Here is a 53,937-nt window from a genome sequence, read left to right on the forward strand (position 1 = left end):
GGCGATCCATGTGATCCTCGACAATTACGCCGCTCACAAGCACCCCAAGGTTCGCGAGTGGCTCGAGCGCCACCCGCGCTTCACCTTCCACTTCACGCCAACGTCCTGTTCTTGGCTCAATGCCGTCGAGGGCTTCTTCGCCAGGCTGACCAACCGTCGACTCAAACGCGGCGTGTTTCATTCGCTCGTTGACCTTCAGGCCGCCATCAACCGCTTCCTGGTCGAGCACAACGAAAGCTCAAAGCCGTTCGTCTGGACCGCCGACCCCGATAAAATCATCGCCGCGGTCAGACGCGGGCACCAAGTGTTAGATTCGGACCACTAGGTCTGATACCGATGGCGGCTCTTCTGCGATCGCCGCCGTAAGCCGGTCGTCGGTTCCCGGCCAGTCTTGCACTATCCGCCCCTAGCCTCGGCAAACGCCTGGACGTCTGTTTTTGTCCAAAGCCGTCATTAGGTGATCGCATTGGAAATGGCGACTAAGTCCCAGCTCCAGACCTTCGCAGGGCGTGGCAGCGAGCCGAAACGAACGGCGGGTTTTAGGGACGCCCATGAGCGCGTTGAATGTCGACAATTGAGGCGCAAAGCGGTCGTGCTAAATATACCGTCAATCGAACCAGCTTGGAAAGACAGATCGCACGGGCCAAGGCGCTTCGGCCGAACCCGCCTGTTCCAATGGCGCGAAACTCCTAACCAGATTATGCGATCGAGAACCGATCAATTTAGACGCGGACTTACACAAATCCTTGCACATGTTGAACGCGACTAGAAAATAGTTCAATATTATCAGTGATATAAACGAGGCGCGCCCCACTCAAAATCCCGTTCCTTAATCGGAGTGTCGGTTCGAGCCCGACCGCCCGCACCATCAGAACAAGGCGCGCCCGGTCTGCGCTGCGGTGGAACGTCCGAGATCGACGACGTGCGCTGCGGTGATTTCGGGCTGGTCGAAGCTCTGGCTCTCCCATTGCGAAACGATGCGTTCGACTTCGGCCGGGGTGCGCTTGCGCTTGGCGAGCGCAAAGTCGATCCACGCGCATCCCGGATTGTAATCGACCAGGCCATCCTCGAGCACGGCATCGCCGAGCACGATCGCCACCGCATCCGCCACACTGTGGCCGCCAGCGACGAGGCTCAGCGCCGAGAGGCTCTGATCGTCGGACCAATCGCGCGTGCTGGCGCCGCTGCGTGCTGCGATATCGAGCCGGGCTGCGATGAGCCGCGCGCGCAGTGGTGGCGAGAGTTTCATAGGTGGTGCCTCCCCGAACATGATCTACGTCAATCGATAGACGACACGACAGGAGGATTCCCGCCTTTCGCAGGCAGGATCGTTATCATTCCGTAAAGAAAGGTAAACAAGCCAGGTTAAGCGGCTGCCATCTCCAGCGACTCGCTGATCTCGAACCAAGCCGCTTCGGCAGTGTCGAGCTTTTTCGAAATCTGCGCGTGTTGCTTGACCAGATCGGCGGGGGACAGTCGCGCGAGCCAGGCTTCGGCGGTGCTCGGATCGAGCATCGCGCGGTCGATCGCATCGCGCTGCTTGGTCAGCTTGGCGACGAGCGCCTCGGCCTCGTGCGCCTTCTTCTGCAGCGCGACCGCGGCGGCGCTCAGTTGCGGCTTGTCGTCCTTCTTGGCGGCCTTGGTCTTGGCACCTTCGCCGCCGCCGTCGCCCGAGAGCACGAAGGCGATATAGTCCTCCATGCTGCCGGCATATTCCTTCGCTGTGCCGTTATCGACCAGCACGAGCCGGTCGGCGGTGAGCTCGACCATGTGGCGATCGTGGCTGACGAGGATGACCGCGCCGTCATAGGCGTTGAGCGCCTGGACCAGCGCTTCGCGCGCATCGACGTCGAGATGGTTGGTCGGCTCGTCGAGGATCAGCATGTGCGGCGCTTCGCGCGTGATGAGCGCGAGCGCGAGCCGCGCGCGTTCGCCGCCCGACAGCTTGCCGACCTTCTGCGTCGCCTTGACGCCCGAGAAGCCGAAGCGGCCGAGCTGCGCGCGCACCGCGCCGGGAGTCTTGCCCGACATCATCCGCGTCATGTGCTCGAGCGGGGTGTCGTCGCCGTCGAGTTCCTCGACCTGATACTGCGTGAAATAGCCGACGCGCATCTTGCCGCTGGCGTTCATCGCGCCGTCCATCGTCGGGAGCTGCGCCGCGAGCAGGCGCGCGAGCGTGGTCTTGCCGTTGCCGTTGCGTCCCAACAGCGCGACGCGGTCGTCGGGATCGAGCCGCAGGTTGAGCCGCTGGAGGATCGGCTTTTCCGCGTAACCGACCGCCGCCATGTCGAGCGTGATCAACGGCGGGCGGAGTTCCTCTGGCGACGGGAATTCGAACGACAGCGTCGGATCCTCGGCCATCGAGGCGATCGGCTGCATCTTGGCGAGCATCTTCTGGCGGCTCTGCGCCTGCTTGGCGGTCGAGGCGCGGGCCGAGTTCTTGGCGATATATTCGCTGAGCTTTGCCCTTTGCGTATCCTGCGCGGCCTTGGCGGCGGCGAGCTGCGCGACGCGTTCGGCGCGCTGGCGCTCGAAGCTGTCGTAACCGCCGGTGTAGAGATGGACCTTGCCGCCCTCGAGATGGAGGATCGTGTCGACCACATTGTTGAGCAGATCGCGCTCGTGGCTGATGACGACCATCATCGCCGGGTAGGATTTGAGGAAGTTCTCGAGCCACAGCGTCGCTTCGAGATCGAGATGGTTCGAGGGCTCGTCGAGCAGCAACAGGTCTGGTTCGGAGAAGAGCAAGGCGGCAAGCGCGACGCGCATCTTCCAGCCGCCCGAATAGGAATCGAGCGGGCGGCCCTGCATTTCCTCGTCGAAACCGAGCCCCACGAGGATGCGCGCGGCGCGGGCAGGGGCGGTGTAGGCGTCGATTGCGGTCAGGCGCTCGTAGATCACGCCCATGCGGTCGGGATCCTGGCAGGTCTCGGCTTCTTCCAGCAGCGACGCGCGCTCGGTATCGGCGGCGAGCACGGCCTCGACCGGGGTGGTCGTGCCCGAGGGGGCTTCCTGCGCGATATAGCCGATGCGCGTGCCGCGCGGCATCTCGATCTCGCCGAGATCGGGCTCGAGCTGGCCGATCATGACCTTCATGAGCGTCGACTTGCCGGCGCCGTTGCGCCCGATCAGCCCGACGCGGCTCTTGGGCGGCAGCGCCGCGCTCGCACCGTCGAGGATCGCGCGCCCACCGAGGCGCACCGTGATACCATTGATATTCAGCATCGGCGGCCCATAGCAGATTGTTGCGTTGCACCCAAGTGTCCGCCACGACGTTGTGCAACAAAGCCTGTGGAGAGCCTGAATGAGCGTCGCCTTCCGCCGCGAGAGCGACGAAGAACATCTGGAACCCAAGTTCGAACGGCCGATCGCGCCGGGACCGAACCTGGTGACGCCGCGCGGGTTGGCGCTGATCGGGGCGAAAGTCGTCGAGCTCGAGGCGGCGGTGGCGGACGCGGCGACGGAGGATCGCGATGCGGTGCTGCGCGAGCTGCGCTATTGGCACACGCGCCAGACGACCGCCGAGGAGGTCGCGGCGCCCGCAGAGGGTGAGGTCGGCATTGGAAGCCGCGTGACCTATCGGCTGAACGGCGTCGAGCGCAGCGTCGAGATCGTCGGCGGCGACGAAGCCGATCCGGCGGCGGGCAAGATCGGCTATCAGGCCCCGCTCGCGCGTGCGCTGATCGGTGCGGAGGTCGGCGAGCGGGTCGATTTCGCGGGGAAGGACGAGGCGATCGAGGTGATTGCTGTCGCGGTGACTGGCGTAGCCTAGTCGGCGGACGCGAGCCTTTCGCGCAGTCCATACCCGTCACCCCGGGCTTGTCCCGGGGTCCACCATGGGGCGTGAAATGCCGGGGCCATGGGTGCATCCCGGTGGACCCCGGGACAAGCCCGGGGTGACGGCGGAGGGGGCGTGTGGTCTCCCGATCAGCGCAAAACTGGCTCCGGGGCCTTCACCTCACCCGCCTGCAAGCCTGCCTCAGCCTCCGCCATATACCCCCGCGTCAGCGGCAGCGCGCGGCGGTCGCGGATCAGTTGCACCTGATAGTTGCACATCACGCCATGCTTGAACGCCGCCATCGCGCCGGCGAGGTAGAACACCCACATCCGGTAGAAGCGCGCGTCGAACATCGCCTCGATCTTGTCGCGGTTGGCGACGGCGCGATCATACCAGTGGCGGATCGTCAGCGCGTAATGGACGCGCAGCGTCTCGACATCGGCCGCGATCAGCCGGACCGATTCGCTCGCGCCGACGATTTCCGACAGCGCCGGATTGTAGCCGCCGGGGAAGATATATTTCGCGGTGAACGGATCGGTCTGGCCCGGGCCGCCCATCCGCCCGATCGTATGGAGCAGCATCACGCCGTTCTCCTCGAGCAGCGCGCGGCATTTGTGGAAGAAGGTGCGGTAATTGGGCACGCCGACATGCTCGAACATGCCGACCGAGACGATCCGGTCGAAGCGCCCGGTCAGCTCGCGATAGTCGATCAGCTCGAACTTCACGCGGTCGGCGACGCCGGCTTCCTCGGCGCGGCGGCGGGCGGTCTTGAGCTGTTCTTCGGACAGCGTGATGCCGAGAACGTCGACGTCGGCGACGCGGTTGAGATACAGCGCCATCCCGCCCCAGCCGCAGCCGATATCGAGCACGCGCTGGCCGGGCCGCAACTGCAGCTTGGCGGCGATATGCGCCTTCTTGTCGAGCTGCGCCTGTTCGAGCGTGTTATCCTCGTCGGTAAAATAGGCGCAGCTATATTGCCGGTCGGCGTCGAGGAAGAGATCGTAGAGCCGGTCGCCGATATCGTAATGATGCGCGACGTTCTGCTTCGATTTGCCGATGCGATTGAGCTGGCGCAGTCGCGCGGTGCTTGCCGCCCAGGCGAGCTTGACCGGGTTCTTGGTGCCGATCGTGCTGCGGCCGTCTTCCCAGCGGCCGTTGCCGCGGATCAGGTCGATCATCCCGGCAATGTCGTCGTTATCGACGAGCAGCCGCCCGTCCATCCAGGCGAGCGCCGCGCCGAGCCGCGGATGGCGCGCGATATAGGTCGCGACGTTCTTGTCGGCGAAGCGCAGCGTGACGGGGCGGAACGCGGGATCGGGCGTGCCGTAGTGATAACGCGTGCCATCGGCATCGATGATCGTCAGTTCGCCGCGCTTGACGAGATTTTTCGCGAACCGGTCGAACAGCCACATCGCACACACGCTCCACACTTGAACACCCTGTCGCGTGCCGTCTCGCGTTGCCCAAGACTGGACGCAACGAGGAGAGATCAGGCGCAAGGTCGTGAGTGCCCACCGTGCCCGGCTCGCCCCGCAGGCGCAAGTCGCCAAGGACGATCGGATCCCTTTTGCTCGAGCGTGCAGTCAGGTCGGCGGCCTCAGTCGTGGAAAACGGCACCGCCTGCGTAACGATCACAGTATCGCGTTGGACAAGCTTTGCTAACCTAAATCAATTACGTAATTTATCAGTATGTTTGCCGAAGCTATAGCCTGCCAGTGCCGAAACGTCGCCGTGCGACTCACAGAATTTAACAAGGACCTGGAGCCATCATGAAGACGAATACATTGGGGGTCGTGGTGGCAACAGCGTGCTTGGTACTGATCGCGCAACCGGCCTTTGCGCAGGCAGGCCCAGTACAGGAAATGACGACGCATTCGACAGGAGAGACCAAAAGCGGGCGCTTCCGGATCGGCTTGACCGCCGGCACGCTCGGGATCGGTCCCGAGATCGGCTATCGCGCCAATCGCACGATCGGCGTGCGCGCGAATGCGACGTTCCTGTCGTTCAGCCACAGCGTCAAATCGAACAATGTCCGCTATGACGGCAAGGCCAATTTGAAGTCGGGCGGCGTGATGCTCGATCTGCATCCCTTCGGCGGCGGTTTCTTCCTGTCTGCCGGCGCACGGATCAACGGCAATGCCGGCCGCCTGCGCGCCACGCCGCAGAGCACCACGCCGATCGGCGCGATCGCCTACACCCCGGCGCAGATCGGCACGATCAGCGGGCGCGCAGAGGTGAAGAACGTCGCGCCGCAGTTGACGCTTGGCTATGGCGGCGGCCTGCACCGTGGCCTGAGCGTCAATGTCGAGGCGGGTGCGCTGTTCCAGGGTGCGGTCCGCGTGCGCGATTACAGCTCGAACGGGACGCTCGCCAACGACCCGCGCTTCATCGCCGAACTCGAGAAGGAACGGCTCAACACCCAGCGCAAGGTCGACGACTATAAGGTCTATCCGATCCTCCAGATCGGGTTGAAGTACCGCTTCTGACGGTCCGCGCCGGAGTAACCTGATCGCGAGAGCAGCCCGCCGGAGCGATACATCATCGCTTCGGCAGGAACGCTGATCACCGCGCGAGCGTGATCCGGGCGACCAGCCCGCCGCCGTCGCGATTGGCGAGCGTGATGTCGCCGCCGGCATCGCGCACGATCGTCCGGGCGAGCGCGAGACCGAGGCCGATGCCCCCGGTCGCCTTGTTGCGCGACGTCTCGAGCCGCGTGAACGCTTCGAACACGTCGCCGAGGCGGTCGGCGGGAATGCCGGGGCCACGGTCGCACACCAGGATTGCGACCGACTGCGCGCTCGCGGTGACGCTGACTTCGACCGCGCCGGCATATTTCAGCGCATTCTCGATCAGGTTGCGCAGCGCGCGGCGCATCAGGCCGGGGCGCAGCCGCATTCGGATGCGCTCGCTTTCCTCGAACACGACCTCGTGGCCGATCTCGCGGAAATCCTCGACGACGGCATCGACCAAAGCCGCGAGATCGACTTCGGTCGGCGGCTCGCTCGGGCGGCCGAGCCGCGCGAGCGACAGGATGTCGTCGAGCATGCGGTTCATCTCGGCGATCGTCTCGGCCATTCTGGCGCGATCGGCATCGTCATCGACCGATTCGACGCGGACGCGCAGCGAGGCGAGCGGCGTGCGGAGATCATGCCCGATCGCGCCGAGCATCCGGTCCTTCTCGTCGAGCATCGCGGTGACGCGCAAGCGCAGCGCGTTGAACGCCGCGATCACGTCGCGCACGTCCTGCGGCCCGGCGGCGGGGACGGGGTCGGCCGTGGCACCCGGCTGGAAGCTGCGCGCTGCCTCGGCAAGCCCGCGCAACGGCCGCGAGATCCGCCGCCCGGCCCACAGCAACGGCACCAGCACGACGATGTAGAGGATCGCGGTCTGCGCCATCAGCCGCCAGAAGATATCCGAATCGTCGCGCGTCCACGGAAGGTTGAGCACGAACCATTGTCCGCCCGGTCGCTCGACCGCGACTTGCAGCTCGGCGCCGCCGCGCAGCAGACGCTCGACCCGCTGTGCGCTGACATAGCGCAGCCGCGGATCGTTGCGCTGGATCGGCAGGACTTGCGTCTGGATGCGTGAAGCTTTGACCCCGGCTTCGGCAAGCGCGGCGCGAAGCGCGGTTTCGACTTCGGCGACATGCTCGCCGCCGGGCTGGATCGGCGAGCGCGGCGCGAGATGGATCCGGCTCCAGCCCGAACCGCCGCCGACGCGCCGCCCCGCGGCGATCCGCTCGTCGGCATCGATGATCCGCGTGACCACCGGGCCGGTCGCCTGGTCGAGCCGCGCGCGGCGGCGGTCCTGCAGCGCGAGCGTGAAATTGATCGCCTGCGCGACGAACAGCGCGATCGCGATGAGCAACGCCATTTGCCCCGAGAGGCTGCGCGGGATCGCCCGCAGGCGCGTGATCCTCAAAGGCGCGTCACTTCGGCGGCGAGCGTGTAGCCGCCACCCCACACCGTCTTGATCAGCTCGGGCGCCTTGGCGTCGGCCTCGATCTTGCGCCGCAGCCGGCTGATCTGGTTGTCGATCGCACGGTCGAACGCGGCGGCCTCGCGGCCTTGCGTCAAATCGAGCAACTGGTCGCGCGTCAGCACCTGGCGCGGGCGCGTGACGAGCGCGTGGAGGAGGTTGTACTCGCCGGTCGAGAGCGGCACCGACACGCCCTCGCGGTCGACCAGCGTGCGCTCGCCCGATTTGAGCACCCAGCCGGCAAAGGCGAACGATCCGCTTTCGGGCGCATGCTGGCGCGTTCCGCCCGCCGCCGCCCGCCGCAGGATCACCTTGACGCGCGCCGCCAGCTCGCGCGGCGAGAACGGCTTCACGACATAATCGTCGGCGCCCATTTCGAGCCCGACGATACGGTCGGTCTCTTCGGTCCGCGCGGTGAGCAGGATCACGGGCACTTCGCCGCTCTCGCGGATGTGGCGCGTGAGCGACAGGCCGTCTTCGCCGGGCATCATGATGTCGAGGATGACGAGGTCGATCGCATAGGCCGTCATCCGCGCGCGCGCGCCCTCGGCGTCGCCGGCTTGAGTCACGCGGAAACCCTGCCGCGTCAGATATTGCGCGAGCGGTTCACGGATCGAGCGTTCGTCGTCGACGAGCAACAGATGCGGCGTGTCTCCCATCGGTTCGCTGCTTAGCATGGTGTCGCGCTCTTGAAAGGGGATGCCGGGCGAGCAGGGGGGGGCTCGCCCGGCGTCCGGGCCAAGGGGAAAAGGCCCGGATCAGTTGCCCGGCGCGGCTGGCGCGGGGGAAGGGGGCGCCGGTGGCGGCGCGATCGCGTCGGCGGGATCGGCGCGGCCGCCGGGACCGCCGGGGCGCATCGCGCGCGCGCGGTCCATCCAGGCGGTGAGCTCCTCGCGCGAGATCTGGCCGTCCTTGTTGGCATCGATCCGGTTGAAGCGCGTGTCGGCCTGCGCGAGGAACTCGGCGCGCGAGATCTTGCCGTCGCCGTCGGTGTCGCCGCGCGTCATCATGCGGGCGCCCGGGCCCTGCATTTCGTCGGTGGTGAGGAAGCCGTCCTTGTTGGCATCCATCGCGGTGAAGCGCGTGGTCGCCTCGGCGGTGGCCTCGGCGCGCGAGATCAGTCCGTCGCCATTGCTGTCGGCGGTACGGAACATGCCGCCGCCGCCTTGTGCCACGGCAGCGGCGGTGGCGAGCGCGGCGACCGTCGTCGCGACGAAGAAGCGCGTGAGGGACATGGCGGTAAACTCCTGTGCTGGCTGGGCGGGGCGCCGTTCCTTGACGCCGGTTATGCGCGGCGATCTGTCGCGTCGCTGTGCCGGAAGGTGCGGCAAAGTGTCGCAATTTGTCGCAACGCTTCTCCCCTCCCTGAAAGAGCGTTGGGTGAACAGTGCCCCGCACTGTTCAGGTCGTGCCGGGGGCACGACCAACCCAACGCTGGGCCGGGGGTGGGTCGGCCCGTGGAGAGGTCGACGCCAGCATTAGGCCGACCCACCCCCAACCCCTCCCTTCCAGGGAGGGGAGGAGAAGGCGGCGCGGCGCGCCCTATCCGAAGATCGCGACGCTCTGCATGCCTTGCGCGATCGGTACGCCGTCGGCGTTCCACAGCATCATCGTCTGGCTCGAGCCGCCGTTGACCGCATGCTGCGACTCTGCCGAAAGCAGCCACCAGCCGTCGGTCGTGGCGGGCGTCGGCGTGAGCAGATTGACGATCCACGTCACCGAACTCAGCGGCACGAACTCCTTGCCGAACAGCTTGAACGCCGCGGGCGGGAGCGCGTCGGCGAGCGCGAGCACCTCGACCATCGGGTCGATCCCCGCATAATCGCGCAGCCGCGCCCAGCGCAGCCATTCGGCCTCGCCCGGCGCTTCGGCCTTGAGATCGAGGAAGTTGAAGTTGCCGGTGAAGAATTCGTCGGGGCCGGTATAGAGTTTCGCATCCGCTGCAGGCGGCGGCAGTGTGGCGGCGAGCCCGCCGCTGAGCGCGACGCGCGACGGCTGCTCGGCCATGAACACGAACACGGCGCGATAGCCGAGCCCGGCGTCGGAGACGATATCGGCCTGGATGAAGGCAGCGGTGCGGCCGCGGCGCAGCTTGGTCGCGGTGACGCGCACGTCGCCCGACAGCGGGCCGATGAACGACACTTGCGCCGAGCGGAGCGGCGGCAGATCGGGCTCGATCCCCTGCGCGGCGTGGAGCGCGAGTGCGCTCGACAGGCCGCCATAGGCGGTGCGGCCCTGCAGCCAGTCGCTCGGGATCTGCGCGCGGAAGCCGCCCTCGATCGGCGTCGCGGCGGCGAGGATCTCGCGGATCGGGGTCATGCTGCGGTCTCCGCCAGACGATCGCGCAAGTCGCGCTTGAGCACCTTGCCGATCGCACTGCGCGGCAGCTCGTCGATCGCGTGGAGCGCCGACAGCCGCTGTGTCTTGCCGAGCTGGGCGTTGGTCCAGTCGAGGATCTCCGTGATGCTCGCATCGACTCCGGTATGCGGTACGTAGAAGCCGACCGGCGTCTCGCCCCACGCCTCGGACGGAACGCCGACCACGCTGCAATCGGCGACCGCGGGATGCGTACGCAGCACCGCCTCGAGGTCGGTCGGATAGATGTTGAAGCCGCCCGAGATGATCAGGTCCTTCTTGCGGTCGAGCAAGGTGAGGAAGCCGTCGGCGTCGAAGCGCCCGACATCGCCGTGGCGGATGTAGCGGTTGCCCTCGGCGTCGTACCATTCGGCGGCGGCGGTGGCATCGCTGCGGCCGTGATAGCCCGTCATCATCGCCGGCGAGCGCCCGACGACTTCGCCCATCTCGCCTTGCGGCACTTCGTTGCCGTCGTCGTCGATCAGGCGGATGTCATGGCCCTCGATCGGGCGACCGACGGTGTGGAGCTTGTCGGGAAAGCCGTTCGCGACGAGCAGGCACGTCCCGCCGCCCTCGGTCATGCCGTAATATTCGACGAGCAACCCGGGCCAGCGTGCGAGGATGTCAGCCTTCAGCGCGGCGGAGAAGGGCGCCGAGGTGCAGGTCTTGAAGCGGAAGCTCGCGAGGTCGAAGGTGTCGAAATCGGGGAGCGCCATCAGCCGCTGATATTGGACCGGCACGAGCATGGTGTGCGTCGCGCGGTGGCGCTCGGCGAGCGTGAGATAGCCGCGCGCGTCGAACTTCTTCATCAACACGACGGTGCCGCCCCAGCCGAGCGTCGGTAGGAAGCTGACGAGCGTGGTGTTCGAATAGAGTGGCGTCGCGATCATCGTCACCGCGTTCGCGAAGCCCGCGGCTTCGTTGCGACTGATATGCGCCCAGCGCATCGCGTGGCTTTGGACGATGCCCTTCGGCGTGCCGGTGGTGCCCGACGAATAGATGATGTTGAAGCCGTCTTCGGGCCGGATCGTGACGGGCGCGGGGCGCGCGCCTTCGGGCGCGAGCCAGCTGCCGAGCGATTTGAGGCGGACGAGCTTGCCGGGGATGTGCTGTCCGGCGAGCGCGGTCGCGGCGTCGGCATCGACGAAGGTGATCGGCGCGGCGCAATCGGCGATCATCGCGACGATGCTTTCGGGCGTGCCCGACGGCGCGAGCGGCGTTGCGAGGCAGCCGGCGCGGAGCGCGCCGAGGAACACCGCGGCATAATCGATGCTCGCCGAGGCGACAATCGCGACCGCCTGGCCCTGCGCCACGCCGTCACGCTGGAGCGCCGCGGCAATGCGGTCCATCAGCGCGTCGAGGCTGGCATAGTCGAGCTCACCGTCGGCCTCGGCGAGTGCGACCTTGTCGCCTTGCTCGGCCGCGTGCGCGCGGATCAGGTCGGGCAGCGCGGCGAAGTCGCCGGCAAGCATCTCGGCAGCGGTCATCGTGTCTCTTTTTGCAAGTCCATGGCTTCGATTCGCTAGTCTAGCTGAAGGAAAAACGCCATACGCGATCTTCGAAAAGAGATTTGGGGGGATGCCATCATGCTGTTCTACGAGGCTGCCAACCCAGCGCCCAATCCGCGGCGCGTGCGGATCTATCTTGCCGAAAAGGGCTTGAGCGTGCCGAGCACGACGCTGTCGATCCGCGACATGGAGCATAAGGGCGCGGCGTTCCTCAAGGTCAATCCGCTCGGGCAGATCCCTGCGCTGGAGCTCGACGACGGCAGCGTGATCACCGAGAGCATCGCGATCTGTCGCTACTTCGAATGTCTTCATCCCGAGCCCGCCCTGTTCGGCCAAGGCGCGCGCGGCGCGGCTGCGGTCGAGCAAGCGCTGCGGCGCGTCGAATTGCGGATAGGGTCGCCGTTGACGCAGGTGTGGCTGCACACCCACCCCTTCACCGCGCGCGTCGTCAAGCCGCAATTCCCCGATTATGGCGAGACGCAGCGGCCGCGCGTGCTCGAGGCGATGCGCGAGTTCGATACAGCGCTGACCGGACGCGAATGGCTCGACGGAGCGGACTATTCGATCGCGGATATCGTGCTGCTGACGACGATCGATTTCGCGGGGTTCGTGGGGATCGCGGTGCCCGAGGAACTGGGCGCGTTGCGCGACTGGCATGCCCGGGCGAGTGCCCGCCCGAGCGCCAGCGCGTAAGGCTTGCGGTCCCCCCGGCTCATGGTCCGGGGGGGCTTATCCGAGCACCTTGGCCGTCTGCCCGAACAGCACTTTCTTCGCTTCCTCGGTCATCGGCTTGTTCTCGCTGATCGCGGCGCCCTTGGCATAAGCGGTGACGGTCGCGGGCCGCGCGGCGATCGCGTCGAACCAGCGCTTGAGATTGGGCGTGTCCTCGAGCGTCTGGCCCTGGCGCTCGTACGGCACGATCCACGGGTAGCAGGCCATGTCGGCGATCGAATATTCACCTGTGATGAAGTCGCGGCCCGCGAGCCGCCGGTCGAGCACACCGTACAGCCGGTTGGTCTCGTTGACGTAGCGGTCGATCGCGTAGGGGATCTTCTCGGGCGCGTAGCCGCTGAAATGGTGGTTCTGGCCGAGCATGGGTCCGAGGCCACCCATCTGCCACATCAGCCACTGCACCGTCTCGGTGCGGCTGCGCAGGTCGGTGCCGATGAATTTGCCGTATTTGTCGGCGAGGTAGAGCAGGATCGCGCCCGATTCGAAGATCGCGATCGGCGCGCCACCACCGGCGGGATCATGGTCGACGATCGCGGGCATGCGGTTGTTGGGGGCGATCTTGAGGAAATCGGGCTGGAACTGCGCGCCCGCGCCGATGTTGACCGGCACGATGCGATATTCGACCCCGGCTTCCTCGAGGAACAGCGTGATCTTGTGGCCGTTCGGGGTGGGCCAATAATGCAGGTCGATCATGCGCTTGCTCCTGTGGTGTCGCGCCTCAGATGGGAGAGCCGTTACGCGTCCGCAACTGCCGCGGTCGCAGCCGGCGCACGGTTGGACACTTTCCACGCGACGACGCCGAGCGCGCTTGCCGCAAGCGCGGCGGCGAGCAGGAAGGCGGCGCCGGGAAAGCCGTGCTCGACCCCGGCGGCGAGAGTCTGCGTCATCAGCAGCGGACTGACGATCGCGGCGACGCTGCCCAGACTCGCGAGCCCGCCCTGCAACGCGCCCTGCCGATCGGGGCCCGCCATTCGCGACAGCAGGCCGTTGATCGCCGGCCCGATAAAGCCCGACAGCGCGGCGAGCAGCATGATCGCATAGGCCTGCCATCCCGCGGTGATGAAGGCGAAGGCGAGGAAACCGCTCGCCCCTGTCGCGAGGCCGATCACGAGCGCGCGCCGGTCGCCGATCCGCCCGATCACCGGCGCGACGAGCAGGCCCTGCACCAGCGCCATCACCAGCCCGACATAGGCAAGGCTCAGCCCGATCGCGGTGGGGCTCCAGGCGAAGCGGATCGTCGCCCAGAACGCCCAGGTCGCGGGGTAGACCATGTGCGCGAGCTGCCACAGGACGCAGACGATCAGCAGCGGGACCGCGCTGCGATCCTCGAACAACGGCTTGAACGCGCCGACGATATGCGCGTCGCGCCAGCGGAACGGGCGGCGATGCTCGCGCGCGAGCGACTCGGGCATCGCAAACGCCATTGCCGCGGCGTTGGCGAAGGCGAGCATCGCGGCGGCGATGAACGGTGCGCGCGGCCCGAGCCCGGCGATCAGCCCGCCGAGCGCGGGGCCGATCACGAAGCCGATGCCGAACGCCGCACTGACATAGCCGAACGCCGCGCTGCGCTTTTCGGGTGGGGTGACGTCGGCGATCACCGACGACGCCGGGCCATAGACCGCGCCCGCCACCCCCGCGATCGCGCGGCCGAGGAACAGCCAGGCGAGCGTCGGGGCGAGCGCCATCAGCGCATAGTCGGCACCGAACGCCAGCATCGAGGCGATCAGCACCGGGCGGCGGCCGAACCGGTCGCTCAGATTGCCGAGCACCGGCCCCGCGACGAACTGCGCGAGCGCGAACGCGACGAGCATATAGCCTGCGATGCGGGTGGCATCGTCGATCCCGACGCGACCGAGCCGGGTGATCAGCGCCGGTAGCACTGGGAGCACGATGCCGAAGCCGATCGTGTCGATCAGCACGGCAGCGAGCACGATCGGCACGGCTCGGTTGGCGAACGGCATCGGATGGGCCCCCTTTGGTGAGAGCTTACCGCGATTTGGAGCAGGGTAAACACCGCTTCTCGCGTCGGCCGTCGTCGCTTTAGCCCTCTCCCGCTTGCGGGAGAGGGTTGGGTGAGGGTCTTCTTCTGCCTGCGTGCCTCCGGGGGCGAAAAAGAAGGACCCGCGCCGACTGCGACTAGGGCCACGCTGAAGGAGCGCGACCCAAGTCTGCGTTGCCTATCCCGCTTGCGGGAGAGGATATGCGCATGCCGATCGCATCAATCGCTCTTCCCATCGGCTTCATTCTGTCGTATCGCGCCGCCATACCCGATCTTCAGATTCTTTCTGAAAGGATAGCTTTCATGGCAACCGCGCCCGAACTCGACGCTCCAGTAGCCCCGCTCGACGCGTTCCGCGCCGAAGTGCGCGAATGGCTCGCCGCCAATTTCCCGGCATCGCTCAAGGGGCACGACATCAGCCTGTCGGTGCTCGAAGGCCCGACCGATCTTTCGCCCGACCAGGCCGCGTGGCAGGCGGCGATGGGCGAGAAGGGCTGGGGCGTGCCGAGCTGGCCCAAGGCATATGGCGGCGGCGGGCTCGACAAGGCGCAGATCCGTGTCCTCAACGAGGAAATGGCGCGCGCGGGCGCGTGGAACCCGATCGGCGGGATGGGCGTGATGATGTTCGGGCCGACGCTGCTCGAATATGGCAACGAGGCGCAGAAGCAGGAGCACATCCCCGCGATTGCCAAGGGGCTGGTGCGCTGGTGCCAGGGCTATAGCGAGCCCAATGCCGGCTCGGACCTCGCCAACGTCCAGACCTTCGCCGAGGATGCCGGCGACCATTATATCGTCAACGGCCAGAAGACCTGGACGAGCGGAGGGCAATGGGCCGACAAATGCTTCGCGCTCGTCCGCACCGACAAGAGCCAGAAGCATGGCGGCATCAGCTTCCTGCTGCTCGACATGACCGCGCCCGGCGTCGAAGTCCGGCCGATCGCGATGATCTCGGGCCAGTCGCCGTTCTGCGAGACCTTCTTCACCAACGTGAAGGTGCCCAAGGAAAACCTCGTCGGACGCGAGGGGCAGGGTTGGGAAATCGGCACGCGCCTGCTCCAGCACGAGCGCAGCAGCCTGTCGGGCGGCGGTAGCGCATCGCGGCTGTTTGCGGGCAAGCCGATGGGGAAGCTCGCCAAGGAATATCGCGGCGAGGATGACAAGGGCCGCGTTCCCGACAGCGATCTGCGGATGCGGATCGTGCGGCACGAGATGGACAGCCGCGCCTTCGCGCTGACGCTGCGCCGTGCGGCGCTCGAGGCGAAATCGAACCAGGGTCCGTCGGCCGCCACCTCGATCATGAAGAACGTCGGCGCGCGCATCACGCAGGATCGCGCCGAACTGTCGATCGAGATCATGGGGATGGCCGGGCTCGGCTGGGAAGGCGAGGGCTTCAGCGAGGACGAGCTGACCCAGACGCGCACCTGGTTGTGGGGCAAGGCCGTGTCGATCTATGGCGGATCGACCGAGATCCAGAACAACGTGATTTCGAAGCGCATCCTCGGGATGCTCGACCACCAGTAATGCAAGGATAGGCTGCCGCGTGTGACGCGCGGCGGGCCGGAGAGGGGCGGGGTGAAGGATGGCTGAAGCCATCCTCCCCCGTTTTCCATTCAGACGAGGGGATAGCGCGATGGCCGTACTCAACGACGAACAGACGATGCTCCGCGACATGGTGCGCGAATGGTCCGACGAGCAATCGCCCGTCAGCGCGTTCCGCAAGATGCGCGCGGCGGCGCCGGCCGAGGGGTATGATCCCGCCGCCTGGGCGACGCTTGGCGAAATGGGCCTGCCGGGCATCGTCATCCCCGAAGCGCATGGCGGCACGGCGTTCGGCTATCTCTCGCTCGGGCTGGTGCTCGAACAGCTCGGCCGCAACCTCGCGGCGTCGCCCCTCGCGTCGACCTCGGCGGCGGCGACCGCGATCCTGATGGGCGGGTCGGATGCGCTGAAGGCGCAGTGGCTCCCGCAGATCGCCAGCGGCGCTGTCGTCGCGACTCTCGCGATCGACGAGGGCCCCGTCCATGATCCCGCGAAGATCGCGACGAGCGTGATCGACGGCAAGCTCAGCGGCACCAAGGCGTTCGTCGCCGAGGGTGACAGCGCGGGCGTGTTCGTCGTCGCGGCGGTCGATGGCCTGTATCTCGTCGCGGGTGACGCTGGCGTGACGCGCTCGCCGCGCCATATGGCCGATTCGCGCAGCCACGCGCAGGTGACGTTCGACGCCGCGCCCGCCGAGAAACTGGGCGACGCCTCGCTGACCGCGCAGGTCATCGATCGCGCGACCGCGGCGGTGTGCGCCGAGATGCTCGGCATGGCCGAACAGGCGTTCAACACCACCAACGATTATCTCAAGACGCGCGTCCAGTTCGGGCAGCAGCTCTCGACCTTCCAGGCGCTCCAGCACCGCATGGCGAAGATGTTCACCGAGCTCGAGCTGATGCGCTCGGCGGTCGAAGGCGCGCTCGAGGCGATCGATGCCGGGCGGTCCGACATCGACCAGGCGGTCAGCCTCGCCAAGGCGGTGGCGAGCGACACGCTCCATCTGGTCAGCCGCGAGATGATCCAGCTCCACGGCGGGATCGGCATGACCGACGATTACGACGCCGGCTTCTACATCAAGCGCGCGCGCGTGCTCGAAGCGATGTGGGGCAATGCGGCGTTCCACCGCGAGCGTTTCGCGCGGTTGAACGGCTACTGAGCCGCAACGCGGGCGCGCCGCGTCGCGTCCGCATCTATCAGACCTGCAACGATAAAGGGCGGTGGCCGGCTTCCTGACGCGGAAGCGGCGCCGCCCTTTTGCCATGCGGCGCGGTGCGACCCTGGTTCGGATCGTCTCCCGCGCGGGTGTTTCGAGAATCGGTTCTGGCCGTCGCGGCCCAAGCGGGGACCCTTAGGGGAAAGTACTTATGCGCTAATGCGGCGATTTGCGCGCATATCCGGCTTGACATTAGGGCCGTTTCGGAGTCACTTCGAGCTTCGGGTACGGAGCCGATCAGTGCTCTGACCTTTAGGGGAGAGATGCTATGCCTCGTTCGCGGCATTTGACGTCGTGTGCCTTTTTTGCCTTGTCGATCGGGCTTGCTGTGCCCGTCGCGGCGCAGGAGGGGGCGCCGCCAGCGCCGCGACCGAGCGCGCCCGCCGACGAACAGACCGGCCCCGATATCGTCGTCACCGGATCGCTGATCCGCGGCACCCCCGAGGACGCGGCCATTCCGGTCGATGTCATTTCGAGCGAGGAACTGTCGCGCCAGGGCACGCCGAGCGCGGTCGACTTGCTCAAGAACCTGCCGACCTCGAGCGGCGTGATCGGCGATGCCAACCAGTTCGACAGCCGCAGCCAGGGCAATGAAGGCGTCGCCTCGGTCAATCTGCGCGGCCTCGGCCCGCAGCGCACACTCGTCCTGCTCAACGGCAAGCGCCTCGTCGCGGTCGGCGGCGGTATCCCGATCGTCGACGTCAACCTCATCCCGTCGGGGGCGATCGGCCGCGTCGAAGTGCTCAAGGACGGCGCGGCGGCGACCTATGGGTCGGATGCCATCGCCGGCGTCGTCAACTTCATTACCCGCACCGACCAGAAGGGCTTCCTCGCCTCGGGCGATTATCGCTACATCCGCGGATCGTCGGGCGACTACACCGCCAATCTGAGCTTCGGCCACAATAGTGGCCCGCTGCATGTGCTCGCCTCGGTCGGCTATCAGCACCGCTCGGAATTGCGCACCACCGATCGCGATTTCACGGTCCAACCCTATGCGAACAATCCGCAAGGCGGCTATACCGGCGGCGGCAATCCGGGCAATTTCGGGTTCGGCGGGACCGCCAATTTCGTCCGCGACCTCGGGTGCGAGGGCCTTGGCGGGTTCCGCAGCCAGGCCGGATCGACGACCGATCGCTGCTTCAACAATTACGGCCAGTTCGGCAATCTGGTCGAGCCCGAGGATCGCCTCCAAGCCTATGTCGACACGTCGATCCAGCTGGCCGACACGCTCAAATTCTCGGCAAGCGCGCTGTACGGCTACAGCTCGACGCGGATCACCACCTCGCCGACCTATCTGCCGACCTTGCCGCCGTCGGTGAACGCGGCGAGCGGCGGGGGAGGGCTGTTCGTCATCCCGACCTATGCCCCGGCGCTGCGCGATTATTGCACGCTCTATGGGGCGGCATCGGGCTGCGTCACCGCGGGCGGCGTGCCGCTTGCCCCGGCGATTGCTTTCCCGGTGCTGTTCCGGCCGGCCTTGCTTGGCGGTAACCCGCTGTTTCGCGGTCGGAATGGCGATGACCGCGGCTCGGCATACTCGAAGCGCGTGTCGGAAGAGATGCGCTTCACCGCAGACCTGTCTTATGATGTCACGCCCGATCTCAATCTGACCGGTGGCTTCACCTATTCCGAATATTATCGCGAAAGCGAAGGCACCGACACGTTCGGCGACTTGCTGCAGAACGCACTGGCGGGCTTTGGCGGGGCGAATTGCGCCTATGCCACGCCGCAGTCGCGCGCCGGCCTGTCGACGGCCCAGATCACGGCACTCGCCGGGACCAACGGCTGCACCTTCTTCAACCCGTTCTCGACCGCGGTCGCGGCGAACGGCGTGAGCAATGCGGCGAACCCCAATTATGCCGGAACGCGCAATCCTACCGGGTTCAGCCTGACCCCCGGCGCGGGCCTGATCAACGATCTGCCGACGTTCGACAATTTCTTCCGCACGACCAACACGCGCTACACCACGCGGCTGCTCGTCGGGGATCTCGTGCTCAGCGGCAAAACAGGGCTGCGGCTGCCGGGCGGTGATTTGAGCTTCGCGGTCGGTGCGCAATATCGCCGCAACGACTATTCGGTGCTGTACAACAACGACAGCAACATCGCGGTCAATCCGTGCCCGGGCTCGCCGCTCAACCCGGCGGCGACGTGCACGCAGCAGACCGGCGCGCTCGGCTTCCTCGGTACCAACGCCAATTTGTCGACCAGCAACGACATCAAGGCGGTGTTCGGCGAGTTGCAAGTGCCGCTGCTCGACCGGCTCAACCTGCAGCTTTCGGCGCGGTATGAGGATTATGGCGGGCGCGTCGGCTCGACCTTCAATCCGCAAGGTCGCATCCGGCTGCAAGTCACCGACTGGCTCGCGCTCCGCGGTGGCGCGGGCACGACCTTCCGCGGGCCTCCGGCGCAGCAGTTGTCGGGCAATCTGACCGCGCTGCAGATCATCGGGACGTCGTTCCGTGCGGTCGACATCAACGGCAACCCCAACCTCTCGCCCGAAAAGGCGACGACCTACAGCGCAGGCATCCTGCTCCACAGCGGCGGGTTCAGCGCGAGCCTCGATTATTATCGCTACAAGCTGAAGGGCCCGATCGAGGGCGAGCCGATCCAGGGCATGGTCAATGCGCTGTTCGGTGCGACCGGCACCGCAAATTGCGGCAATGCGGCCTTTGCCGCGTTGCAGGCGCGCTTCACCTTCACGGGGGCCGGCTGCGGCATCGGCAACGTCCAGCGGCTGCGCACGCAGACGATCAACAGCGCCAACGTCACGACGTCGGGGCTCGATCTGCAGGCGGCGTATCGCTTCGGGCTCGGCGCGGCCAATCTCGAGTTCGGCGGCAGCGGCACCTATGTGATCGAGTATAAGACCAAGGACATCACGGTCGAGGGCGTCGTCGTCCAGCCGACCTTCGATGGCGTTGGCCTGCTCAACTATCAGACGACCGCGTATCCGATCCCGCAGATCAAGGGGACGGCCTATGTCCAGGGAGCGGTCGGCGGGCACAGCCTGCGCGTCCAGTACAATTATATCGACGGCTATACCGACCAGCGCGGGACTGCGATCTTCGGCCCCAATGCCGGGGCGCTCGCGGGGGCTTCGGTCACCGGCGGCAAGAACATCAAGCCGTTTGCGACCTTCGATGCGACCTATCGCTTGTCGCTGCGCGGGACGGGGTCGACGCTGACGCTGTCGGCGCTCAACATCTTCGACAAGGCGCCGCCGTTCGCGCGGCTCGACCAGAATTACGATCCGTTCACCGCGAACCCGCTCGGCTTCACCGCCAAGGTCGGCTTCTCGCAGAAGTTCTGAGACTGGGGGGCGGAGGGCGCGGCGTCCGGGTCGGACGCCGCGCCCTTTGCCGTTTGGCGCTGGGTGGCGTATCGCTAATCCGATGCCCAAGCCAACCAAGCGCACCCCCGGTCTGCCCAGCCGCGACCAGATCCTCGCCTTTATCGCCGAAAGCGACGTGCCTGCGGGCAAGCGCGAGATCGCGCGCGCCTTCGGGCTGACCGCGCAGGACAAGATTTTGCTGAAAGCGCTGTTGAAGGACATGGCCGATGAGGGGCTGATCGACAGCGCCCCCGGCCGCGCGTTTCACAAGATGGGCGGGGTGCCGAAGGTGACGGTGCTGCGGATCGTCGATGTCGATGACAGCGGCAATGTCTGGGCGGTGCCCGAGCGGTGGGAAGCCGCCACCCCCGCGCCGAAGCTGCGCGTGCGCGAGAAGAAGAACGGCGCGCTCGGCGTCGGCGACCGCGTGCTCGCGCGGACCGAGGAGGCCGGCCAGGGCCTGATCGCGCATCCGATGAAGACCTTGCCCAAGGGCGAGGAGCTGGTGCTCGGCGTGCTGCGCCAGGAGGGCAAGGCGCTCTGGCTGCAAGGCGTCGAGAAGAAGGAGCGGCGCGAGTTCCAGGTGTCCGACGCGGGCGAGGCGCAGGTCGGCGATCTGGTGCTGGCGGAGATGGCGGGACGTCCGCCGCGGATCACGGTGCGCGTGACGCAAGTGCTCGGCGATCCGTTCGCGCCGCGCAGCTTCTCGCTGATCGCGATCCACAAGCTTGGTATTCCCGACGTGTTCTCGTCCGAGACGCTCGACGAGGCGGTGCGCGTTGCCGCGCAGCCGCTTGGCGAGAAGCGCGAGGATCTGCGCCATCTGCCGATCGTCGCGATCGATCCGGCCGATGCGCGTGATCATGACGATGCGGTTTGGGCGGCGCCCGATGACGATCCCGCCAATGATGGCGGGTGGAAGGCGATCGTCGCGATTGCCGATGTGTCGTTCTACGTGCGGCCGGGGTCGAGCCTCGATCGCGAAGCGCGGCGGCGTGGCAACAGCGTGTATTTTCCCGATCGCGTCGTGCCGATGCTGCCGGAGAGTTTGTCGGCGGAGATGTGTTCGCTGAAGGAGGGCGTCGATCGCGCGGCGCTGGCGTGCCATTTGCGGATTGGGAAGGATGGGGCGCTGAAGTCGTGGCGCTTCACGCGCGCGGTGGTGCGGATTGCGGCGAACCTGGCGTATGAGGATGCGCAGGCGATGGTGGATGCGCATCACGCTGCCGCCGTTTCTTCCTCTCCTGCTTCCTCCCCTAACCCCTCCCGCAAGCGGGAGGGGGATTCGGGCAGCGATGAAATTCTCGCCGCCCTTCTCCCGCTCTGGTCCTGCTGGCACGCGCTCAACAAAGCGCGCACCGCGCGCGCGCCGCTCGATCTCGACCTGCCCGAACGCCGCGTGATGCTCGACGAGAAGGGCCGCATCCTCTCGGTCGCGCCACGCGAGCGGCTCGATGCGCATAAATTGATCGAGGACTACATGATCGCCGCCAACGTCGCCGCCGCCAAGGCGCTCGAGGCGAAGAAGGCGCCGGTGATGTACCGCGTCCACGAGCAGCCCGGCTGCGAAAAGCTCGTCGCGCTGAAAGACTATCTCAAGACCTTCGGGATCGAGTTCGCGCTCGGCCAGGTCGTCCAGCCGCGCACCTTCAATCACATCCTCGACAAGGTGATCGACCGCGACGAACGCCCGCAGATCATGGAGCAAGTGCTGCGCACGCAGACGCAGGCGTATTATAGCCCCGCCAATATGGGCCATTTCGGGCTCGCGCTCGGCAGCTACGGCCACTTCACCTCGCCGATCCGGCGCTATGCCGATTTGCTCGTCCACCGCGCGCTGGTCGCGGCCTATGATCTCGGGCCGGGCGGGCTGACCGAAGGCGAAGCCGCGGCGATGGAAAAGATCGGCGAGAGCATCTCGATGCTCGAACGCCGCGCGATGGAAGCCGAGCGCGACACGATCGACCGCTATGTCGCGGCGTATCTGTCGGAGAAGGTCGGCGAGGTGCTCGAGACGCGGATCACCGGCGTGACCAATTTCGGTTTCTTCGCGACGGTCGAGGGGATTGGCGGCGACGGGCTGATGCCGGTGCGCGATATCGGCGGCGAATATTTCCGCTTCGATGAAGCCAGCCGCACGCTGATCGGCGACCAGAGCGGGACGGTCTATGCCAGCGGGCAGAAGCTCCAGCTACGCCTGGCCGAGGCGAACCCGGTGTCGGGGGCTTTGCGCTTCGAGATGGTCGAGGGCAGGGGAGCGCGCGTCGAAAGCGACGACCGCCGCCCGAAGCGCGTGATCAAGCATCGCGGGCGCCCGACGAACATTCGGCACCAGGGGAAGAAGCGCTAGCGGCCGACCGACCATCGTCGCCCCGGCGAAGGCCGGGGCCGGCCCGATGGGGCGTGCTTGGGCCGGGCGCGCGCATCCGAGCGGGCCCGGCCTGCGCCGGGGCGACGGCGCGAGCTCATCCGGCGCGGAAGGTCAGGCCCGCTTTCGCCTGCAAGCGGTCGGCGAGCACCTTCCCCATCAGCGCGCCCGGGGTCCAGATGCCGCCTTCTCCCGCGACATCTTCGACCAGGCACAAGGCGGTCTCGGCGATCATCTTGCTGGTCGAGCCATAGCCCGGATCCTTGTCGCCGGTGACGACGCAGTCGATCCGCTCGCCGCCCGCGCCTTCGCCGATGAAGAGCAGGTCGTAGAAGCCCGCGTCGCGTTCCTCGGGCGAGGGGCCTTCGCCGGGCTTGGGGCCCTTGTCGCTGCTGAGCGGGTTCATCCGCGCGATCGCCTCGGCGGCGGCCTTGCCCATCTCGCCGATCCCCGGCGCGACCATCATCTCGTCATAGACGAAGTCGGCGCCATACGCCTCGCCGAGCAGGAAGTTGGTGCGGTGGACGTTCTTGGTGTTGATCGGCGCCATGATGAACGGCGCGACCCATGCCTCGATCGCGCGGTCATATTCGGGGAGCAGGCCCTTGGGCTGTGCTGGCCCCTCGAAACCGGGGGTGAGCGCGAACGGATTGATGAGCAGGCCGAGGATCGAGGGATGCTTGGCGGCGGCGGCGAGCGTCGCCTTGAGGCTGGCGACCGTGCCGCCCGACGCGCCGCCCTGCATCTTCCGCACGCGGCCCTTCACGCGCGGCATCGGATGCCCGAACTTGGCCTTGGCAGCGTCCTGCAGCGCGAGCACGCCGAGATCGAACGGGATCGAATCGAACCCGCAGGAAAAGACGATCCGTGCGCCGGTGCGCCTGGCGGTCGCGTGATGCGCGTCGATCATGTGGCGCATCCACGCTGGCTCGCCGCACAGGTCGACATAGGCGGTGCCGGTTTCGGCACAGGCGGCGACGAGGTCGTTGCCGTAGAGCTGGTATGGGCCGACCGTGGTGAGCACGACCTTGGTGCGTTCGCACAAGCTGCGCAGGCTGGCGGCGTCATCCGAATTGGCGGTGACGAGCGGGGTGTCGGCGGGTGCGCCGATCAGGTCGCGGACTTCCTGCAGCTTCGACAGCGATCGACCCGCCATCGCCCAGCGCTGCGCGCCGATCTGCGTGAGATATTCGGCGACGAGGCGGCCGGTGAAGCCGGTGGCTCCATAAACGATGATGTCGAAGTCTCTGGCCATGGTGCGCTCTCCCTCGTCACCCCGGGTTCATCCCGGGGTCCACCGGGATGCATGTCCCGACGGCCGGAGTGTGCGGCACGGTGGACCCCGGGACAAGCCCGGGGTGACAGTTAAGGCTTACGCCGCTTCGCTGAACTGCAAGCTCGCGAGTCGCGCGTACAGGCCGCTCTCGCCGATCAGCGCGGCGTGGTTGCCTTGCTCGACGATCCGGCCCTCGCGCATCACGATGATCCGCTCGGCGGCGCGCACCGTCGCCAAGCGGTGCGCGATGACGAGCGTGGTGCGCTCTGCCATCAGACGTTCGAGCGCTTCCTGGACGAGCCGCTCGCTTTCGGCATCGAGCGCACTGGTCGCTTCGTCGAGCAGCAGGATAGGCGCATCGCGCAGCAGCGCACGTGCGATCGCGACTCGCTGGCGCTGCCCGCCCGACAGCCGCGCGCCGCCCTCGCCGAGGAAGGTGTCGAGCCCTTCGGGCAGCTTGTGGAGGAATTCGGCGGCATTGGCCGCCTCGGCAGCCGCCCACAGCGCGTCGTCGGGCGCGTCCCAGCGGCCGTAGCGCAGATTGTCGCGCGCCGACGCGCCGAAAATCACCGTCTCCTGCGGCACCATCGCGATGCGGGCGCGGACCTCGGCGGGGTCGGCGTTGCGCAAGTCGACGCCGTCGATCCGCACGCTGCCTGCCTCGGGATCGTAGAAGCGCTGGATCAGCTGGAACAAGGTGGTCTTGCCCGCGCCCGACGGACCGACGATCGCGACGGTTTCGCCGGGCTTCACCGATAGCGAGAAATCGTGCAGCGCGGCGACATCGCGCCGCGTCGGGTAGCGGAACTCGACATGATCGAATTCGAGCGTGCCGCGCGCCGGCACGGGAAGCGTGATCGGCTGCGCAGGCGCGCGGATTTCGGGGACTTCGGCGAGCAACTCGGACAGCCGCTCGGCCGCGCCCGAGGCGCGCAGCAGATCGCCATAGACCTCGGTCAGCGAGCCGAACGAGCCCGTCACCAGCGTCGCGGTGACGAGGAAGCCAGCGAGCGACCCCGCCGACAGCCGCCCGGCGGCGACATCGCCGACGGTCGACCACATCAGCAGCGTGACCGCGCCGAACAGCAGCCCCATCACCAGCGCGGTCATGATCGCGCGCGTCGCGATCCGGCGCTTGGCGGCATCGAGGCTGCGATCGACCGCAGAGGCAAAGCGCGCTTCCTCGCGCGCTTCCTGGCCGAACGCCTGGACGATCTTCATCGCGGTGAAGGTCTCGACCGCCATCGACCCGATATCGGCGATGCGGTCCTGGCTCGCGCGCGACTGGCTGCGCACGCGGCGGCCGAGCAGCATGATCGGCAGGATGATCAGCGGCACGCCGATCACGATCGACAAGGCCATTTTCGGCGCGAAGACGAACAGCAGGATCACGCCGCCGATCCCGGTGAGGCCGTTGCGGAGCGCGACAGACACCGTCGTGCCGACCGCACCTTCGATAAGCGCGGTGTCCGAGGTCAGCCGCGAGGCGACTTCGGACGGACGGTTCTCCTCGAACCAGCGCGGCGCGAGCCGCAGGAGGTTGGCCTGAACGGCGATCCGGATGTCGGCCACGGTGCGTTCGCCGAGCCACGACACGAAGTAGAAGCGGATCGCGGTCGCGATCGCGAGGACGACGACGAGGCCGAGCAGATCGTAGAAGACATGGTCGATATGCGCGATGTCGCCGGCGCCGTGCGTGAAGCCGCGGTCGATCACCGATTTGATGCTCCACGATGTCGCGAGCGTCGTTGTCGACGTGACGAGCAGTGCCACCAGCGCGATCGCGAGCTGGAGCGGATAGCGCGAGGTGTAGCGCCACACCATTGCCAGGCTGGCGAGCTTTCGCCCGCTCGGCCGGGGCTGCGCGACGGGAGGATCGATCGGGACGGCGGCGGGTTGTGTTTCGACCATCTGCGGTGCGTAGCAGGCGCCAGACCCTGCCTCAATCCGCTACGGAATTGCAGCAAACCCGGCATTGCTGTTTGCCGCAGCGCAGCATAGACAGTATTTTGACATTCACGATTGTCTGCTAGAAAGTCCGGTATGCTCTACAATGCTTACGAAATGCAGAAGTCGATGCTGGCAGGCGCCAGCGCCATGGCCGATTTCAGTGCCGGACTGCTCAGCAACCCTGCCAATCCCTTTGCCTATTTTGGCGGCGGCGCGGTGCTGGGCTCCGCGCTCGAGGTGTTCGCGCATGCCGCGGCACCCCGCGGCAAGCCCGCCTTCGGGCTCGACAGCACGACGATCGACGGCGCCGAGGTGGCGATTGTCGAAGACGTGGTATTGCGCAAAGCCTTCGGACAACTCAAACGCTTCCGGCGTGTCGGCATCGAGGGCGGCCCTAAGCTGCTGATCGTCGCGCCGATGTCGGGACACTATGCGACGCTGCTGCGCGGCACAGTCGAGCGGATGCTGCCTGTTGCCGACGTCTACATCACCGATTGGCGCGATGCGAAGCTCGTGCCGCTGAGCGAGGGCAAGTTCGATCTCGACGATTATGTCGATTATCTGATCGAATTCCTCGAGGCGATCGGCGCGAACGAAGGGCAGGGGGGCACGCATATGCTCGCGGTCTGCCAGCCGTCGGTGCCGTGCTATGCCGCTGCCTGCGTGATGAGCGCCGACAACAACCCGTGCCGCCCCAAGACGCTGACGATGATGGGCGGGCCGGTCGATACGCGCGAGGCGCCGACTGCGGTCAACACGCTGGCGACCGAGCGGCCGCACAGCTGGTTCAGCCAGAATGTGATCGCCACGATCCCGGGCAACTATCCGGGCGCGGGTCGCCGCGTCTATCCGGGCTTCCTGCAGCTTGCCGGCTTCATGTCGATGAACCTCGGCAACCACATGATGTCGCATTACGAGCTGTTCAAACATCTCGTCGAGGGCGAGGACCTCCAGGCCGACTCTACCAAGGCGTTCTACGAGGAATATCGCTCGGTCTGCGACATGACCGCCGAATTCTACCTGCAGACGATCGACGTCGTGTTCCAGGACCATGCGCTGCCCAAGGGCACGATGACGCATCGCGGGCGCGTGGTCGACCCGGCTGCGATCACCGACATCGCCATCCTGGCGATCGAGGGCGAGAAGGACGATATTTCGGGGCTCGGCCAGACCAAGGCCGCGCTGACGATCGCGACCAGCCTGCCCGAGGACAAGAAGCGCTATTACATGGCCGAGGGCGCCGGGCATTACGGCATCTTCAACGGATCGAAGTGGCGCAACAAGGTCGCGCCGGTGGTCGAGGAATGGATGAAAGCGCACGGCTGACGCCGCGCGCTTCATCGTAGGGTTCGGGTCGGCCCTGTCTTCGGTGAAGACAGGGCCGAAATGTTTTGGTCAGGCTGCGGTCGTGTTCACGACGGCGTGGCTGCCACTTTCGTCGGACTTGATCGTGCCGCCGAACAGCATTTTGAGGCGGCCCGACAGCGAGATGTCGGTCTCCCACAGCTCGGCATTGTCGATCTTCAAGCGCAGCAGCGCGAGGTTGGGATCTTCCTTGCCGCCCGGAAACCAGGCTTCGACTTGCTTGTTCCACAGCTTGTCGATCATCGCGCGATCATTGTCCTGCGCGATCGTGCCGGCGATGCAGGCGAAGAAATCGTGACCCTTCGACACGAACTGCGCCATGACCTTGCCGCCGCCGATCAGGCGATTGTCCTTGCCGACGAAGAAGAACAGCGTGTCGACCAGATCCTTGTCGAGCTGTGCGGTCAGCGGCTCGCTGTGCGACGATCCGTCGGCCAGACCGACCATCAGGAACGGGCTGTCGGCCATCTTCTTCCAGAGCGTCTGGGTAATTTCGTGCGTGTCGGCCATGCGAGCCTCTCCTGAAGGATGGTTCGAGAGAGAAACGACGGAACGCGCGGTTGGTTGCCGCGCATCTTAGGCAATGAACGGCGGTGAATGACGGTCGCGCGCCGCTGAGCATTAGAGGATTATCTCATGCTGCTTCCCCCGCTGACTGCGGCTAGCTCTGTCGACATTTGCGGACCGCAAAAAACGATATTATTCACATCGTTGGCGGCAATTTGGCCGCCTAGATGAGAGGTGTACCTATGACGGTCGCCGATCTGTGCCTGATCCTGGGCGTGCTCTTCGCCTTCGGGACGTTAGTCCTGAAGATCATCGAGGTAGCCCGCAAAGACTAGGGTGCACGGGCGGGGCTCGGTCTAGCAGCCGAGCCCCAAACGTATTGAGCCCCGGCCGCTAGCACGACCGGGGCTCGTTATGAGAGGCGCCTATGACATCGCCAACGCAGTCATAGCCGAATCCGGCGCCTATTTCAATTACAGGACCTCGAACAGCCCGGCCGCACCCTGGCCACCGCCGATGCACATCGTCACGACGACATACTTCGCGCCGCGACGCTTGCCTTCGATCAGCGCGTGGCCGGTCGCACGTGCGCCGGTCATGCCGTAGGGATGGCCGATCGAGATCGCGCCGCCCGAGACGTTGAGCAGCTCGTTCGGAATGCCGAGCTTGTCACGGCAATACAGCACCTGCACCGCGAAGGCTTCGTTGAGCTCCCACAGGCCGATATCGTCCATCTTGAGGTTGAAGCGCTCGAGCAGCTTGGGGATCGCGAAGACGGGGCCGATGCCCATCTCGTCGGGCTCGGTGCCCGCAACCGCCATGCCAACATAGCGGCCGAGCGGCTGGAGGCCGCGCTGCGAGGCGATCTTCTCTTCCATCAGCACCGAGGCCGACGAACCGTCCGAGAGCTGCGAGGCGTTGCCCGCGGTCACGTTCATGCCCGGGCCCATCACCGGCTGCAGCGCCTGCAGGCCCTCGAGCGTCGTTTCGGGGCGATTGCCCTCGTCCTTCGACAGCGTGACGTCCTTGTAGGTGACCTCCTTGGTCTCCTTGTTGGTGACGGCCATGCTGGCGCTGGTCGGGACGATCTCGGCATTGAAATAGCCGGCGGCCTGCGCGACGGCGGTGCGGCGCTGCGATTCGAGCGCGTATTCGTCGCACGCTTCGCGGCTGATATTGTAGCGCTTGGCGACCGTCTCGGCGGTGACCAGCATCGACATGTAGACGTCCTTGTGCATCGCGATCAGCTCGGGATCGGGTGCGACGCGCATCTGCGGGGTCTGGACGAGGCTGATGCTCTCGACGCCGCCACCGATGGTGATGTCCATGTTGTCAGTGATGATCTGCTTGGCGGCGGTGGCGATCGCCATCAGGCCCGAGGCGCACTGGCGGTCGACCGACATGCCCGGCACGGTGACGGGAAGGCCGGCGCGCAGCAGCGATGTGCGCGCAATGTTGCCGGCCTGGTGACCCTGCTGGAGCGCACAGCCGAACACGACGTCGTCGACGAGACCGCCTTCGATCCCGGCGCGCTCGACCGCAGCGCGGATCGAATGCGACGCGAGCGTCGGGGCGGGGGTGTTGTTGAAGGCACCGCGGTACGCGCGGCCGATCGGGGTGCGGGCGGTGGAGACGATGACGGCGGAACGCATGGTATTTCCTTTATAACGTCGCCCCGGCGGAGGCCGGGGCCGCTCGGTAGGAAGCGCTGCTCGCGTTGCGGGCTACAACGCAGCGGCCCCGGCCTCCGCCGGGGCGACGCCAAGGATCAAACGAAAATCTGCGACATCCATTCGGCGATCATCGCGGGCTTTTCCTCGCCTTCGATCTCGACCGTAAATTCGTTGGTCTGCTGCCACTGGCCCGGGCGCTTCTCCTCGAAGCTCAGCAGCTTGAAGCGACCGCGCACGCGCTTGCCCGAGCGGACCGGCTGGAGAAAGCGGACTTTGTTGCCGCCGTAATTGATCCCCATCTTCACACCCTCGATCGTCACCGGATCGATGATCTTCGACGACAGCAGCGGCATCAGCGACAGCGTGAGGAAGCCGTGCGCGATCGTCCCGCCGAACGGCGTCATCGCCGCCATTGCCGGGTTGACGTGGATGAACTGATGATCGCCCGTCGCGTCTGCAAACTTGTCGATCATCTCCTGGCTGACCTCGACCCAGTCGGACACCTGTTCGGTGCCGATCCGGCCGGTCATTTCCTGAGCTGTAACGGTCGTCACGGCATTCCCCTGAAAGCAAATTCGTCGCATAGGCGACGTCGCGCCGGCAAATGGCACTCACGCACGCCGCGCGCAAGTCTCACCCTGACCGGAAACCGGAACATGACCTTTGACGTAGCGTCCACAGCCCGCAAATCCATGGGCGCTTTGCACCGGGCGAGCGAACCCGATGTTCTAAAGTCGCTTCTGGATCGTGCCGCGCTCACGCCCGATTCGCGCGAGCGGGTAATGGGACATGCGCTGGGCCTGCTCGCCGACCTGCGTGCAGCGCAAGGAAAGGGGTGGGTGAACCAGTTTCTACAGGAATATCGGCTCAATTCGTCCGAGGGTGTGGCGCTGCTGTCGCTCGCCGAGGCGTTCCTGCGCGTGCCCGATCCCGAGACCGCCGATCTGCTGATCGCCGACAAGCTCGGCGATGCCGATTGGCGCGCGCACACGGGCAAGTCGAACTCGACGCTCGTCAATTCGGCGACCTGGGGATTGGTGGTCGGCCGTGCGCTCGTTGGCGACGGGCAGACGCAGAGTTCGCTCCGCCGTCTCATCAGCCGCGCGGGCGAGCCGTTCGTGCGCCAGGCGGTCGGCGCGGCGATGCGGATGATGGGCGAGATCTTCGTGATGGGCCGCACGATCGACGAAGCGATGAAGCGGATGCGCAAGCCCGAGAACAAGGGCTTTACCGCAAGCTTCGACATGCTCGGCGAAGCCGCGCGAACGCACGACGATGCGCAACGCTATTTCCGCGCTTACACCGATGCGGTCGACGCGGTCGGGCGTGACCCCGCGGCGGGGCATTCGATCTCTGTCAAATTGTCGGCGCTGCACCCGCGCTATGAAGTGTCGCGCTGGGACGAGTGCGTGCCGGCGCTGACCGAGATGCTCGAGGCGCTTGCGCTGCAGGCGGCCAGCAAGGGCATCGCGCTCACTGTCGATGCCGAGGAGAGCGAGCGGCTCGAGATGAGCCTCGACATCATCGGTACCGTTGCCGCACTGCCGAGCCTCAAGGGCTGGGACGGCTTCGGCATGGCGGTGCAGGCGTACGGCAAGCGCGCGCGGCCGGTGGTTGCGTGGGCGGGCGCGCTCGATCGCGTCATGAACGTGCGGCTGGTCAAGGGCGCCTATTGGGACAGCGAGATCAAGCGCACGCAGGTCGAGGGGCTGGCCGATTATCCGCTGTTCACGCGCAAGGCGGCGACCGACGTGTCGTATTTGGCGGTGGCGCGCGACATGCTCGATGCGCCGAACATCCGTCCGGCCTTCGCCAGCCACAATGCGCTGACGGTCGCGACGATCATGGAATGGGCGGGCAACAGCCGCGACTTCGAATTCCAGCGGCTGCACGGCATGGGTGACGGGCTGTACGAGCGGATGGTGCGCGAGAATGGCTATCATTGCCGGGTCTATGCGCCGGTCGGCGGGCATCGCGATTTGCTGGCGTATCTGGTGCGCCGGTTGCTCGAGAATGGGGCGAATTCGAGCTTCGTGCATCAGCTGGCGGACGAGCGGCTGACCGAGGCGGAGATCCTCGCGGACCCGGTGGCGAAGATTGCCGCGGTCGGCGGCGCGCGGCATCCGAGCATTCCGTTGCCGGTCGATCTGTTCGGCGCGGGGCGGCGGAACAGCGCCGGGCTCGATCTCGCGGACCGGGTGGTGTTGCGCGAGACGGTTGCGGCGGTCGAATCCCCGTCCCGCTTGCGGGAGGGGCTAGGGGAGGGGCGTGCCTCAGGCGCGACTTCGACCGTTTCGCACTTCCCTCCCCCAACCCCTCCCGCAAGCGGGAGGGGAGATGAGGTTGCGCGCGCGCATGCGGCGTTCCCCGCCTGGTCGGCCACCCCCGTAACCCAGCGCGCCGCGCGCCTCGATCGCCTCGCCGATTTGCTCGAGCAGCACCGCGACGAACTGATGGCGATCTGCGTCCAGGAAGCCTTCAAGACGATCCCCGATGCGCTCGGCGAAGTGCGCGAGGCGGTCGATTTCTGTCGCTATTACGCCCAGCAAGCGCGCGACGGCCTCCAGCCGATCGAACTCCCCGGGCCGACCGGCGAGCGCAACGTCTTGCGCTTCGACGGGCGCGGGGTGTGGGCGACGATCGCGCCGTGGAACTTCCCGCTCGCAATCTTCCTCGGCCAGACGGTCGCCGCGCTCGTTACGGGCAACAGCGTCGTCGCCAAGCCCGCGCCGCAGACGCCGCGCATCGCCGCGCGCGCAGTCGAGTTAGCGCATGAAGCGGGTGTGCCGCAGGACGCGCTGATCCTGCTCCCAGGCGGCCCCGAAGTCGGCGCCGCGCTGACGGCCGATCCGCGCGTGATGGGTGTCGCCTTTACGGGTTCCACCGCCACCGCGCGGAAAATCGCAAGGTCGCTGCTCGAGGACGGCAGCCGTCCGATCGTCCCGCTGATCGCCGAGACCGGCGGGATCAACGCGATGATCGTCGATTCGACCGCGCTTCCCGAGCAGGTCGTCGCGGACGTGGTGACATCGGCGTTCCGCTCGGCCGGGCAACGCTGTTCGGCGCTCCGCCTCCTGCTGTTGCAGGAGGAGATCGCGGGCACGACGATCGAGATGCTGAAGGGCGCGATGGACACGCTGCGGCTCGGCGATCCGGCCGATCCGGCGACCGATGTCGGCCCGGTGATCGACCAGGCGGCATACGACAAGCTGATGGCGTATCGCGCGCGCGCCGGTGTGGTGAAGACGCTCGATGCGCCCGCCGAGGGGCTGTTCGTGCCACCGACGTTGGTGCAGCTCGATCGGATCGAGGATCTGACGCAGGAATGGTTCGGGCCGATCCTGCACGTCGCGACCTGGCCGGCGGGCAAGCTTGCGGAGACGATCGCGGCGGTCAACGCCAAGGGCTATGGCCTGACGATGGGGCTCCACAGCCGCATCGCGCGCGCTGCCGACGAGACCGAGGCGCTGGCGCAAGTCGGCAACCTCTACGTCAACCGCTCGATGATCGGCGCGGTGGTCGGGTCGCAGCCATTTGGCGGCGAGGGGCTTTCGGGGACGGGGCCAAAGGCGGGCGGGCCGCATTACCTCCACCGCTTCGTGGTCGAGCGCGCGGTGTCGATCGATACGACCAGCGCGGGCGGCAATGCGACGTTGCTGAGCCTCGACGAAGGCGGGATCTGAGCCGTTACGTCACCCCGGCACAAGGCCGGGGTGACGGCGGGTTAGCTGTGGCCTGAATCGCCATCGACCGCCGAGTCGCTCGGCGTCGCGCCCGTTCCCTGGCGGTGGGCGGGGACGGGCGTCGGCTCGGCCTTTTCCGCAGCCGGGCGCGGGTCGGTCGCGGCATAAGGCAGCACCATCTCGCCGTCGGGCGCGGCGGTAAAGCTCGTCTGCGTGGGATAAGCGAGGCTGATCCCCGCATCGTTGAGGCAGCGGATGATCGCTAACCCGACCATATGGCGCGCGTCGTAGAATTCCTGGAACGCAGCGCTCGGCGAATCGAATTCGACGTCGAAGTCGTAGCTGCTCGCGCCGAAGGTGGTGAAGCCCGCGCGGACGAACTTCATGCCCTTTTCCTCGACCACCGCCTTGATCATCGTCGGCAGCGCCTCGAGCGTCTCGATCGGCGTCCATTGCACCAGCCCAAGCGTGAACACGACGCGGCGATATTCGCGCTGCGTGTTGTTGATGATTTCCTTCTCGAGCAGCTGCTTGTTGGCGACGATCCGCTCCTCGCCGGTGACGCCGCGGATGCGCGTCGACTTGAGGCCGATCGCCTCGACCGTGCCCGACGATTTGTCATAGCTGATCGCGTCGCCGCGGCGGAACGGGCGGTCGAAGATGATCGCCAGCGCGGCGAACAGATCGGCAAAGATGCCTTGTGCTGCCAGACCGATCGCGATGCCGCCGACGCCGAGACCTGCGATCAGGCCGGTGACGTTGACCCCCAGATTGTCGAGCACGACGATCGCGGCGATCGCGAACACGGCAAAGCCGACGAGGATGCGGATGATCCCCATCGCGCTGCCGATCGCCTCGCCCGAATAATGCTCGTCGGCGGTGCGATATTCGATTGCGCCGATGATGATCTCACGCGCCCAGATCGCGCCTTGATAGCCCGCCGTCAGGATCCAGACGAAGTTGATCGTCGCGCGCACCTCTTGCGGTGTGCCGGCGAAATTGCCCGCGCTGACGAGCTTGACCGCCGCCACTACCATGAAGGTGTTGCCCGTCGCCAGCACCGCCCGCGCGACGATCGCGCCCCAGCGTCGCGATTGCCTGGGGTGCGCACAGTATTTGCGCGCGATACGCCGCACGAAATGCATCGCGAACACCAGCAGGCTGGCCATCCCGACAGCAATGATGAGCTGGAGCCAATGTGTCGCGGCCCAGCGATAGGTCGTGCCGATCAGGCTGCGGAGTTGTTCGTCGAAATCCTGGACGCGGATCGGCGGCAGGATCGAAGTGCTATTCTTGACGGTCATTTAAAACTTCTCAGGCGGCTTTCGCGGAAGACGGCGGCGTGCCCTGTTCGAGGAAAGCGAGCAAGCCGCGTTCGGCGCGGCTTAATTGCTGCGTGCTGCGCGGCAGGCGGAGCGTTTCGCGAAACGCGGACTGTCCGTCCTTGGCGAGCGCGAGCAAAGCGGGGTGGACGTAGGATTTGCGTGCGATCGCGGGCGTGTTGCCGAGCGCTTCGCTGACCGGCAGCAACATCGTCTTGAGGCTGATGTCGTGCGTCGCGCCGGCGAGCGCCTCGAACGCGAGCACGCTCGCGCTCCATGTGCGGAAATGCTTCGCGGTGAAATCGGCGCCCATCGCATCACGGATATAGGCGTTGACGTCGGATGAGGTAACGGGGTGCGCCTCGCCGTTGCTGTCCACCCAGCGGAACAGGTGCTGGCCCGGAAGGTCCTGGCAGCGCTTGACGAAGCGGCTGAGCGATCCGTCGGTGATCGTCAGCACGCGCAGCTTGCCCGACTTGGCCTTGAACTGGAGCTTGAGCGCCTGGCCTTTCAGCGCGGCATGACGCTTGCGCAAAGTGGTCGCGCCGAAGCTCTTGTTCGCCTTCACATAGCCTTCGTTACCGATGCGGACCTTGCCGAGATCGAGCAGCCGGACGACCGCCGCTACCGCGGTGTCCTTGCCGATCCCGCGCTTGGCGAGGTCCGCGGCGACGCGCGCGCGCAGCTTGGGCAGGGCATGGCCGAAGGGCAGGCACAGCTCGTATTTCGCCGCTTCCTGCGTCTCGCGGAAATCGACGTGATAGCGATATTGCTTGCGGCCCTTCTCGTCCCAGCCGACCGCCTGGATATGGCCGGTCGGGCTCGGGCAGTACCATGCATCGCGATAGGCGGGGGGCAGGCCGATCGCGTTCAGCCGGTCGATCTCGTCGCGATCGGTGATGCGCGCACCATCGACATCATAATAGCCCCAGCCATGGCGCACGGCCTTGCGTGTAATACCAGGGTCACTGTCGTCGTGGTAAGAAAGCTTCGTCATGGCCCTTATGAATGCACGGGCCATCGCAACGTTCCGGAACGGGCTGGCCCTCCCGATGGTTAAGCCGCCGGAACACTTAGCCGGAGACTCCCCATGGCCGATCTTTCAAACGTCCACGTGCTCATTCTCGCAACCGATGGTTTCGAGCAAGTCGAACTCTTCGAACCGCGCCAGGCGCTGCTCGACGCCGGCGTCAAGGTGACGCTCGCCTCGGAGAAAATGAACCCGATCCAGGGCATGAACCATGACGAGAAGGGCGACACCATCACCCCCGACATGCTGCTCGACGACGTCGATACCGAGGATTACACCGCGCTGCTGCTGCCGGGTGGCGTCGCCAACCCCGACACGCTGCGGATGAACGACCGCGCGATCGAGATCATCGAGGAATTCGCCGATGACGAGAAGCTGATCGCTGCGATCTGCCACGCGCCGTGGCTGCTGATCGAGGCCGATGTCGTCGACGGTCGCCGCATGACGAGCTGGCCGTCGGTACGCACCGATCTTGCCAATGCCGGCGCCGATGTGGTGGACGAGGAAGTCGTCGTCGACGGATCGTTCATCACCAGCCGCAAGCCCGAGGATATTCCTGCCTTCAACAAGGCGATCCTCGCCGCGCTTCAGGAAGAGCTGGAAGACGCCTGACCCGAGATCCCCGCTCGCCGCAAGCGGGCGGGGATTTGGTTCATCCAGCTTTGCGCGGGGCGCTCGACCAAGTGGTGGAGCGCTACCGACGTGCCGAGGACAAGCGCGAGATACAGCGCGACCAAGATCGGCGCGATGCTGTGGACATCGTCGAGCAAGGCGAGCTTGAAGATGACGAACAGCAGGAAGTGGCTGAGATACGTCGCATAGCTGATCTCACCGAGATAATGCAGCGCGGGGATTTCGAGCGGGTTGCCGCGCAGTCCCGAGGTCAGGGCGAGCGCCAGCAGCGCGGCAGCAAAGGCGGCCGGCACCGTCAGCGTCTCGGGCTGGCCCGATAGCTTTGCGGCATACGCCACCACCGTACAGCCTATCGCCACGAGCGCAGGCAGGATCGGTGCATCGCGCCACCGCTCCCATAAAGAGCACAGCGCGCCGCCGACCGCGAATTCGATCAGACAGCGCCGTAGCCCGTAGGTCCAGATCTCGAAGCCAAGCGTCGGCGAACCCGCCATCGCGACGTGCAACAGCCCGAGCAAGCCGACGATCGCGGCGACCACGCCCAAGCTCGGTATGCGCCGCCAGTCGAGCGCGAAAGCGATGAGCGGGAACAGCAGATACGCCGCCCATTCGGTGCTGATCGACCAGCTCGGGTCGTTCCATGCGAGGTGGTCGGTGAACCCCCATGTCTGCATCAGCGCGATATGGAGCGGCAGTTCGGCATACGGGTAATGCGCCGCATCGTGCCGCCCGGTCGCGGCAAGCGCGAGCACCAGCGCGAGCGTCGCGCCGAGCACGACGATGTGCAACGGCCAGATCCGTGCAAGCCGGCGCCACAGGAAGGACGGCACCGCGCGGACCCCGCCGTGCCGCAGCCGCGCGCTCCAGCTCAGCCAGATCACGAAGCCCGAAAGCAGGAAGAAGAAATCGACCGCGAGATACCCCTTGGCGAACACGGCCAGCAGCGTTGGCGGCAGCCAGTCGAGCGACAGCCGAATATGATAGAGCACGACGAACCACGCGGCGATCCCGCGCATCCCGGTCAGCGCGCGCAGTTCGTGGCGGTGGACGGCGGCGGTTGGGGCGGGGGCCGACATCAGGCGGACGCGGGTTCGACCGTTCGCACCGCCCGGCGCGGCTGCCACGGCGCGCCGGCGCGCTTGCGCGAGAGGTAGGTATCGAGCCCGATCTGCGCGCCGATCAGCATATAGACGAACGGCTGGAAGGCGATGCCGATGAATGCCGCGCCGAGCAGATAGACGATATGCGCCGATTGCAACGCGCCGGCGAGCGGGGTGACCCACGCCATATCCGCCGCCGCCTTGCGATAGCGGTGGCGCAGCACTTCCATCCGGAAAATACCGATCAGGCTGATCGAAAGCCAGAGGATGAGCCCGGGAAAGCCTTGTTCGCCGAGCATTTCGAAATAGGCGCTATGGAAGGCGCGGGCCTGATCCACCGTCAAATGGCGGTCGACGGTGGAGTTCGCCGCTGTCCCTTCGACGCGTTCGGTATCGTAGCGGATCTTGTTCTGGCGGTACATTTCGAAGCCGCCGCCCATCGGATGCTCTTTGGCATACTCCCACGTCCAGCCCCACACCGCGAGCCGTGTCGAGGCGGATTCGTCGCCCTTGTAGGTCTTGATCGTGCTCATCCGATTGGTGAACGACGATGGCAGGAAGGGCACTGCGATCATCCCTGCGGTGGCGAGCAGGCACAGATACAACACCTTGCGCTTGGCATCGCGCAGCATCAGCACCGCGACCAGGCCGATGCACAGCAAACCGGTACGCGTCGAGGTGCCGACCGGGATCAGCAGGCACGAAAAGACCAGCGCGTAGCAGAAGCCCTTCACCTTCCAGTCGGGCGGGAAGATCGTGCCGTGCCGCGTGAACCACAGGATCAGCGGGATGATCGCGACCGCGACCGTCGAGATGGTCGAGCCCTCGTACAGACCCGAATTGTTCGACACCATCAAGTTGAGCGAGCCATAGCCGCCGCCACCGCTGGCAATCGTCTTGATCCCGCCGACGATGATGATCGATGCCGCCGAGGCGACCATCACGAGCAGCAGCGCTTCGATCCGGAGCTTGGTGCGCAGCGTGAAGGGCAGGAAGGCGGCAAACGCCAGGCACTTCCACACCCAGCCCCATTTATCGAGCGCCTCGACCGGGAAATCGGCGGTGAGCGTGGTGCAGTAGCAATAGACCATCAGCACGACGATCAGGCCCTGCCGCGGCGCGACGCGCGTGCCGGTCTTGTCATCGGCCACGAGCCATCCGCCAACCGAAAGCACCACCGCGATGAGCGAGATCGGGATGCTGTTGAGCAGGAAATACGTCAGCCGCTGCGGCGCGACGACGTCGATATAGACATAGGCAAGGACAAAGATGAACGGCCGGCGAAACCCCGCCGCAAAGAAGGCGGCGAGGAAGGCGACGAAGACGAGATCACGCAAGCGGGCGGCCCTTCCGCTTTCGCGCCGGGGCCGCGCCGGGCACGCTTTCGCGGTCGAGATCGGGCCGGCGCAGCAGCCGCCAGATCGTCAGCGCGATCAGGCCGTGGCTGATCGCCAGCGCGAGATTGTCGATCATGCCGTCGCGCTCCTTTCCGCTGCTCGCATCCGCCCTATCGCCGGGTGGCCCGAACGGGCACAGCCGCTCTACGTGCGTTCAAGTTGAGGCTCCGTTAAGCACTCGTGCGTTAGGGCGATAGCATGCGTATTCTTCATCTTCTGGATCACGGCCTGCCGTTGCAAAGCGGCTACACCTTTCGCACCCGCGCGATCCTGAAGAGCCAGATGCGACGCGGCTGGACGATCGCCGCAGTCACCGGGCCGCGGCATGCATCGCCAGCGGCAGGGCTGGAAACCGTCGATGGTATAGACTTCTACCGCACCGCTGCGGTCAAGCGCTTGCCCGCGCCATTTGGCGAACTGCGCGAGATCGCCGCATTCGCGAGGCGGATTGGCGAGGTGGTCGAGCAGTTCAAGCCCGATATCCTCCACGCGCATTCGCCCGTGCTCGATGCGCTCGCCGGCTTGCGCGTCGCGGGGCAATACAAGCTGCCGCTGGTCTATGAGATCCGCGCTTTCTGGGAAGACGCGTCGGTCGGCAACGGGACGGGGCGCGAAGGATCGCTGCGCTATCGTGCGACTCGTGCGCTCGAGACCTGGGCAGTCAAGCGGGCCGATGCGGTCGCGGTGATTTGCGAGGGATTGCGCGATGATCTGATTGCGCGCGGGATCGATCCGGGCAAGCTGATCGTCTCGCCCAACGGCGTCGATCTGGCGATGTTCGGCACGCCGCTGCCGCACGACGCCGCGCTTGCCGCAACGCTTGGCGTGACGGGCAAGGAAGTGATCGGCTTCATCGGCAGCTTCTACGATTATGAAGGGCTCGACGATCTGATCGCGGCGATGCCCGCCCTGGTCGCTGCGCGCCCGCAAGCGCATCTCGTGCTCGTCGGCGGCGGTCCGATGGAGGCGGCGCTGCGCGCGCAAGCCGCGGCATCGCCGGTGGCGGCGCAGATCCATTTCGTCGGGCGTGTGCCGCACGGCGAGGTCGAACGCTATTACAGCGTGATCGACGTGCTGGCGTACCCGCGCAAGAAGATGCGCCTTACCGATCTGGTGACGCCGCTCAAACCGCTCGAGGCGATGGCGCAGCGCCGACTCGTCGCCGCGTCGGACGTTGGCGGGCACCGCGAGCTGATCAGCGATCCCGAGACGGGCACGCTGTTCGCGCCCGGCGACCCAAGCGCGATGGCGCAATCGCTCGCCGATCTGCTTGCGGATCGTTGGAGCTGGGAAGGCCGCCGCGAGCGCGGGCGTACTTTTGTCGAGGCAGAGCGTAACTGGGCCGTTAACGTGGCGCGTTACGCGCCCGTTTACCAAAAACTTACTGATAGTATGGCAGAGCAGAGTGCATGGCCGTCTCCTCCAATCCTCAACGCCTGACCCTCCCGCTGGCCCCGCTCGTCGCGGGGATAATCGGGGTGCTGACCGCGGCGATGTTTGCGCTGGTCCCGACAGCGCTGCTCGAATCGATGGTGGTCGATAGCGGCATCGCCGCGGTGATCTCGGCAGCCGAACCGCCCTTGGGGCTCACCGCGCGCGCCGCCTTGGTGCTGTTGTGCGGTGGTGGTGTCGGCGTGCTCGCATGGTTCGCGTTATTCCTGACCTTCGGCGGCCGCACGATCGCGCTGCGCCGCCCGGTTTCGGACGGCGACAACGCGCCCGTGCTGCGTCGCGCCGACGCGCATCCCGATGCGCCGGCGCGCCGTCCGCTGTTTGCCAATACCGATCTCGGCACGCCGTTCCTCGAAGTCCGGGCGCGCCCGGTGCACCGCGATGCCGACGACGTTGCGCCGCTGGTCGAACGGCCGCTGCCGGTTGATCTCGACGAGCCGCTTTCGGCCTATGATTCAAGCTTCCTGCGCGAGCCCGGGGTGCCGACGTCCGATCCCGACGACCAGCCCAAGCCTGAGTCGGCGTCGAGCGCGCCGCTGCCGCTCCCGCTCCCACGTCGCCAGACCTATGATCCGAGCGAACGCTTCGAAACCTTCCCGCTCGGCCCGATCGACGCTCCCGTCCCGGCGCGGCGCACGCCCAGCCCGATGTCGCGTCCGGCTCGCCCCGCCGAGAGCGCGGGCGATCCGTCGGAAACGATCCACGCCTTGCTCGACCGGCTCGAACGCGTCGTCGGCCGCCGCGACCCGGCTGCGGCCTCGCCCGAGACGATCGAGGGGGCGCTCGGCAGCTTGCGGCAAATGGCGACCGATCCGCGCTGACTCGCGCAATCGCCGGTGACGGGCGCATCGGTCAAACTTCGACGGTCAGCGCTTCGAGTGCTACCACGAGCTTCTCGTCATGCCGAGTGGCCGACAGGATGACGATGTCGGCGACGAGATGCCCGCGAATCGGCAGGTCTGCCTCGGCGAGCGCCTCCAGCCATAGTCCGCCCGTGGGATCGTCGTGCAGCGTTAGCGCCACGGTGTGACGCGCGCCGGCAAAGGTCGCGCTCGCCCAGCGGGTCGAATCCTGTACACACACGCTGACATCACATCCCGCCGCGTCGGCATGGCGTTCTAGCGCACGCCGGAGCAGCGTCGCGGCATCGGGGCCGCGGCTCACCGCGACACCCGCTGGTCGGCGAGGAACGCCTCGATCCGGCGGACCATACGGGCACCCGGTTCGCGGCCGCGGCGCAAGTCGCGCACGAGGCGGGGGTCGCGCACCGCGAGCCGCCCGAACGTGGTTGGCGGCATCGCGCTCGCCCTCAGATAACGGTCGATCTTCTGCAACACGGACATGGCGGTCTCCTCACGATTCGTCGGCGCCGATGGGCTTGGTGTTCACGATCTGTTCTATTTTCCAACTTGTCTAGGAAAATTCCTATGGCTATCATGGCGACGATGGAGGCTTCCGATCCTCGCGCGCGGCTCGCCGCGCTGATCGACGCGCACGGCGTCAGCTATGCCGCGCTGTCGCGGATGCTTCGCCGCAACGAGGCGTATCTCCAGCAATATGTCCGCCGCGGCACGCCACGCGATCTGGCCGAGCGCGACCGCGCCTTGCTCGCTGCTTATTTCCGGGTCGATGCGACGGAACTCGGCGGCGTCGCGGCTCCGCGTATGGCGCCGATCCGCCGGCTCGATGTCGAGGCGTCGGCCGGCCCGGGCGCGCTCAGCGGCGATGCGCCGGGGGAGGGGGCGATGCTGCTCGACCCGCGCTTGCTCGAGTCGCTACGGCTCAGCGCGAAGGATGCGGCGATGCTGCGCGCGCGCGGCGATTCGATGCTGCCGACGATCGCCGATGGCGACCAGATCGTGATCGACGAACGCGACACGCGGTTAGGCACCGTGCCAGCAATCTTCGTGCTGCGGCTCGACGGCGTCGTGCTCGTCAAGCGCGTGTCGAAGGCCAGGGATGGCATGCTGATCGAAAGCGACAATCCGGCCTATCCGCCGATCACCACGACTGCCGCCGCGATCATCGGCCGCGTGGTCTGGCTGTCGCGCGCGCTGCGTTAGCGCCGCAGGTCGCGCAACCACATGACGAGCGAGATCGCCACGCCGAGCCCGAGCCCGATCAGGAAGCCACGCGTCGGGCCGAACGGCGTGAACAGGCCGATGCCGGTTCCGGCGATCGCGCCGATCGCGATGAGCGCACCGCCGGCAAGCGGAGTGCGGGGAGGGGATGAGCGGACCATGTCGAGCGCTGTGCCATGTCCCGCCGCAGGACGCCAGCGTCCCATGCTGGGAGCGATGGGGCGGCGCGCATGGAGGCGTTAACCTTTGTCTCGCGCAGGCTTAGGGGGATGTCGCGGACTGGCACGGACCGTGAAGCGAGCGCGTGTCCGCAGGTCCGCGGTCGCGTAACGTGCGGAGAGTGCATGGTTGTTCCCTATCTCGCGGATTGCACCGAAGTGACGCACGCGACCGATCTCATCACCGTCTTCGGCGGCGACGCCGGGCTCGAGGCCGCCGCGCGCGCCAATCGCAGCCGCGATCTCGGCAACTATCTGCACTTCTGCCGCTGGCGGCAGATCGAGCGCTTGATCGCCTTGCTCTCGTTCGACCGCGCGATCGGCACGATTCACTGATTGCGCCGCCGGGCCCGCGCTAAACCCCTGTCGTTCGCCCGGCAGCCGGGCTAGGACGGCGTATGTCGTTATCGGTCGGGCGGCGGCGCGCGTATCGGGCGGCCGCTGGAATTCTTTGGTGTGTCGGGTGCGGCGCGGCGGCGGCGCAGACGCGGCCGTCGGCGAGCCCGATCGCGTCTCCCGCCGATCCGGCGCCGCAGACGCCGCTCCCGCTCGATCCGCAATCGCCAATGGCACCGTTGCCGGGGCTCGGGGTCGACTGGCCCGATCTGTCGAAAGCGCCGCAGGAACCCGTTGTCGCCGACACCCCGACCGCGATGACAGGCGAGACGCGCTACAGCTACCGCATCGACGGGATCGACAGCGTGGCGAGCACGCTGCTGCGCGATCGCTTCGCGCAACTCTCGACGTTGAAGGCCAATGACGGGCAACCCGCCAACGCCGCGCAGCTCGACCGCCGCGCGCGCGAGGATGCGACCTTGCTGACGACGCTGCTGCGCGGCGAAGGCTATTACGACGCGCGAGTCGGGACACGCGTCGAGCCTGCGGCGCGGCCGCTCGTCGTGCTCGATGCCGAACCCGGCACGCTGTATACCTTCGGCGGCGTGACGGTCGCCGGGGTCGATGCCGCAGGCGAGAAGGCGCCAGCGCTGCGCAAGGCGTTCGGGCTCGATCCCGGCGACGCGGTCAATGTCGATGCGGTGCTGGCGGCCGAGACGAGCCTGCGCACCACGATCGGCGATCGCGGCTTCCCGTTCGCGATCGTCGGCGATCCGCAGATCGTGGTCGATCGGGCCGCGCACACCGCGACGCTCGACTTGACCGTCGTCCCCGGCGGCGCGCGCCGTTTCGGGGCGATCACGATGACGTCGGGCAGCGCGATCTTCGATGCCGACCACGTCCAGGACATTGCGCGCTTCGTGCCCGGCCAGCCGTTCGACGCCTCGGCGCTCGCCGATCTGCGCCGTGCGCTTGTCCAGACCAGCCTGGTGTCGAGCGTCAAGATCACACCCGTAGAGGGCAAGGAACCCGGCACGGTCGACATCGCGGTCGGGCTCGAGCCCGCGCCAAAGCACACCATCGCCGGCGAGCTCGGTTATGGCACCGGCGAGGGCGCGCGCGCGGCACTCAGCTGGACCAACCGCAACCTCTTCCCACCCGAAGGCGCGCTGACGCTGGCGGGGGTGCTCGGCACGCAGGAGCAATCGGCCAGCGCCACGTTCCGCCGCAATAACTTTAACGGGCGCGACCGGATCCTGACCTTCCAGACGGTCGCTTCGAACGTCAAGCGCAACGCCTATCAAGCACGCACGGTATCGCTGTCGGGGAGCCTCGAGCGCCAGACCAACATCTTCTTCCAGAAGAAATGGACGTGGTCGCTCGGCGCCGAACTCGTCGCTTCGGACGAGCGCGACGTGATCCTCGACACCGGCGCGCCGCGGCGGCGGACCTATTTCATCGGCGCGCTGCCGAGCGTGCTGAGCTATGACGGGTCGAACGACTTGCTCGATCCGACGCGCGGATTTCGCCTTAGCGGGCGCCTGTCGCCCGAGATTTCGCTCGAGGGCAAAGCCTTTGGCTATGCGCGGATGCAAGTCGATGCGAGCGCCTACAAGAGCGTCGCCAAGGGCACCGTGCTTGCCGGGCGGATTCGGCTCGGCACGATCGCGGGTGCGCCGCGCGATGCGATCGCGCCGTCGCGGCGCTTCTATGCGGGCGGCGGTGCGTCGGTGCGTGGCTATGGCTATCAGGACATCGGCCCGCGCGATCCCAACAACGACCCCGTCGGCGGGCGCAGCCTCGCCGAATTCTCGATCGAGGCGCGCGTCAAGACGTTCGGCAATTTCGGGGTCGTGCCGTTCTTCGATGGCGGCAATATCTCGACCGGCCTGCTGCCGAGCTTCGGCGCGCTGCGCTACGGCGCGGGGCTCGGCGTGCGCTATTATTCGAATTTCGGGCCGATCCGCATCGATGTCGGCACGCCCGTCAATCCCGCGCCGGGCGATCCGCGCGTCGCGGTCTATGTCTCGCTGGGGCAGGCGTTTTGAGCGACGCCGCGCCGCCCGCCGAACACGCTGCCGCCGCGGCACCGATCGCGACGGTCAAGCCGCACGGCGCGCTGGGGCGAGTCGTGTTCGCGCTTCTCGCCGCGCTGGTCGTGCTTGTGGTCGTCGTGCTCGGCTTGATCGATACCGGCATGGGGCATCGCTTCGTCACCGACCGGATCGGTGCGCTGCGGCCGGCGAATGGGCTGCGCTACAGCATCGGGCGGATCGAGGGATCGATCTATGGCCGCGCGAGGCTGATCGACGTGCGGGTGCGCGATGTGCGCGGGGTGTTCTTTGCAGCGCCGCGCGCCGAGCTCGATTGGTCGCCGCTCCACTGGCTCGACAACCGGCTCGACATCACCAGCCTGCGGATCGCCTCGGCGTCGCTCGCACGGCTGCCGCAGACGCGGCCAACCCTCAACACCGGGCCGATCCTGCCAAGCTTTGATATCCATGTCGGCCGCCTTGCGGTCGACCGGCTGGTCGTCGCCCCCGCGCTGGCAGGCGTCGAGCGGACCGCGCGGCTGCGCGCGCGCGCCGATGTCCACCGCGGCCGCGCGCTGATCGATCTGGCGGCGGTGGTGGCGGGGAGCGACGACATCCGGCTGCATCTCGACGCCGAGCCCGATCGCAACCGGCTCGAAGCGATGGCGCGCGTGCGCGGGACCGCGCGCGGGGTGCTCGCCAAGCTTTCGGGGTTCGGCAAGCCGATCGCGCTCGACCTCGCCGGCAAGGGAAGCTGGGCGGCGTGGCGCGGCAGCATGGTGGCGGACGTCGGCACAACGCGCCTCGCCGATCTCGCGCTGACCAATCGCGCGGGCACCTATGCCGTGTCGGGTGTGCTCGTCCCGGCGCCGCTGGCGCACGGCAAGCTCCAGCGACTGACGGTGCCGCGCGTGCTCGTTCACGGTGCGGCAATGCTCGCCGATCGTCAGCTCAAGGGGACCCTGTCGCTACGCTCGGACTCGCTCGATGTGTCGGGCGACGGCACGCTCGATTTGGCCAGAAGCGCGTTCCGCAACCTGCGCATCCACGCCGTGCTGACGCGCCCGAACGCGCTCTTCCCCAACATGACCGGCCGCGCGATCGAACTGCGCGCGATCCTCGACGGCCGCTTCGCGACGGCGGCGTTCGACTATCGCCTCACCGCGCAGCGTTTCGCGTTCGACGATACCGGGTTCGAGGATTTCCGCGCGGCGGGGCGTGGGCATTTCTCGAAGCAACCCGTGCTCGTGCCGATCCGCGCGACCGCGGCGCGCGTCACGGGCGTCGGCGATGTCGCCGGCGGGATCCTGCGCAACCTGACGATCTACGGCGTGCTGCGTGTGACGCCGCAGCTCGTGCTTGGCGACGATCTCAAGCTGACGTCGGACCAGCTCAACGGGCGGATCAATCTGCTGCTCGATCTGCGCGACGGTCGCTATGACATCGGCCTCAACGGCGGGCTGGGGCGCTATCGCATCCCGGGCCTCGGCGTGGTCGATGTGCAGACGACGCTCAAAGTGGTCCCGGGGCCCGGCGGGCGCGGGACGCGCGTCGTCGGGCAGGGTGTCGCGCAGATGATCACGCTCGAAAACGCCTTCTTCCGCTCGCTCGGCGGCGGGTTGCCGCGGATCGTCACCGGGCTCGAGCGTACGCCCGACGGGCTGCTCCATCTCAACGGCCTCGTGCTGACCGCGCCGCAGCTTCGCATCACCGGCAACGGGGTTCGTCGCCGCGACGGCACCTTCCATTTCGAGGGCGCGGGGCAGCAGACGACTTATGGCCCGCTGACGCTCAAGCTCGACGGCAAGATCGATCATCCGACGCTCGACCTGGTGTTCGCGCGGCCCAACGAAACGATGGGCCTGGCGAACGTCGTCGCGCATCTCGACCCGACCGATGCGGGATTCGCGTTTACCGCGCGCGGCGATTCGCGGCTGGGGCCGTTCAGCGGCAACGGCGCGATCCTGCTGCCCAAGGGCGGCGACGGGACGATCGCGATCGCCGATCTGGCGGTGAGCGGGACGCACGCCAGCGGACCGCTGCGGATCGTCCCCGGCGGGTTCGACGGCAAGCTCGACGTTGCCGGTGGGGGGCTCGCGGGCGCGCTGCTGTTCCGCCCGGTCGGCGGCAACCAGCAGATCGAGGCGCATCTCGATGCGACCGCGGCGAAACTCGCCAATGCCTTCGTGCTGCGGCGTGGGCATCTCGATCTGGTGGCGTTGCTCGATCCGGCCGGCACGTCGATCGACGCCAATCTGACGGGGGCGGGGTTGCGGCGGCGGTCGCTGGTGATCGGGCGATTCGCCGCGCGAGCGAAGCTGCGCGGCGGGACGGGGACGATCACCGCGTCGATCGCCGGGTCGCAGGGGCGGGCGTTCGATATCCAGTCGGTCACGCAAGTCGCGCCCGATCGCTATGTCGTCTCGGCGCAAGGAACGCTCGACCGTCGTCCGCTGACGCTGGTCACCCCCGCGGTGCTGACTCGCGACGGCGACGGCTGGCGGCTCGCGTCGACCGATCTGACCTTTTCGGGCGGCAATGCCAAGGTCTCGGGGCGCTTCACGCGGACCTCGAACGAGCTTGCCGCGACGGTCGCGCGGATGCCGCTGTCGATCCTCGATATCGGCTATCCCGGGCTCGGGCTCGGCGGCAACGCCTCGGGCAGCCTGTCGTACACGCAAGGGGGTGGCGCGGCGCCGACGGGCAAGATCGACATGACGGTGCGCGGGCTGACGCGCTCGGGGTTGATCGTCTCATCGCGTCCGGTCGATGTCGGGATTGCGGGGCTGTTGTCGCGCGATCGGATCGCGGCACGCGCGGTGGCGGAGACGGGGGGCAAGTCGGTCGGCCGCGCGCAGATGCTGCTGACCCTGCCCGGCGGCGACGATCTCGCGCAGCGCGTGCAGAATGCCGGTCTGTTCGCGCAGCTGCGCTATGACGGGCCCGCCGACACCGTCTGGCGGCTGACGGGGATCGAACTGTTCGACTTGACCGGGCCGGTCGCGATCGGCGCCGATGTCGGCGGGACGGTCGCCAATCCGCAGATCAAGGGCGTCGTTCAAGCGAAGGGCGCGAAGATCGAAAGCACGACGACGGGCACCGTGCTGACCAACGTCCAGACGACGGGCCGTTTCGGCGGATCGCGCCTTACGCTCGATCGCTTCGCCGCCGATGCGGGCAAAGGCGGGCATGTCACGGGCACCGGCGTGTTCGATTTTGCGGCGAAGAACGGGCTCGGGCTCGATCTCCAGGTCGAGGCCGACCACGCCGTGATGATCGCACGCGACGATATCGGCGCGACCGTCACCGGGCCCCTGCGCTTCCAGTCGGACGGCGCAGGGGGTACGATCTCGGGCAATCTCCGGCTCGACAAGAGCCGCTATCGGCTCGGCCAGGCAAGCGCGGCGACCGCCTTGCCGCAGCTCAACATCCGGGAGATCAATCTGCCCGATGGCGGGCAGGACGACGATGCGCCGCGAATGCCGTGGACGCTCGCGATCCGCGCGCGCGCGCCGAACCAGGTGCTCGTCACCGGGCTCGGCTTGCGCAGCGAATGGTCGGCCGATCTGCAGATCGGTGGCGCGCCCGACAATCCGGCGATCACCGGGCGCGCCGATCTGGTGCGCGGCAATTACGACTTTGCCGGGCGAACCTTCGCACTCGATCGCGGCAAGATCCTGTTTGCGGGCGAAGTGCCTGCCAATCCCGCGCTGGATATCGTGGCGAACGCCAACACGACAGGGCTGACCGCGTCGATCAACGTTACCGGACCCGCGCTCAAGCCGGAGATCACCTTTTCGAGCGTGCCTGCGCTGCCGCAGGACGAATTGCTCTCGCGGCTGTTGTTCGGTACCTCGATCACCAATCTGTCGGCCCCAGAGGCGCTGCAATTGGCCTCGGCAGTGGCGGCATTGCAGAACGGCAAGGGCGGGCTCGATCCGATCAACGCGGTGCGGCGTGTTGCCGGGCTCGACCGGCTGCGGATCGTCTCCGCGGACCCTACGACCGGGCAGAAAACCTCGGTCGCCGCGGGCAAGTACATCACGCGGCGCTTCTATGCCGAGATCGTCACCGACGGCGCGGGCTATTCCGCAACGCGCGTCGAGTTCCAGGTGACGCGGTGGCTGTCGCTGCTGTCGACGGTCTCGACGCTTGGCCGGCAGACCGCGAACGTCCGCGTGTCGAAGGATTATTGAGCGCGCGCCCCGATCCGGCGGGCAAGCGCGGCTGCGAGCAGGGCCGGCACTTCGGGCGCGATGTCGGGATAGAGATCGGGTTCGATCGCCTCGACCTCCATCAACGCGAGCTTGCCGTTAGCACTGCGCAGCAGATCGACGCGCGCGTAGAGCGGCCGCGCGGGTAGCGCCGCGAGCACCGCGTCTAACACGCCGCGCGCCTCGGCATCGGGCGCGTAGCGGCTGAAGCGACCGCCGAATTGCGGCTGGATCCGAAAGTCGCCCCCGCTCGCGACTTTCCGCGCAGCGTGGCTGAAGATGCCGTCGATCGCGAAGAGCGAGAGTTCGCCTTCCTCGGCGATCGCGGGGAGGAAGGGCTGGATGATCGCGGCGTCGAGCGGGGCGACGCGATCACCGCGCTTCACGCGGACGGTCTCGTGGCTCCCTGCCGAGATTTGCGGTTTCACCACCAACGCGTCGCACCCGAACGCGTCGAACGCGGCGATGACGCTCGCCTCGTCCGCGCGGCCGAAGCGGCTGGGGACAATTGCGATCCCCGCCGCCTCGAGCGCGAGCAGATACGTCTTGCGCGTGTTCCAGGCGAGCAGGCCCGGCGGATTGAACAGCGGCCGCTCGTCGGGCCACGCCGCCAGCACTGCGTCCCAGCGCGTCACGTCGAAATGATAGCCCCAGGCGAACAGCGCGAGCGCCGCATCGCCATCGCCGGGGCCCAAATCCCACGGCCGCGGTGCCAGCGCCATGCCCGCAGCGGCAAACGCCGCACGGTATGGCGCGAGCGCCGCCGCCGCCGCCGCATCGTACGGACTGCCGCTCACCGGCATCAGCACGTCGATGCGGCGTGTCATGCGCGTCAGGCCGGTTCGCCGATCACCGTCTTCACTTCCATGAAGTCGGTCAGCCCGAACTTGCCGTTCTCGCGACCGTTGCCCGATTGCTTGTAGCCGCCGAACGGCGCGTTGCCGTCGGGGCTCCACGAGTTGATCGTGACGAGCCCGGCGCGCAGCCGCGGCGCGACCTTGGCGGCCTTGGCAGGATCGCCCGAGATCGTCGCCGACAGGCCGTAGGGCGTGCCGTTGGCGATCTTCACCGCCTCGTCCTCGGTGTCGTAGGCGATCATCGTCGCGACGGGGCCGAACACTTCCTCCTGTGCGATGCGCATGTCGGGGGTCACGTCGGTGAACAGCGTCGGCTTGATGAAATACCCCGAATTGCGTCCGTCGGGCCGACCCGTGCCGCCGGTGACGAGCGTCGCGCCCTCGTCGATCGCCGACTGGATCAGGCCCTGGATCTTCTCGTACTGCGCCTTGTTGACGACCGGGCCGATATGCGCGCCCATCACGGCGGGGTCGCCGACTGCGGTGCCTTCCATCATCGCCTTGACGATGCCAGTTGCCTCGGCGACCTGGCTGGTGTGGACAAGCAGCCGCGTCGGGGCGATGCAGCTCTGCCCCGAATTGGCGAGCACACCCTGGACCGTCGGCGGCAGCACCGCGGCGAGATCGGCGCCTTCGAGCACGAGATTGGCCGCCTTGCCGCCAAGCTCCTGATGCACGCGCTTGACCGTCGCCGCGGCCGACTGCGCGATCGCGATCCCTGCGCGGGTCGACCCGGTGAAGCTCACCATGTCGACGTCGGGGTGCGCCGACAGCGCCGAACCGACGCCCTTGCCATCGCCGTTGACGAGGTTGAACACGCCCGGCGGCACGCCTGCCGCATCGAGGATCTCGGCGAGGATCACCGCGCAGCCGGGCGATTCCTCCGAAGGCTTGAGGATCATCGTGTCGCCCGCCGCCAGCGCCGGCGCGACCTTGGCGGTGACCTGGTTGAGCGGCCAGTTCCACGGCGTGATCATCGCGACGACGCCGAGCGGCTCGTGCACCACCTTGGCACGGCCGAGCTTCTGCTCGAACTCGAAGCTGTTGAGCGCCTTCAGCGTCGAGATGAAATGCCCGAGCCCGGCGGGAACCTGCGCCGCGGTCGCAAAGCCGATCGGTGCGCCCATCTCGCTGCTCACCGCGAAGGCGAGGTCGGGGATGCGCTTCTTGTACTCCTCGATGATCCGCTCGAGCAGCGCCGCGCGCTCGGCGACGGTCGTCTGCGAATAGCTGTCGAACGCGGTGCGTGCGGCAGCGACCGCGGCGTCGACGTCGGCGGCGGTGCCGAGCGTGATCTCGGTGCAGGGCTGTTCGGTCGCGGGGTCGATCACGTCGTGCCGCGTGCCGCCCTGGCTCTCGACCCAGGCACCATTGATATACTGTTTGAGATAGCTCTTCATCGCCGCTCTCCACGTTTCTGGTTTCTGCTAGGAGGGGTAGATGGCGCGCTGCGAGATCGGTTGCAACCCGAAACGCAGATCGTCGGTTGAGCTGTTCCCGCGAGGAGACGACGCATGGCACGTGCCGCAAGATTCGAGCAAATTGGTGGCCCCGAAGTGATCGAGTGGGTGAATGTCGATCTGCCCGATCCGGGCCCGGGCGAAGTGCGGATGCGCAACACCGTGGTTGGCCTCAACTACATCGACGTCTATTATCGTACCGGCGTCTATCCCGCCACGCTGCCGAGCGGGCTCGGGTCCGAAGCGGCGGGCGTGGTCGAGGCAGTGGGCGAGGGCGTCACCGGCTTCGCGCCCGGCGACCGGGTCGGCACCTTTGGCCCCGCGCTCGGTGCGTATGCGACGGCGCGTAACGTCACCGCTGCCAGCCTGTTGCGCTTGCCCGACGATGTCGACGACCGGACGGCCGCCGCGCTGCTCCTCAAGGGCTGCACCACCGAATTCCTGGTCGAGCGCTGCGCCAAGGTCGCGGCGGGGCAGACCGTGCTCGTCCATGCGGCAGCCGGCGGCGTCGGGCATCTGCTCGTCGGCTGGCTGAAAGCGATCGGCGCGACCGTGATCGGGACTGCCGGAAGCGAGGCTAAAGCCGCGCAAGCCAAGGCCGCGGGTGCGGACCATGTCATCCTCCACAAGCACGAGGACATCGCCGCGCGCGTGCGCGAGATCACGCAAGGCAAGGGCGTCCCGATCATCCTCGACGGGGTCGGGATGGCAACCTGGGAGTCGTCGCTGGCGAGCGCCGCGCCGCGCGGGCTGATCGTCAGCTATGGCAATGCCGGCGGCAAGGTGACGGGGGTCGAGCTCGGCGTGCTTGCGGCCAGGGGCTCGCTGTTCGTCACGCGCCCGACGCTGTTCAGTTACTATGCGACCCGCGAGGAACGGCTCGCGGGCACCGAGCGGGTGTTCGCGATGCTGCGCAGCGGCGCGATCACGCCCGAGATCGGCCAGACCTTCGCGCTCGAGGATGCGGCGGCGGCGCACCGCGCGCTCGAGGCGGGCGAGACGCGCGGGGCGAGCGTGCTGACGGTGTGATCAGTCGACCGTGGCGGGCTCGCGCGCGGCATCGAAGTGTCGCTCGCACAGCGCGCTGATCGCCTGGTTGAGCGCGCCGACCCGCTCGCGCATGTGGCGCATCATCGCCAGCCCGGCGAGGCGATATTCGGCCCAGTGCGCGTCGATGTCGACGCCGGCCCATTTGCGCTGATAGTCCTGATAGTCGAAGCCGAGCTTGATATATTCGGCCTTGAGCGTCCACACCGTCGCGACGTCGGGCCCGCCCGCGCTCAGGATCGGGCTGAACAGCGCGCGCTGAGTATAGGCGTCGAGCGCGTGCAGCGCTGCGGTGAGTTCGGTGCGGAACGGCGTGAGCACAACGCAGGCCCCGGCCTCGCGACCGCTCAAATACGGCTTTGCCCGATCGAGCAGCGTCAGCACGTCGGCGTGCAGCCGATGGAACTGGTCAAGCGGGGGGTAGATCCTCATAAGACCAACCGTGCAGCGAAAGTCTGAAAAATTTGCCACCGGCGCGCGGGCGCGATCGTCGCCGCGACCCGTGGCTCGCCCCGACCGAAAGCCGGTCGCGGTCGGTACGCGCTTGATCGCGCTCAACAAACCGTATGACGTCCTGTCGCAATTCACCGATGCAAATATTTCCGCCGCGCGGCGCACCTTGTCCGATTTCGTCGCTGTCCCGCACGTTTACCCCGCGGGGCGACTCGACCGCGACAGCGAGGGGCTGCTGCTGCTGACCGACGACGGGCGGTTGCAGGCGCGGATCGCCGACCCGCGCTTCAAGCTGCCCAAGACCTATCTCGTCCAGGTCGAGGGCGAACCCGATGCCGCCGCGCTCGACCATTTGCGCCGCGGCGTGCAGCTCACCGACGGGATGACGCGCCCTGCCGAGGCCCGACGGATCGACCCGCCCGCCTTGTGGCCGCGCGACCCGCCGGTGCGCTTCCGCAAGAGCGTGCCCGATTGCTGGATCGAGCTGACGATCGCCGAAGGCCGCAACCGCCAGGTCCGCCGGATGACGGCAGCGGTCGGCCACCCGACGCTGCGGCTGGTGCGCTGGCGGATCGGCGACTGGTCGCTCGACGGCATCGCGCCGGGGGAATGGCGCGAGCTGCCATACCCCGGCTGAATCGGGGGCTAACGCTGCGGCGGCTCAGCCCGGGTAGGGCGTCGCCTTGAGCAGGCCGGCGAGATGGGCGTCCATCCGCTCGAGCACGCGCTTGGCGAAGCTGCCGAGCTGGCCCATCCAGACGGGGCCGCCGAAGACGAGGATGTCGGCCGCGAGGATTTTAGCGCGGATCGCGGGCCAGGCGTCGCCGTCGCCTTCGTCCGAGCTGACGCCGGGCTTGACGTCGTGCGCGGCGATGCGGATCGTCTCGGTGAGCGTCACGTCGCGCTCGGCGAAAGCGGTCTTGAGCAGGCCGATCATCACGTCGGTCGAGGAGGCCTCGCTGGCGTCGGCCTTGAGCGTGCAGTTGAGGGCGATGGCTTTGAGCGCCTTTTGGGGGTCTCCCGGGGGCTGTCTCTTATACACATCT

Annotated in this window: 46 protein-coding genes; 19 read left to right on the forward strand and 27 right to left on the reverse strand. The window is 67.0% G+C overall.

Annotated elements, in window-relative coordinates; translation table 11 throughout:
- Window positions 1–325: transposase (locus QN347_RS08740; protein WP_323494014.1), on the forward strand; the 325-nt coding region annotated here is incomplete at its 5' end.
- 543 nt (window positions 326–868) lie between these two features.
- Here the strand turns inward: QN347_RS08740 and QN347_RS08745 are convergent.
- A complete protein-coding gene (locus tag QN347_RS08745; RefSeq protein ID WP_189676717.1) occupies window positions 869–1,249 on the reverse strand; it encodes a hypothetical protein in 381 nt (126 codons plus the stop codon).
- A 116-nt stretch (window positions 1,250–1,365) separates the two neighbouring features.
- A complete protein-coding gene (locus QN347_RS08750) occupies window positions 1,366–3,225 on the reverse strand; it encodes an ABC-F family ATP-binding cassette domain-containing protein (RefSeq protein WP_322159892.1) in 1,860 nt (619 codons plus the stop codon).
- Between the two features lie 79 nt (window positions 3,226–3,304).
- On the opposite strand from QN347_RS08750, the gene QN347_RS08755 reads away from it, so the two are divergent.
- Window positions 3,305–3,772 (forward strand): GreA/GreB family elongation factor, encoded by a 468-nt coding sequence (locus QN347_RS08755; RefSeq protein ID WP_322159890.1) that lies wholly within the window; start codon window positions 3,305–3,307, stop codon window positions 3,770–3,772.
- A gap of 155 nt (window positions 3,773–3,927) precedes the next feature.
- Here QN347_RS08755 and QN347_RS08760 read toward each other — a convergent pair whose 3' ends face one another.
- Window positions 3,928–5,190 carry a cyclopropane-fatty-acyl-phospholipid synthase family protein gene (locus QN347_RS08760; RefSeq protein ID WP_322164098.1) on the reverse strand — a complete coding sequence of 421 codons (1,263 nt, stop codon included), beginning with the start codon at window positions 5,188–5,190 and terminating at the stop codon, window positions 3,928–3,930.
- 357 nt (window positions 5,191–5,547) lie between these two features.
- Between QN347_RS08760 and QN347_RS08765 the strand changes: the two genes are divergently transcribed.
- Window positions 5,548–6,264: a hypothetical protein gene (locus QN347_RS08765; protein WP_322159888.1), complete on the forward strand. Its 717-nt coding sequence runs from the start codon at window positions 5,548–5,550 to the stop codon at window positions 6,262–6,264.
- Window positions 6,265–6,340: 76 nt separating this feature from the next.
- Here QN347_RS08765 and QN347_RS08770 read toward each other — a convergent pair whose 3' ends face one another.
- From QN347_RS08770 to QN347_RS08790, 5 genes are all read right to left on the reverse strand, one after another.
- Window positions 6,341–7,651 (reverse strand): sensor histidine kinase, encoded by a 1,311-nt coding sequence (locus QN347_RS08770; protein WP_206365680.1) that lies wholly within the window; start codon window positions 7,649–7,651, stop codon window positions 6,341–6,343.
- A gap of 44 nt (window positions 7,652–7,695) precedes the next feature.
- Complete coding sequence (locus QN347_RS08775) at window positions 7,696–8,415, reverse strand: response regulator (RefSeq protein WP_133186967.1); 720 nt, start codon at window positions 8,413–8,415, stop codon at window positions 7,696–7,698.
- 99 nt (window positions 8,416–8,514) lie between these two features.
- Window positions 8,515–8,991 (reverse strand): EF-hand domain-containing protein, encoded by a 477-nt coding sequence (locus QN347_RS08780; protein ID WP_322159885.1) that lies wholly within the window; start codon window positions 8,989–8,991, stop codon window positions 8,515–8,517.
- Between the two features lie 307 nt (window positions 8,992–9,298).
- Complete coding sequence (locus tag QN347_RS08785; RefSeq protein WP_133186973.1) at window positions 9,299–10,075, reverse strand: thioesterase family protein; 777 nt, start codon at window positions 10,073–10,075, stop codon at window positions 9,299–9,301.
- Window positions 10,072–11,598 carry a class I adenylate-forming enzyme family protein gene (locus QN347_RS08790; RefSeq protein WP_322159883.1) on the reverse strand — a complete coding sequence of 509 codons (1,527 nt, stop codon included), beginning with the start codon at window positions 11,596–11,598 and terminating at the stop codon, window positions 10,072–10,074. Before QN347_RS08790 ends, QN347_RS08785 begins: the two co-directional genes overlap by 4 nt.
- Window positions 11,599–11,697: 99 nt before the next feature.
- On the opposite strand from QN347_RS08790, the gene QN347_RS08795 reads away from it, so the two are divergent.
- Entirely contained in the window at window positions 11,698–12,312 is a 615-nt protein-coding gene (locus tag QN347_RS08795) for a glutathione S-transferase family protein (protein ID WP_322159881.1), read from the forward strand.
- 36 nt (window positions 12,313–12,348) lie between these two features.
- On the opposite strand, the gene QN347_RS08800 is transcribed toward QN347_RS08795, so the two are convergent.
- The gene (locus QN347_RS08800; protein WP_322159880.1) at window positions 12,349–13,044 is read right to left on the reverse strand and encodes a glutathione binding-like protein; all 696 of its coding nucleotides are present in this window, start codon (window positions 13,042–13,044) and stop codon (window positions 12,349–12,351) included.
- Between the two features lie 41 nt (window positions 13,045–13,085).
- Window positions 13,086–14,312, reverse strand: coding sequence for an MFS transporter (locus tag QN347_RS08805; protein ID WP_322159878.1), 1,227 nt, complete (start codon window positions 14,310–14,312; stop codon window positions 13,086–13,088).
- Between the two features lie 341 nt (window positions 14,313–14,653).
- On the opposite strand from QN347_RS08805, the gene QN347_RS08810 reads away from it, so the two are divergent.
- The 4 genes from QN347_RS08810 (at window position 14,654) to rnr (ending at window position 22,786) form a co-directional block, all read left to right on the forward strand.
- Window positions 14,654–15,871 carry an acyl-CoA dehydrogenase family protein gene (locus QN347_RS08810; protein WP_322159876.1) on the forward strand — a complete coding sequence of 406 codons (1,218 nt, stop codon included), beginning with the start codon at window positions 14,654–14,656 and terminating at the stop codon, window positions 15,869–15,871.
- Window positions 15,872–15,980: 109 nt separating this feature from the next.
- Complete coding sequence (locus QN347_RS08815) at window positions 15,981–17,048, forward strand: acyl-CoA dehydrogenase family protein (protein WP_322159875.1); 1,068 nt, start codon at window positions 15,981–15,983, stop codon at window positions 17,046–17,048.
- Between the two features lie 325 nt (window positions 17,049–17,373).
- Window positions 17,374–20,415, forward strand: coding sequence for a TonB-dependent receptor plug domain-containing protein (locus tag QN347_RS08820; RefSeq protein WP_322159873.1), 3,042 nt, complete (start codon window positions 17,374–17,376; stop codon window positions 20,413–20,415).
- An 82-nt stretch (window positions 20,416–20,497) separates the two neighbouring features.
- Entirely contained in the window at window positions 20,498–22,786 is a 2,289-nt protein-coding gene (rnr, locus tag QN347_RS08825) for a ribonuclease R (protein WP_322159872.1), read from the forward strand.
- Between the two features lie 115 nt (window positions 22,787–22,901).
- Here the strand turns inward: rnr and QN347_RS08830 are convergent, their stop codons facing one another.
- Entirely contained in the window at window positions 22,902–24,059 is a 1,158-nt protein-coding gene (locus QN347_RS08830; protein WP_322159870.1) for a saccharopine dehydrogenase family protein, read from the reverse strand.
- A 117-nt stretch (window positions 24,060–24,176) separates the two neighbouring features.
- The gene (locus QN347_RS08835) at window positions 24,177–25,991 is read right to left on the reverse strand and encodes an ABC transporter transmembrane domain-containing protein (protein WP_322159869.1); all 1,815 of its coding nucleotides are present in this window, start codon (window positions 25,989–25,991) and stop codon (window positions 24,177–24,179) included.
- A gap of 132 nt (window positions 25,992–26,123) precedes the next feature.
- Here QN347_RS08835 and QN347_RS08840 point away from each other — a divergent pair, with 132 nt between their 5' ends.
- Window positions 26,124–27,356: a polyhydroxyalkanoate depolymerase gene (locus QN347_RS08840; RefSeq protein WP_322159867.1), complete on the forward strand. Its 1,233-nt coding sequence runs from the start codon at window positions 26,124–26,126 to the stop codon at window positions 27,354–27,356.
- A gap of 69 nt (window positions 27,357–27,425) precedes the next feature.
- Here the strand turns inward: QN347_RS08840 and QN347_RS08845 are convergent, their stop codons facing one another.
- The 3 genes from QN347_RS08845 to QN347_RS08855 all read right to left on the reverse strand — a co-directional run bounded on the left by QN347_RS08845 (window position 27,426) and on the right by QN347_RS08855 (window position 30,105).
- Window positions 27,426–27,905, reverse strand: a complete 480-nt coding sequence (locus QN347_RS08845; RefSeq protein WP_133186995.1) for a pyridoxamine 5'-phosphate oxidase family protein — start codon at window positions 27,903–27,905, stop codon at window positions 27,426–27,428.
- Window positions 27,906–28,375: 470 nt separating this feature from the next.
- Window positions 28,376–29,554 (reverse strand): acetyl-CoA C-acyltransferase, encoded by a 1,179-nt coding sequence (locus QN347_RS08850; RefSeq protein ID WP_189676732.1) that lies wholly within the window; start codon window positions 29,552–29,554, stop codon window positions 28,376–28,378.
- 116 nt (window positions 29,555–29,670) lie between these two features.
- Window positions 29,671–30,105: a MaoC family dehydratase gene (locus QN347_RS08855; protein WP_322164097.1), complete on the reverse strand. Its 435-nt coding sequence runs from the start codon at window positions 30,103–30,105 to the stop codon at window positions 29,671–29,673.
- A gap of 162 nt (window positions 30,106–30,267) precedes the next feature.
- On the opposite strand from QN347_RS08855, the gene putA reads away from it, so the two are divergent.
- Window positions 30,268–33,258, forward strand: a complete 2,991-nt coding sequence (gene putA / locus QN347_RS08860; RefSeq protein ID WP_416194457.1) for a bifunctional proline dehydrogenase/L-glutamate gamma-semialdehyde dehydrogenase PutA — start codon at window positions 30,268–30,270, stop codon at window positions 33,256–33,258.
- Between the two features lie 41 nt (window positions 33,259–33,299).
- Here the strand turns inward: putA and QN347_RS08865 are convergent, their stop codons facing one another.
- Window positions 33,300–34,562 carry a mechanosensitive ion channel family protein gene (locus tag QN347_RS08865; protein ID WP_322159864.1) on the reverse strand — a complete coding sequence of 421 codons (1,263 nt, stop codon included), beginning with the start codon at window positions 34,560–34,562 and terminating at the stop codon, window positions 33,300–33,302.
- Window positions 34,563–34,572: 10 nt separating this feature from the next.
- A complete protein-coding gene (locus QN347_RS08870; protein ID WP_322159862.1) occupies window positions 34,573–35,577 on the reverse strand; it encodes a DNA topoisomerase IB in 1,005 nt (334 codons plus the stop codon).
- A 93-nt stretch (window positions 35,578–35,670) separates the two neighbouring features.
- On the opposite strand from QN347_RS08870, the gene QN347_RS08875 reads away from it, so the two are divergent.
- Window positions 35,671–36,222 carry a type 1 glutamine amidotransferase domain-containing protein gene (locus QN347_RS08875; protein ID WP_133187007.1) on the forward strand — a complete coding sequence of 184 codons (552 nt, stop codon included), beginning with the start codon at window positions 35,671–35,673 and terminating at the stop codon, window positions 36,220–36,222.
- Here the strand turns inward: QN347_RS08875 and QN347_RS08880 are convergent.
- Genes QN347_RS08880 through QN347_RS08890 form a run of 3 tightly spaced genes read right to left on the reverse strand, consistent with a single transcriptional unit; the run spans window position 36,198 to window position 38,816 of the window.
- Window positions 36,198–37,319 carry an acyltransferase gene (locus QN347_RS08880; protein WP_322159861.1) on the reverse strand — a complete coding sequence of 374 codons (1,122 nt, stop codon included), beginning with the start codon at window positions 37,317–37,319 and terminating at the stop codon, window positions 36,198–36,200. The genes QN347_RS08875 and QN347_RS08880 overlap by 25 nt on opposite strands.
- Entirely contained in the window at window positions 37,319–38,680 is a 1,362-nt protein-coding gene (locus QN347_RS08885; RefSeq protein ID WP_322159859.1) for a putative O-glycosylation ligase, exosortase A system-associated, read from the reverse strand. Before QN347_RS08885 ends, QN347_RS08880 begins: the two co-directional genes overlap by 1 nt.
- Entirely contained in the window at window positions 38,673–38,816 is a 144-nt protein-coding gene (locus QN347_RS08890) for a hypothetical protein (RefSeq protein ID WP_322159857.1), read from the reverse strand. Before QN347_RS08890 ends, QN347_RS08885 begins: the two co-directional genes overlap by 8 nt.
- A gap of 122 nt (window positions 38,817–38,938) precedes the next feature.
- Between QN347_RS08890 and QN347_RS08895 the strand changes: the two genes are divergently transcribed.
- Entirely contained in the window at window positions 38,939–40,180 is a 1,242-nt protein-coding gene (locus tag QN347_RS08895) for a TIGR04063 family PEP-CTERM/XrtA system glycosyltransferase (RefSeq protein WP_322159856.1), read from the forward strand.
- A complete protein-coding gene (locus QN347_RS08900) occupies window positions 40,150–41,013 on the forward strand; it encodes a hypothetical protein (RefSeq protein WP_322159855.1) in 864 nt (287 codons plus the stop codon). Before QN347_RS08895 ends, QN347_RS08900 begins: the two co-directional genes overlap by 31 nt.
- 31 nt (window positions 41,014–41,044) lie before the next feature.
- On the opposite strand, the gene QN347_RS08905 is transcribed toward QN347_RS08900, so the two are convergent.
- A complete protein-coding gene (locus QN347_RS08905; protein WP_322159853.1) occupies window positions 41,045–41,356 on the reverse strand; it encodes a hypothetical protein in 312 nt (103 codons plus the stop codon).
- On the reverse strand, window positions 41,353–41,535 hold the full coding sequence (locus QN347_RS08910) for a hypothetical protein (protein WP_133187017.1): 183 nt from the start codon (window positions 41,533–41,535) through the stop codon (window positions 41,353–41,355). The genes QN347_RS08905 and QN347_RS08910 overlap by 4 nt, the downstream gene beginning before the upstream one ends.
- Window positions 41,536–41,619: 84 nt before the next feature.
- Between QN347_RS08910 and QN347_RS08915 the strand changes: the two genes are divergently transcribed.
- Window positions 41,620–42,255, forward strand: a complete 636-nt coding sequence (locus tag QN347_RS08915; RefSeq protein ID WP_322159852.1) for a S24 family peptidase — start codon at window positions 41,620–41,622, stop codon at window positions 42,253–42,255.
- On the opposite strand, the gene QN347_RS08920 is transcribed toward QN347_RS08915, so the two are convergent.
- Window positions 42,252–42,479, reverse strand: coding sequence for a hypothetical protein (locus QN347_RS08920; RefSeq protein WP_322159850.1), 228 nt, complete (start codon window positions 42,477–42,479; stop codon window positions 42,252–42,254). The genes QN347_RS08915 and QN347_RS08920 overlap by 4 nt on opposite strands.
- A gap of 138 nt (window positions 42,480–42,617) precedes the next feature.
- Between QN347_RS08920 and QN347_RS08925 the strand changes: the two genes are divergently transcribed.
- The 3 genes from QN347_RS08925 to QN347_RS08935 all read left to right on the forward strand — a co-directional run bounded on the left by QN347_RS08925 (window position 42,618) and on the right by QN347_RS08935 (window position 49,056).
- Window positions 42,618–42,827 carry a hypothetical protein gene (locus QN347_RS08925; RefSeq protein ID WP_133187019.1) on the forward strand — a complete coding sequence of 70 codons (210 nt, stop codon included), beginning with the start codon at window positions 42,618–42,620 and terminating at the stop codon, window positions 42,825–42,827.
- Window positions 42,828–42,889: 62 nt separating this feature from the next.
- Window positions 42,890–44,875 (forward strand): autotransporter assembly complex protein TamA, encoded by a 1,986-nt coding sequence (locus QN347_RS08930; protein ID WP_322159848.1) that lies wholly within the window; start codon window positions 42,890–42,892, stop codon window positions 44,873–44,875.
- Window positions 44,872–49,056: a translocation/assembly module TamB domain-containing protein gene (locus QN347_RS08935; RefSeq protein WP_416194456.1), complete on the forward strand. Its 4,185-nt coding sequence runs from the start codon at window positions 44,872–44,874 to the stop codon at window positions 49,054–49,056. The genes QN347_RS08930 and QN347_RS08935 overlap by 4 nt, the downstream gene beginning before the upstream one ends.
- On the opposite strand, the gene QN347_RS08940 is transcribed toward QN347_RS08935, so the two are convergent.
- Together QN347_RS08940 and QN347_RS08945 are read right to left on the reverse strand one after the other, a co-directional pair.
- On the reverse strand, window positions 49,050–49,901 hold the full coding sequence (locus QN347_RS08940; protein ID WP_322159846.1) for a hypothetical protein: 852 nt from the start codon (window positions 49,899–49,901) through the stop codon (window positions 49,050–49,052). The genes QN347_RS08935 and QN347_RS08940 overlap by 7 nt on opposite strands.
- 5 nt (window positions 49,902–49,906) lie before the next feature.
- Complete coding sequence (locus tag QN347_RS08945; protein ID WP_322159845.1) at window positions 49,907–51,331, reverse strand: aldehyde dehydrogenase family protein; 1,425 nt, start codon at window positions 51,329–51,331, stop codon at window positions 49,907–49,909.
- Window positions 51,332–51,445: 114 nt separating this feature from the next.
- Here QN347_RS08945 and QN347_RS08950 point away from each other — a divergent pair, with 114 nt between their 5' ends.
- Entirely contained in the window at window positions 51,446–52,420 is a 975-nt protein-coding gene (locus tag QN347_RS08950) for a quinone oxidoreductase (RefSeq protein ID WP_322159843.1), read from the forward strand.
- On the opposite strand, the gene QN347_RS08955 is transcribed toward QN347_RS08950, so the two are convergent.
- Window positions 52,421–52,870, reverse strand: coding sequence for a hypothetical protein (locus tag QN347_RS08955; RefSeq protein ID WP_133187029.1), 450 nt, complete (start codon window positions 52,868–52,870; stop codon window positions 52,421–52,423).
- A 70-nt stretch (window positions 52,871–52,940) separates the two neighbouring features.
- Here QN347_RS08955 and QN347_RS08960 point away from each other — a divergent pair, with 70 nt between their 5' ends.
- Window positions 52,941–53,528 carry a pseudouridine synthase gene (locus QN347_RS08960; protein ID WP_322159841.1) on the forward strand — a complete coding sequence of 196 codons (588 nt, stop codon included), beginning with the start codon at window positions 52,941–52,943 and terminating at the stop codon, window positions 53,526–53,528.
- A 24-nt stretch (window positions 53,529–53,552) separates the two neighbouring features.
- Here the strand turns inward: QN347_RS08960 and QN347_RS08965 are convergent.
- A partial coding sequence (locus tag QN347_RS08965) for a flavodoxin family protein (RefSeq protein WP_323494015.1) occupies window positions 53,553–53,937 on the reverse strand: 385 nt, incomplete at its 5' end.

The sequence above is a fragment of the Sphingomonas sp. 10B4 genome, assembly GCF_035019905.1.
In the GTDB taxonomy this organism is placed as follows: domain Bacteria; phylum Pseudomonadota; class Alphaproteobacteria; order Sphingomonadales; family Sphingomonadaceae; genus Sphingomonas; species Sphingomonas glacialis.

What these genes read in the sequence shown, in the direction of transcription:
- QN347_RS08745 (WP_189676717.1), bottom strand. Translation starts at nt 1,249, where the DNA reads ATGAAACTCTCGCCACCACTGCGCGCGCGGCTCATCGCAGCCCGGCTC.
- QN347_RS08750 (WP_322159892.1), bottom strand. Translation starts at nt 3,225, where the DNA reads ATGCTGAATATCAATGGTATCACGGTGCGCCTCGGTGGGCGCGCGATC.
- QN347_RS08755 (WP_322159890.1), top strand. Translation starts at nt 3,305, where the DNA reads ATGAGCGTCGCCTTCCGCCGCGAGAGCGACGAAGAACATCTGGAACCC.
- QN347_RS08760 (WP_322164098.1), bottom strand. Translation starts at nt 5,190, where the DNA reads ATGTGGCTGTTCGACCGGTTCGCGAAAAATCTCGTCAAGCGCGGCGAA.
- QN347_RS08765 (WP_322159888.1), top strand. Translation starts at nt 5,548, where the DNA reads ATGAAGACGAATACATTGGGGGTCGTGGTGGCAACAGCGTGCTTGGTA.
- QN347_RS08770 (WP_206365680.1), bottom strand. Translation starts at nt 7,651, where the DNA reads ATGGCGTTGCTCATCGCGATCGCGCTGTTCGTCGCGCAGGCGATCAAT.
- QN347_RS08775 (WP_133186967.1), bottom strand. Translation starts at nt 8,415, where the DNA reads ATGGGAGACACGCCGCATCTGTTGCTCGTCGACGACGAACGCTCGATC.
- QN347_RS08780 (WP_322159885.1), bottom strand. Translation starts at nt 8,991, where the DNA reads ATGTCCCTCACGCGCTTCTTCGTCGCGACGACGGTCGCCGCGCTCGCC.
- QN347_RS08785 (WP_133186973.1), bottom strand. Translation starts at nt 10,075, where the DNA reads ATGACCCCGATCCGCGAGATCCTCGCCGCCGCGACGCCGATCGAGGGC.
- QN347_RS08790 (WP_322159883.1), bottom strand. Translation starts at nt 11,598, where the DNA reads ATGACCGCTGCCGAGATGCTTGCCGGCGACTTCGCCGCGCTGCCCGAC.
- QN347_RS08795 (WP_322159881.1), top strand. Translation starts at nt 11,698, where the DNA reads ATGCTGTTCTACGAGGCTGCCAACCCAGCGCCCAATCCGCGGCGCGTG.
- QN347_RS08800 (WP_322159880.1), bottom strand. Translation starts at nt 13,044, where the DNA reads ATGATCGACCTGCATTATTGGCCCACCCCGAACGGCCACAAGATCACG.
- QN347_RS08805 (WP_322159878.1), bottom strand. Translation starts at nt 14,312, where the DNA reads ATGCCGTTCGCCAACCGAGCCGTGCCGATCGTGCTCGCTGCCGTGCTG.
- QN347_RS08810 (WP_322159876.1), top strand. Translation starts at nt 14,654, where the DNA reads ATGGCAACCGCGCCCGAACTCGACGCTCCAGTAGCCCCGCTCGACGCG.
- QN347_RS08815 (WP_322159875.1), top strand. Translation starts at nt 15,981, where the DNA reads ATGGCCGTACTCAACGACGAACAGACGATGCTCCGCGACATGGTGCGC.
- QN347_RS08820 (WP_322159873.1), top strand. Translation starts at nt 17,374, where the DNA reads ATGCCTCGTTCGCGGCATTTGACGTCGTGTGCCTTTTTTGCCTTGTCG.
- rnr (WP_322159872.1), top strand. Translation starts at nt 20,498, where the DNA reads ATGCCCAAGCCAACCAAGCGCACCCCCGGTCTGCCCAGCCGCGACCAG.
- QN347_RS08830 (WP_322159870.1), bottom strand. Translation starts at nt 24,059, where the DNA reads ATGGCCAGAGACTTCGACATCATCGTTTATGGAGCCACCGGCTTCACC.
- QN347_RS08835 (WP_322159869.1), bottom strand. Translation starts at nt 25,991, where the DNA reads ATGGTCGAAACACAACCCGCCGCCGTCCCGATCGATCCTCCCGTCGCG.
- QN347_RS08840 (WP_322159867.1), top strand. Translation starts at nt 26,124, where the DNA reads ATGCTCTACAATGCTTACGAAATGCAGAAGTCGATGCTGGCAGGCGCC.
- QN347_RS08845 (WP_133186995.1), bottom strand. Translation starts at nt 27,905, where the DNA reads ATGGCCGACACGCACGAAATTACCCAGACGCTCTGGAAGAAGATGGCC.
- QN347_RS08850 (WP_189676732.1), bottom strand. Translation starts at nt 29,554, where the DNA reads ATGCGTTCCGCCGTCATCGTCTCCACCGCCCGCACCCCGATCGGCCGC.
- QN347_RS08855 (WP_322164097.1), bottom strand. Translation starts at nt 30,105, where the DNA reads ATGACCGGCCGGATCGGCACCGAACAGGTGTCCGACTGGGTCGAGGTC.
- putA (WP_416194457.1), top strand. Translation starts at nt 30,268, where the DNA reads ATGGGCGCTTTGCACCGGGCGAGCGAACCCGATGTTCTAAAGTCGCTT.
- QN347_RS08865 (WP_322159864.1), bottom strand. Translation starts at nt 34,562, where the DNA reads ATGACCGTCAAGAATAGCACTTCGATCCTGCCGCCGATCCGCGTCCAG.
- QN347_RS08870 (WP_322159862.1), bottom strand. Translation starts at nt 35,577, where the DNA reads ATGACGAAGCTTTCTTACCACGACGACAGTGACCCTGGTATTACACGC.
- QN347_RS08875 (WP_133187007.1), top strand. Translation starts at nt 35,671, where the DNA reads ATGGCCGATCTTTCAAACGTCCACGTGCTCATTCTCGCAACCGATGGT.
- QN347_RS08880 (WP_322159861.1), bottom strand. Translation starts at nt 37,319, where the DNA reads ATGTCGGCCCCCGCCCCAACCGCCGCCGTCCACCGCCACGAACTGCGC.
- QN347_RS08890 (WP_322159857.1), bottom strand. Translation starts at nt 38,816, where the DNA reads ATGATCGACAATCTCGCGCTGGCGATCAGCCACGGCCTGATCGCGCTG.
- QN347_RS08895 (WP_322159856.1), top strand. Translation starts at nt 38,939, where the DNA reads ATGCGTATTCTTCATCTTCTGGATCACGGCCTGCCGTTGCAAAGCGGC.
- QN347_RS08900 (WP_322159855.1), top strand. Translation starts at nt 40,150, where the DNA reads ATGGCCGTCTCCTCCAATCCTCAACGCCTGACCCTCCCGCTGGCCCCG.
- QN347_RS08910 (WP_133187017.1), bottom strand. Translation starts at nt 41,535, where the DNA reads ATGTCCGTGTTGCAGAAGATCGACCGTTATCTGAGGGCGAGCGCGATG.
- QN347_RS08915 (WP_322159852.1), top strand. Translation starts at nt 41,620, where the DNA reads ATGGCTATCATGGCGACGATGGAGGCTTCCGATCCTCGCGCGCGGCTC.
- QN347_RS08920 (WP_322159850.1), bottom strand. Translation starts at nt 42,479, where the DNA reads ATGGGACGCTGGCGTCCTGCGGCGGGACATGGCACAGCGCTCGACATG.
- QN347_RS08925 (WP_133187019.1), top strand. Translation starts at nt 42,618, where the DNA reads ATGGTTGTTCCCTATCTCGCGGATTGCACCGAAGTGACGCACGCGACC.
- QN347_RS08930 (WP_322159848.1), top strand. Translation starts at nt 42,890, where the DNA reads ATGTCGTTATCGGTCGGGCGGCGGCGCGCGTATCGGGCGGCCGCTGGA.
- QN347_RS08940 (WP_322159846.1), bottom strand. Translation starts at nt 49,901, where the DNA reads ATGACACGCCGCATCGACGTGCTGATGCCGGTGAGCGGCAGTCCGTAC.
- QN347_RS08945 (WP_322159845.1), bottom strand. Translation starts at nt 51,331, where the DNA reads ATGAAGAGCTATCTCAAACAGTATATCAATGGTGCCTGGGTCGAGAGC.
- QN347_RS08950 (WP_322159843.1), top strand. Translation starts at nt 51,446, where the DNA reads ATGGCACGTGCCGCAAGATTCGAGCAAATTGGTGGCCCCGAAGTGATC.
- QN347_RS08955 (WP_133187029.1), bottom strand. Translation starts at nt 52,870, where the DNA reads ATGAGGATCTACCCCCCGCTTGACCAGTTCCATCGGCTGCACGCCGAC.